Origin of the sequence: Salipiger sp. D13 (assembly GCF_003703915.1) — a bacterium.
GTDB lineage: Bacteria > Pseudomonadota > Alphaproteobacteria > Rhodobacterales > Rhodobacteraceae > Salipiger > Salipiger profundus.
This window is the reverse complement of sequence record NZ_ML112593.1, coordinates 1-55,586: the sequence shown is the minus strand read 5'-3', so window position 1 is coordinate 55,586 and position 55,586 is coordinate 1. Positions and strand designations below refer to the sequence as shown.

Below are 55,586 nucleotides of genomic sequence, written 5' to 3'. Positions count from 1 at the left end.
GAGGGACAGGTGGGTCATGTGCAGAAGCATCGGAACGGCCTGCACGGTGGCGACCGCCGTGGCACCGTCATAGAGCGCCGCGCGCTCGTTCCATCCGCTCCGCTCGCTTTCGCGAAAGGCGTCGTATTCCATCTGGAAACAGATCCGAAGGGGCAGGCCGAAAGGCCCGCCCCGATCCGGTCACTCGCCCTTGTAGGCGTCGACGATGGCCTTGCCGTCCTCGCCAGCCTCTTCGAGCCATTCGTTGGTCATGACCTCGCCCATCTCCTTGAGCTGGCCCATGAGCGTGTCGTTGGCCCGCTCGACGGTCATGCCGTTCTTCTCGAGCTCCTCGAGCGTGAAGTCGGTGTAGTCCTTCGAGCGCTGCAGGCCGTCCGCCGCCGCCGTGCTGGCGCAGTCGTTCATTACCGACTTGGACTCGTCCGAAAGGTCGCTCCACGCGTCGGCGTTCACGAAAACCGCGTTCCGCGGCAGCCATGCGTCGACCTCGTAGAAGTTCGACAGCTGCTCCCACACCTTGCGGTCATACCCGGTCGCGCCCGACGAGATGAAGCTTTCGGCGACGCCCGTGGCGAGCGCCTGGCTCAGTTCCGCGGCCTCGACCTGCACCGGAAGCATTCCGGTCAGCTCCGCCATCTTGGCGGTCGCGGTCGAATAGGAGCGGAACTTCAGGCCCTTGAGGTCCGAGATGTCCTCGATCGGCTTGTTGGTATAAAGCCCCTGCGGCGGCCACGGCACCGAGTAGAGGTAGTGCAGGTTGTCCTCGGCCAGCGCGTCCGAGACGTAGGGCTCGGCAATGCTCCAGAGCTCTTCATGCTCGTCGAAGGAGGATACGAGGAACGGGATCGAGTCGACCCCGTAGAGCGGGTTCTCGTTCTGGTGCGCCGACATCAGCCGTTCGCCGATCATGGCCTGGCCGGTCATCACCGCGCGCTTGATCTCGGCGCCGCCGAAGAGCGAGCCCGACGGGTGGGTGACGATTTCAAGCTCGCCGCCGGTGCCCTCGGTCACGCAGGAGGCGAACGCGGCGCCGACCTCGGAGTGGAAGTTGGTGGCCGCGTAGGCCATCGGCATGTCCCATTTCTCGGCGTGGGCAGCGGCGGCCATCCCGGTCAGCGCCGTCGCGGCGAGAAGCGTCCTTGCAAGCGTCATGGTCGGTATCCCTGTTGTTTGTATTCTAACGTTTTGCGGTATCAGTGAAACCGATCCGGGGCATAGGGCGCAAGGTTGATGTTCGGAGTCTTGCCGCCGATGAGCTGGGAAAGCAGTCGACCGGTCTTCGGCCCGCCCGTCAAACCGACATGATCGTGCCCGAAGCCCATGAACGCGCCCTTCACCGAAGGCGCCTCGCCGATGATCGGCAGGGAATCGGCCATCGAGGGGCGGTGCCCCATCCACTCCACCGTCTTCTTCCAGCTCAGCCCCGGGATCGCCTTGCGGATCTGTCGCTCGAGCAGTGCGAAGGGGGCGCGCGACGGCGGTGCGTCGAGCCCGCCCAGTTCGACGATGCCGGCAAGCCGCAGCCGCCCGTCCATCGGCGTCGCCACGAACTTGCCGCTCGTCACCATCACCGGCGAGCGGGGCATGACCGAGGGCTCGTAGAGTTCGAGGTGGTAGCCGCGTTCGGACTCCAGCGGCGCCTTCACCCCGAGCTTCGCGGCGAGTTTCGCAGACCACGCGCCCGCGGTGAGCACCGCGGCGTCGCAGGGGATGGTTTCGCCGCCGATCCGTACGCCGGTGACCCGGCCTGCCTCGCGGGCGATGTCGCTCACCTCGCCGATGACCAGCCGGGCGCCCTGCGCCTGTGCATGGGCGGCAAGGTCCTTCACGTAGCGGCCCGGGTCGGCGATGCGACCATGACCGGGAAAGCGCGCCGCGCAGGTGATCTCGGGCCCGAAGGCCGGGTCGTAGGCGCGAAAGGCCGGCTCGTCGAGAAACTCCCAGTCGAAGCCGTTCTCGCGCCGGACCTCCTGCCCGAGGGTGTCGGCGTCGTAGTCGGCGCGGCTGTTGTAGAGCCAGACGTAATCCGCGGGCACGATCCACTTGTCGGCGCCGGTGCCGGTCGCCAATGCCTGGTGGTCGGCAAGGCTGTCGCCGATGATCGCGGTGGCCGCCGCCGCCCGCTTGCGCACTGCCGGGGCATTGGCATGCGACATGAATTGCATCAGCCACGGCGCGATCTTCGGCAGGTAGGACCAGCGCATGAACAGCGGCTGGTTCGGGTCGAGCAGCATCTTCGGCGCCTTGGTCCAGAGCCCGGGCGCCGGCACCGGCATCACCGAGCAGGAGGCCAATACGCCCCCGTTGCCGTGGCTGGTGCCCTCGCCGGGGCCCGCCTTGTCGATCAGGATCACCTCGTGTCCGTCGCGCTGCAGCCAGATCGCCGTGGAAACACCCACGATTCCCGCCCCGATTACCGCCACCGTCTTTGCCATGCCTTGTCCTTCCCGCGGCGCGTTCCGCCGTCGCCTGTCCTCCCGGCGCGATCAATGCTGCATTCGGACGGGCTGTCAATCGGCGGCGCCGCGAATTAAGCCTTGGGCCAAGGACCTCGATCAACCCGGCCTCCGGTGCCGGAGAAAGGAGCCGTCATGGCCTTTGTCTTTCCCCCGATCCCGCAGCCCTCGGTCGCCGTCGCGGGCAGCGACGACCGGCTGCCGGTGCGCCGCATCTTCTGCGTCGGGCGCAATTACGCCGCCCACGCCCGCGAAATGGGCCGGGATCCGGACCGCGAGCCGCCGTTCTTCTTCACGAAGCCCGCCGACGCGGTGGTCGATGACGGCATCACCGTCGCCTATCCGCCCGAGACCGGGAACCTGCACTACGAGGCCGAACTCGTCGTCGCGCTGGGCCGGGGCGGCGCGGACATCGCCGAGGCCGAGGCGCTCGATCACGTCTGGGGCTACGCCATCGGCAACGACCTCACGCGCCGCGATCTGCAGAACGCGGCCAAGGAGCTGCGTCGGCCGTGGGACCTGTCGAAGGGCTTCGATCAGTCCGCCGTGGTGGGGCCGGTGCATCCGGTCGGCGCCGTCGGCCACCCGGATACGGGCGCGATCCGGCTCGCGGTCAACGGCACGGTGCAACAGGACGGTGACCTCTCCGAGATGATCTGGTCGGTGCCCGAGGTGATCGCCTTCCTGTCGCGGAGCGTGACGCTGTGCCCGGGAGATCTGGTGATGACCGGCACCCCGGCGGGTGTCGGAGCGATGGTGCCGGGAGACCTCTGCACGGTCTCGATCGAAGGTCTGGGCGAGATCCGCACCCCGATTGGCCCGCGCGCCTGACGCAAGGGGCTGCGCGCGGTAGGCGGGCATGCCTGCCGCGCACCGGACCCGAGCGGTGGGGCGGATCCGGTGTGCGAACAAAGGCGAGGGACAATCGCTTGAGGCAGAAGTCCCCGCTGTCCGCCACGCAGGTCCCTGCCTTGAACTGAGGCATGCCATCAGGCAGCGATGCCTGAACGCTTCATGGGGATGCTTCGAGTATTCGGGGAGAAGTGGAGGCGAGTACCGGAATCGAACCGGTGTACACGGATTTGCAATCCGCTGCGTCACCACTCCGCCAACTCGCCGTTGTCCAGTGGTAGCGGGCGTTTAGACCATCCCGCCGACCCGCGCAAGCCCCTCTGCCACACAGGTTGCCACACATTCCTGTTCTGTTCACGTTCTTTTCCCTTGCGCCTCGCGTCCCCTGACGCGCTGGCGCAGGTGCCGCGTCTAGTGGCGAACCTTCGCGGGGCTCTGACCCGCGACGGCAGCGGTCAGTTCGTCGCGGCATCCGGCAAGAAGCACGTCTACCGCAGCGGTGTCGCCCAGGTTCTGGAGGTCATGTTCCAGCGCTCCATAGCTTCGCGTGCCGCGCGCATGGCGTCGGCGGCGCTGCGGTATCCTTTCTGCGCAGGGTGCCCGCTTTTCGACAGGTTCTCGCTCAGGATAAACAGGCTCTCGTCCTCGGTCGCATTCAACGCTGCGGCGAGGTGGGGATCATCGGGTTCTCGAGCGTGGTCCCGTGCTGCCCTGAGTTACCAGAAGCGACTCGCCCATGACTTGGCCCCACTGCATCCACAGGACATCGCCGATGCGGTGGCCAAGTAAAGCTGGAAGAGCGTCCGTCCACGGGTCCCATAAGGGTTGAGCCTGTCGAAAGGCTGTCGCCTTCGCATCGCGCCATGGCTCGCGTTCCCGGTCATATCCCGAGGTTTGCCTTTGAAGCGCGCCTCGGGATAGCCGATTTACTTGTAGCGTCGCATGAGCAGCGAGACGATGACCGCCGTCGAAACCCTGTAGATCGCCGTCGAGGCAATGGCGCCGTAGATGCCGAAGAACGGCACGAGAGCGGCGGAGGCCAGGATCCGGATCGCGTTGCTGCCAAGGGTTACATTCCGCATCGCCTTTGCGTCCAGTCGCGAGACGATGAAGACATTCCGGGCCTGCGCGACCTGACCGATGATCAGCGTTCCCATGAGAAGCTGGCAGTAAAGCACGGATTCGCCGTAGGCATCGGTGAACATGAGCGGCATGAACCAGGGGATCACCGCGAAGATAACGAAGAGGATCGCCACCGTCACAACAGCGCTCGCGATGTTGATCTTGCGGTTCAGCTCCGGCGTGTACTTCGCCTTTTTCGAGAAGCTGGGCACCAGCACGTTGCGCATCTGCTGGAAGTACTTCTTGCTGATCTCGGGGATCCGTTCCGAGACCACGAAGACCGCCAGTGCCTCGGGCGAGAGCAGATAGAACAGCAGGAACTTGTCGATGTAGTTCCCGACCGAGTTGGCGACGTTGTAGAGCGAGGTTTCCAGCCCGTAGCTCAGGCCCCCGGCCTCGGGCTCGGCATCCTTCGGGATCTGCCTGAGGACCATCCGCAGCGCCAGAAGGTTGATCGCCGCGCGCACCGTGTTGGGCACGGCGATCAGCCAGCCGAGCGAGATGTCCGTCACCAGCAGCAGCACGATCATCGTGCCATAAGAGGCGATCGCCACCGTGGACTGCCATTAGGCGTTCTGGCGGAAGCGTCCCTGGCCTGCCTGGAAATCGGTCCAGCCGGACAGGCCGTAGGCAAGGGGGAAGGTGATGCCGGCGATCATCATGCCGACGCGCAGTTCTTCGGCCTGGGCCTCCATCAGCAGCGCGTAGATGCAGATCGCGATGCCGCCGAGCACGCCGCCCGCCAGCTGGAACTGGAACGCCTTGCGGAACGTGCCGAGGTGGCCGCGCGCGACGGACTGCATGATCATGCTCGAGACGCCCGGAAGGATGAAGAACCCGCACAGGCCGATGGCCGAGGTGATGAGCTGGTATTCCCCCACCGTGGTCTTGCTCAGCTCGCGGACGAGCACCGCGAAGAAGGCCAGCTGGATAAGCTGCCGCACGAGGTTCAGGCCGACCACCCAGCCTGCGTTGGCCATGTGTTTCCTGTACTTGAGAAGGGCCTTCATCAGAGCGGATACCCGCCTGCATCGCAGTCCATCCCGGTCCGCCCGGGGATGCGGTCCCACAGTGATGGGATGTGGCCATCGTCTCCTGGATCAAGCTGTCGCGACAGGTTGCGCGGACGCTCCACGGTGTCCGAGGTGCTGCTTTGGTAGATGGCAGTGAGACCGCTCTGAGCCTGGCCGAAAAGGAACCGCTGAAGAAAGGTGCTGCCGGCCTTGGAATACCCGGGGTGAAAGAGGGTGGGTGTCATGAGGCAATCTCAAAAGTCGTGGAAATGATTAACCTCGACCTCTTCGCACTTTGCTGCAGCGTGCGGAGAACCGGACAGGCGCTTTTTCCCTGCGCCGTCCGAGCTCGGCCGGAGTTGCATGTTTTTGCAGCACAGGATGCTTGCGGAAAGGGCGTGCGGATCGGAAGGTTTTCCGACGTCGGGACGAATTTTTATGCAAAACCGACTGCGTGCGGGCCGCTTCACCGTAACAACTGAAGCGGGAAGTTTACAAAGTCATGATTTTAAGTGACCCAAGGGAAGCCAGACCTTGTTGCTTGCACCATCCGTGTGAGAGGAGGTGCGTAGCTCTTTTCAAATCAATGCTCTATAGGTCTCGATGTGAGTGCAAAACGTTTCTTTTCCTGTTGGAAATGCGATCACGCTCTTCGCTTTGGCAGTTCCCGTTGCGGCGTCTGTTATGCAAGGACGCCGGTCTACAATCGATTTTGGTTCTGGGCTGTCATCCTTGTTCTGGTGATCGCGGCCGGTCTTGTCGGCGGGCTTACCATGGCCCTTTGACCGCCCTGAGCTCGCCTCCGCTGGCTGGAGAGGGTGGGCGACCATGCCTCTCAAATGCGTTTGCGGGCCCTGTCCCTTGCTGCACGTCCTGAGCATGTCGGTAGAAGCCCTCGACGATCCCGGTGCGCGGTGTGTCCGTGGGTTCCATGAAAAGGGCTCATGACGGGCAGTCGCCAGACGGTCTTTTTCACGTCTTCGCTCTGGCTAGCTGAACGAGCCATGCCGGCAGCCGAACAGAGGCTGCCCTTCAAGACAGAAGAAAGCCCGAAAATGCAGTATACCATCCTCGGTAAATCCGGCCTGAGCGTCTCCAAGCTGGCGCTCGGCACCATGACCTTCGGTGCGGAATCTACCGAAGAGCAATCCTTCGCCGTGCTCGATGCCTTCATCGCGGCGGGCGGAAATCTGATCGATACGTCCAACGTCTACGCAGGCGGGGAAACCGAGGCGATCATCGGTCGCTGGTTCGCGTCACGCCCTCGCGACGTGACGCAGCACGCCGTGCGTTGCATAACGCGCTGAACGAGTCGCTCGAGCGTCTGCAGGTCGAGACAATCGACCTCTACCAGCTGCACGCAGCGGACATGCTGACCTCGATCGAGGAGACAGTGCACTTTCTCGCCGATGCGATCCGCGCCGGCAAGATCCACAATTACGGCCTTTCGAATGTGACCGGTTGGCAATTGCAGCTCTTCGTGTCGACCGCGGAGCGGCTTGGTCTGCCGAAGCCGGTGTCGCTCCAGCCGCAATACAACCTGCTCTCGCGAGAGATCGAATACGAGATCCTTCCGGCCGCGCGCCATAACGGCCTCGACCTGGTTCCGTGGTCGCCACTGGCAGGCGGTGTGCTGACCGGCAAGTACAAGCGCGGCGGCACCGCGCCAGAGGGCACACGTGCAGGCGATGGCAGCCCGCTCTACGAATGGTCGACGGCGGAATTCCTCCATGGTCCACGCGCGTGGGACATCGTGGAAACCGTCTGCGAGATTGCCAGCGACCACGATGCAACCCCGGCACAGGTCGCCCTGAAATGGCTGGCGGACCGGCCCGGTGTTGCGGCCCCCATCGTCGGCGCACGGGACGTCGAGCAACTCGAGGCCAACCTCGGGGCTGTGGATCTGACCCTCGACGAGGCGGCGACGGATCGCCTGGAGCGGCTCGGCCGCCCGATCCCCCGGAGCACCTATCCCTACGGCGATTTCGGGGTCGCGCAGCGAGAGCGGTTCCTCGACAAGGGCGCGCAGGTCGTCTTCGAGGTCGTAAAGGATGGCTCCGATGCGCCGCTTGATGGGGCGCTGACCTAGGCCAATTGCGCGTCTTGCCCGGCTTCCGGCAGGGGGCCGGGCCCCTCCGGCGTGTCCATCGTTGGTTCCGCGTCCGACTTGCGCAGACGGTAGCCGCAGTTGCGCGCCCCAAAGACCAAGGGCCAAAGGCGAGCTCCGAGCCGCTCGAAGGGGCGCTGGCGCGGTCAGGCCGGGCTGCGAGCAGGCCTGAGGCATGGATGTGAAACAGCCTTAACGTCCGAGAGGCGGAGGCATGGCTTATCACGTTTTTCAGCTTGCACGAAAGAAACCTTGCATTCTGCCTCGGCAGGCCCCATTTGAGTTGAGCTAACGTTTCTTCTCTTCGAAATGCTGCCGCCGCTGACACGGTATCGGTTGATCGACTTGGATCGACTTTGCCGGGCTGTCGCGATCCTGCGGGCAGCATTTCTAAAGGAGACCACGGATATGGCCAATGGCACCGTGAAATGGTTCAACACCACCAAAGGCTTCGGCTTCATCGAGCCGGAACAGGGCAGCAAGGACGTCTTCCTGCACATCTCCGCCGTCGAGCGGGCTGGCATCAGCCGCATCGAAGACGGCCAGAAGGTGACGTTCGACGTCGAGACCGGCCGTGATGGCCGCGAGTCCGCCAGCAACCTGGCCCTCGCATGAAGCCGACGCTGGAAGACCTGCTCGCGGGTGTTCCGGCTCAGGATGGGAACGGTGGGAAGCTTCAGGCTCCCAGCGTTTCCGCTTCAAAATCCAAGACCACTGAGCCGGTCACCCAGCTCGACAAGACGACCGAGAACGCCAAGCGCGTTCTGGAAGAAGAGTCCCAGGCCCGCGCAGACAAGACTGCGCAACTCCGGGCCGCGCGCGAAAAGCGCGACGCCGGCGGTAACGACTGAGGTCCGCCGCCGCAGACCCGCTGGTCCAGCGGACATCACGGTTCGAATAGACGGTGCCCGAGAGAGGCGGCGCTCGCCTGTTGGCGTTGCGCAGCATTGTCGCGTCCTGCCGATCACGACGAAGCCCATCGGCGAGGCGAACACCGACCGACAGGGCCTCGGCACCCACACCAACGACACGAGGAGAGTACGATGGGATATTCAACCCCGAAGAAGCAGCTTGATCTCAAGGAATTCCTGAGCACTCCGGCGAAGAAACGACCCGCCAGCAGGAAGTGGGGCATGAGCAAGCCGCTCGCATCCAAGGACCAGCCAGCCGCACCGGAAGAAAAGAGCGACTGACATATTCCGACACCAGCTGATTTTCGAAGCCATTCGCATTGGCCGAGACGACCAGTTTCGGTTCCGGACTCCGGGGCCGACCGCCCGACCGCGTGCCTCTCCTTCGGGAAGAGCCGGTCGTGGCTTGAAAGACAATCCCGGCGCTGGCCCCTACGCGGGGCTCGGCCAGGTGCCAGAACATGGCGACCCGACCGGGATCTCACACAACTGAAAGATACCAGACATGATGGAAATCCAATGGGGCCAGCCCGTGGCCTTTGTTCTGCCGCATGACGGCGAAATCGAACGTTTCAGCACGATCGAGAAAGTGCGCTACTGGCTTCGCCGCAGATGGCCCGTGTCCGACGCTGCGCAGGACACCGCCCTGGCCAAGGTCGAGTCCGCGATGGACTGCATGAGCCCCGTAGAAGAGGCGAGACGCGCCTTTCTCGTTGCAGCCCTTACGGCGGGCTTTGAGCCGACCGACGCGCACTGACGTGCCGCATGCGCCGGTGAACGGCGCCGCCCCCCGAGACCCGAGACCTGCGGGTCTCTGCCTGAAGGCTTTCTGCCCCGGCCCTTGAATTCACGCTCAATGGACTATGTCACTCGACGTTGAGTTATGGGCCAAATGATGCTTTCCGAGAACGATCCTTTTCGCCACGACGTTCGCAAAGTCGGACTGGTCACAGACATTTCCCTTCTCCTCGACGCCTGCAGTGCTGCGACCGGAATGGGGTTTACCGCCATCGCCCGGGTGACCGAGGATCGCTGGATCACCTGCGCTTCGCTGGACCGCGTGAGCTTCGGTCTGCTGCCCGGGGATGAGCTGGAGGTGGGGTCGACCCTTTGCCAGGAAGTCCGAGGTTCCCGCAAACCGGTCCTGATCCCGGACGTCGATGCCAGCGAGACCTATCGCGACCATCACACGCCGCGACAATATGGCTTCAAGAGCTACATCTCTGTGCCGATTATCCGGAGCGACGACAGCTTCTGGGGGACGCTCTGTGCCATTGATCCATATCCGCAAAATCTGACGCCCGAGGTCGAGAAGCTGTTCCAGCTCTTCGCGCGACTGATCGCGCGCGAACTGGATCGGCAGGAAGAGCTGGAGAAGGGGCGCGCCAGCCTGCAGTCAGAGCGCGACACGGCGCGATTGCGCGAGGAATTCATCGCGATCGTCGGACATGACCTGCGCAACCCCATCGCGGCGGTGTCCTCAGGGCTTCGGATGATGTCCGAGCGGGACCTTTCGCCCGAACATACGGCTCAGCTGATCCCCGAGATGCAGCGAGCCCTGACACGTGCCAGCCAGATCATCACGAACCTCATGGACTTCGCCCGGGGGCGCCTCGGGGCCGGGATCGAGGTGGATGCCACGTCTCCGGTAGACCTCGAGCCGGTCTTCAGGGACGTCATCAACGAGATCAGCCAGGTGGCCGTCCAACCTCTGGATTATGAAATCGATCTGCCCGACAAGATCATCGCGGACCCGCAAAGGCTGGGGCAGCTTCTTTCGAACCTCCTGGGAAATGCCCTTACACACGGGGATTCCGCGCATCCCATTGTTGTCGAGATCTCGGAGCAGGCCGGAGAACTGCGGGTCTCCGTCAACAATCAGGGCGATCCGATCCCGGACGAGGTGATCGCTTCTCTGTTCCAGCCCTTTTCTCGACAAGGAGGCCAGAAAAGCCTGCAGGGCCTCGGGCTTGGGCTGTATATCGCTTCGGAAATCGCACGCGCACACGCGGGGCAGATCGAGGTCGCGTCCACCAAGAGTGGTGGCACGACCTTTACGCTGCGAATGCCTGCAAAACGGGCCTGAGCGAAACGCGCATCTATTCGAGAGCGCTGGCCAGGTCCGTCGCGCGGAACGGTTTCTCCAGGAAGACGCTGCCCTCCGGCATTTCCGCGGCGTCAGGAATGGAACGACCGGACATGATGACGATCCGGCAGGTTTCCAGTCGACCGCGCACTTCACGCGCAAGGGCGAGGCCGTTCATCTCTCCGGGCATGTCGATGTCCGTCACGAGCCCGTGCAGGTCCGGTGCGCCATCGAGCATTTGCAGAGCTGTCGCAGCCTCGGGGGCCTCGAGCACGTCGACCCCCATGTCGGCGAGTGAGCAGGCGAGATCCATGCGAATGAAGGGTTCGTCCTCGACGATCAGGATCTTCGGAACAGTGTTCGGCATGAGCCTTACTCCGTGTCGGTTGATGGGCTGCAACGCTGCCCGGACGCGGAGGCATCACGATGTGGATGCAAACGGATCACGTGCACGATGGTTCCGTTTTCCGCTTGCGTGACACCGCAGAACGACCCTGGTCAAATGCCGGAACGGATGGCCTGCGTTGCGTCATCGGGTTCTCACCAAGGTATCTCGGCGCCCGAATAGTCGAGGAACCGCCCGGTGTCCTCCGGGCCGAGGCCCTCGATGACGTCAAGCAAACGTCCCGCGGCGACATCAGCGGGCACGGTCGCGTGTCGGTCCTGGTAGCCTTCGGTGAAGCGCGTCTCGACGGTGCCCGGATGCAGGCAGACGCAGCAGAGCTGCCGGTATTTCCGGCCCAGCTCTATCGAGGCCCCGTGGATCAGCTGGTTCACGCCGGCCTTGGACGCACGGTAGCTGTACCATCCGCCCATCCGGTTGTCGCCGATGGAGCCGACGCGTGCGGACAGCGCCGCGAATACTGCGGGCTGGTTTCGCGGGAGCAGGCGGCGGGAATGCTTCAGGACGAGAAGCGGGCCGATGGCGTTGACCAGGTACTGGTCGGCCAGCCCCTTGACCGAGACTGCATCGAGGGACTTCTCCGGTTCCGAGCCGTCTATGCGCAGCGCCCCTGTGGCAACGAAGATCAGGTCGAAGGTGCCCTCGAGCTCGCCAAGGGCCTCGGAAACGCTGTCCTCGTCGGTCACGTCGAGACCATCTGCGGAACGGGACAGGCCGGTTGCGTCAACACCGCGCGAACGCAGGGCTTCCAGCGTGGCCGAGCCGATCCCGCCGGATGCGCCGATGATGAGGGCTCTCTTCATGCAACGCCATCTAGCGGGAGGTGTGAAAGGTTCAAGTTTACGGATGTGAGGGGCGGGGGCGCCGAGCCCAGCCACCCCGTCGCCAGCGTGCCAAGGGTATCATGCCTTTTCGCTGGCCAGCTTCAGCCCGAGCGCCGCGAAAGATGCGGCGAAGACGCGACGAAGCCAGTTCATCGCGCGCTCGCTTTGCATCAGCCGCTGACGGCCTGTGGCCGCGATGGCGACATAGCCCATGAACACGAAAAACGTCATCGCGCTGAAGCCGAGGCCCAGTTCGATCAGCAGGCCAGCCGAACTGCCGGCAGGCACGAACTGCGGAATGAATGCGACGAAGAACAGCGGGATCTTCGGGTTCAGGATGTTCAGCAGGATACCGCGCGAGACCAGCTTCCCGGGTGGTACGGCCTCGGACGGGGATACCGACAATCCGCCCCGGTCGCGCAGGACGGCCCAAGCCATCCACATGAGGTATGCGACACCGGCAAACTTGATTGCCTGGAAGAGCACGGCGCTGGTGTGCAGAACCGCCGCCAGCCCGGCCATCGCGATGACGAGGTGAAGCACCGTTGCGATCGTGCAGCCGGTCGCGGCCCAGAAGCCTGCCCGAATGCCGCCGCCGAGGGTCGATGAGAGCGTGTAGACGACGCCAATGCCAGGCGACAGGCAAATGATGAAAGCGGTCAGCAGGTATTCGAGGCTCACGGGGCGGGTCTCCAGGCCGGAAAGGACAAATGAACGCTATCGCCGGGAGCGTGTCGGGTAAACTGGTCGATAGCCCCTCAGGCCGCGGGCGGGCGGCTCATGCAAGGAAATGGGGCGGTGGCCTCCGGACTTGCCATGTTCGCCGAGCATCAGGCGCACCGCGATCAGCGTCCGCTCCGGGGCCGTTCGGCACCAGGCGGGGCAAGCGATCAGTCGCCGATGAAACGAACGGCCAAAGCAACACAGCCAAGGGTTTCGGCACTGCGAATTGCCCGGAGATGTCCGGCGGTCGCAGCCTGGTCACGAGCCGGGAGAGAGCGACTTGCGCGGCGGTCACCTAACTGTCCGGTCCGAACGTGGTTTTCTTGCTGGCTCCCGCAGGATTTTCGCGGAACCGTTCTACCGCGTTGCGCGTATAATTCATGACGCATTTGCAGGACGGAGGGATTCCCCATGAACCAGACCACCCCCACCAGCGCCGCTACCGCCAGCGCAACCACCCCGAAATCCGGTTCCGAGCGTGACCTTGACGCGCTGAGCAAGGAAATCGCGACGCTGCGCCGTGATCTCGGCTCGCTGACCGAGCTCGTGGGCGACATCGGCTCGCGCCGCGGCAAGGAAGCCAAGCTCAAGGCCGAGGCCAAGGCGACCGAATTCCGCGGTCGCGGCGAGGATGCGCTGCGCGATGCAGGCGAGCGTCTGGGCGAGCTCGAGACCAACGCCATGGACCAGATCCGCGCGAATCCCTTCCAGGCCGTCGGCATCGCCGCCGCCGCGGGCTTTCTGATCGGTTACCTCGGCTCGCGGAGGTAAGCCCGCGCATGTTCTACGGACTGGAGTTGCGCCTGCGGCTGGCCATCAGTCGCGCGATGCGCAGCGTCGCCGGCGGCATCTGCCTTGCCGTCGGTGCCGTCTTCCTGACCATCGCAGGCTGGATCGCCCTCGTCGACGCCTATGATGCGCTGACAGCCGCGCTTGCCATCGGCGGTGGCTATTTCCTGCTGGGCATCATTCTTCTGCTCAGCACGAGGTTCCGCCGCGCCTATGCGCCGCCGCCGGTCACGGCTGGATCGCTGATCGAGGCGTTCCTCGCGGGTCGCGCCGCAGGTGGCGCCGTGCGTCCGCGCCGCTACTGAGGCACCACGCGCAGAGACCAAGGGGCCCGGCTGACCGCATTCGGTCGGCCGGGTCTTTTCGTATGCACCTCGCCGGATGCGCCGTATTGTGAGCGGTTCCGGCGTTGCGGCTGTCGGGCAACTGTGTCACTACTTTCAGACAGTCGATATTGAACGGAAGAGTTTAGCGGATGACCGACTTCGTCACGCGCCGCCGCATGATGGTGGATACGCAGGTCCGGCCCTCGGATGTCACCAAGTTCCCGATCATCGATGCGATGCTGAGGATCCCGCGCGAGATCTTCGTTCCCGATGGCAAGCAGGAGGCGGCCTATGCAGGCCGCAACGTTCGTCTCGGCGACGGGCGGGTCGTGCTCGAGCCGCGGACGCTGTCGAAGATGCTCGACGCGATCAACATCGACGACGATGATCTGGTGCTCGATATCGGTACCGGCATGGGGTATTCCTCGGCCGTGATCGCACGGATCGCCGAGGCCGTCGTCGCAGTCGAGGACGACGAGTCGCTGGCCGCCGAGGCGCAGGGATTGCTCTCGGAATACGGCGACAACGTCATGCTGCATACCGGCCCGCTTGCCGAGGGCGCGCCCGAGCACGGGCCCTACGATGCCATCGTGATCGAGGGCGGCGTCGAGGAACTTCCCGAGACGATCACCGACCAGATCAAGGAAGGCGGCCGCATCGTCTGCCTCTTCATGGAAGGCGCATTGGGCACGGTGCGCGTCGGCTGGAAGATCGACGGCGCGATCACCTGGCGCTTCGCCTTCAACGCGACGGCGCCCGTGATGCCGGGTTTCGAAAAGAAGACAGCGTTCGCACTCTGAAACGACAGGGGCGCAACGCAAAGGGAGGGCCGACCATGGCGCGACGGACGATGTTCGGAATGTTTGCCGGGGCGGTCCTTGCCGTCGCAGGCGCGATGCCCGCCGCGGCTGACACGCTGGCGGGGGCGCTTTCGAACGCCTACATCAACAGCGGTCTCCTCGATCAGAACCGGGCCGTGTTGCGGGCCGCCGACGAGGATGTCGCGCAGGCCATCGCCTCGCTCCGACCCGTGCTCAGCTGGTCCGGCGAGGTGACGCGCCAATACGGCTCCTCCCGCAACCAGGGGCTTGCCGGCGACTGGAACTGGACCGCCAGCACCTCGAACGATGTCACCGCCAGCCTGATCGCCTCCTGGACGATCTACCAGGGCGGCTCGCGGGTGAAGCAGTTCTATGCAGCGCGCGAGGCCGTTCTCGCCACGCGGGCCTCGCTGGTCTCGGTCGAGCAGCAGGTGCTCTACGATGCGGTGTCGGCCTTCATGGAGGTCAGCCGGGCGATGGAGATCGTCCAGCTGCGCCAGAACAACGTCCGCGTCATCGGCGAGGAGGTCCGCGCCGCCCGCGATCGTTTCGAGGTGGGCGAGGTTACCCGCACGGATGTCGCCGCGGCCGAGGCCGCACTGGCCGAAGCGCGAAGCAACCTTGCCGCCGCGCAGGGCCAGCTCGAGATCAACCGCGAGATCTACAAGGCTGCCATCGGCAATTTCCCCGACGGAATCGTCACGCCTGCCGGGCTTCCGGGGCTTCCCGATTCCGTGTCTGCCGCGAAGACCCGGGCGCTGCAGGTCCATCCCGACATCATCCAGCTGCGCCACGCCGTTGCCGCCAATGACATCGGTGTCGAGATCGCCGAGGCGCAGATGAAGCCGACCGTGCAGCTGCGCGGCACCTATGGTGTCAGCGAGACCTTCGACAGCCGGGCCGCCTCGCGCGGGGGGAGCGTCGGGATCAACCTGTCCGGTCCGATCTACCAGGGCGGGGCGCTTGCGTCGCAGGTGCGTCAGGCCATGGCCGACCGCGATGCCGCCCGCGCCCAGCTTTACACCGCGAGCAAGCGCGTCGAGCAATCCGTCGGCAGCTCCTATGCGCAGCTTCGCATCGCCCAGGCATCCCTGCGTTCCTACCGCGAGCAGGTGCGGGCGGCCCGCGTGGCCTTCGACGGCATCCGCGAAGAGGCGACGCTCGGGGCACGGACAACGCTGGATGTGCTCGACGCCGAGCAGGACCTGCTTGACGCCCGCGCGGCGCTGATCTCGGCGCAGGTGGACCAGACCATAGCGGCCTACGCGGTTCTCGCTTCCGTGGGGCAACTCACGGCCGAGGCGCTGAACCTCGCGGTGCCGCGTTACGATCCGGCCGAGTACTACAACCTCGTCAAGACCGCGCCGTCGACGTCCGAGCAGGGGGCCGATCTGGATCGTGTCCTGCGTGCCCTCGGAAAGAACTAGGATTTTCCACGTCTGTTGTCTGGACCTGCGCCTCGGGGTAGAGTTTTCCCGAGGCAAGAGTGGAACTTGAATGTCAGATCCCGTCACGAATGTGGAAATCGAGGACGTGCTGTCCTCCATCCGGCGACTGGTGTCGGAAGACACCCGACCGAAGACCCCGGCGCAGCCCGCCGGTGCCGGCAAGCCTGATCGTCTCGTGCTGACTCCTGCGCAGAGGGTCCCCGAGGATGCGCACGTCGCACAGCCGGCCCCCGAGGGGCGCGAGGCCATGGATGGACCCGTTCTCCTGACGGACCCCGAGCACGTCCCGGCGTCCTCGGCTGCATCTGACGGCGCTGTTTCGGATGACGAGCACGCGACGGCAGATGCTTTGGAAAGCCGCGCCGAGCCCGACGCCGCGCCCTTCATCGATATCGACGACACGGACGATCAGGACGCGCTCGACCGGTTCGTCGAGGAAGAGGTGGTGCGGACTCTGGCGGCCGAATTCCGCGACGACGAGGCGCAAGCCTCCGGCCCCGAAGAGAATGACCGCTCCGGACCCGAGGACGCGCCGAATGTCGCTTCCGCTGATGGCGAGGCAGATCGTGCCGCCGTTGCAGAGGCACCGTTCCTGCTCGTGCCCGCCGCGCGCAACCCGGACGCCGACGACATGTCGGTGCGCTCCGAAGAGCCGCCGCAGGAGGTGAGCGCGGGGCAGTCCCCAGCGACACGTCAGGCGGAAGCTCCGGGCAACCTCTCCGGCAAGATCGCTGCGCTTGAGGCATTGCTTGCGCGGCGCGCGGGCGCCAGCGCGATGGACACGGAAGACGAGGGCCCGAACGCGGCTTTCGTCCATCGCCCGCAGCCGCCGCTCGAGTGGGAAGACCACGATCCCGAGCATGGGCCCGCCGTCGATGAGGCGGACGCTTCCCCGGTCGGGGCGGCCTCGCAGGAACAGGAAAGACTGCCGGCAACCGAGTCGCAGACGGCGCTCGTCGACGAGGTTCAGCTGCAGCAGATGGTGTCCGACATGATCCGGCAGGAACTGCAGGGCGCGCTGGGGGAGCGGATCACCCGGAACGTGCGCAAGCTTGTCCGGCGTGAAATCCATCGGATGCTGCTGACGCGGGATCTCGACTAGATCGCAGGGGCAGGGTGTCTGATCGCCCGTCACCCGGAAAACCGAAAGGCGCGCCCGTTTTGGGCGCGCCTTTCGTTGGTTCCCGAATTTTCAGGATTGGGTCAGGCAGCCTCGGCCTGATCCGCCGCAGCGGCGTTGCGACGCTCGCTCTCTTCACGCGACAGGGCCACCGACGTGCGGACACCCTTGCCGACGAACTCCATAAGGCCCGACACGACCCGTTCGTTGGGGTCGATACCGGCACAGCTCAGAACCTCGCGGCCGTCACGCGACCGCGCCCAGCGAGCAATCTGCTCCGGGCCGTTTCCGTACTTCTTGTCGTCGGCGATCGCGTCGTCGAGCGCAGCCAGAACCACGGCGGCAAAGAGCTTGCGCGCGCGGTTGCCCTGTTCGGCGTTGAAGGCTGTGCTATCCACGAAATCTTTCATATTTCGACCTTTGATTATTGCTCTTGTCTTTTCCGGCGTGTGTGGCGTTATGGACCATTCCGTTTGATTCGAATACACCACAACTGCATGGCTGCTATACGCTGACTGCATTGCTCGTGCCGTGCGCACACGATATTCGCTGTCTTGCACCGGGCAGACTGGCCAGATATAGGGCAGGGCAGAAATTCATCAAGATTACGCCCAGGTTTCGCCATGCCCAAGATCAACGGAAACGAAATCCGCCCCGGTAACGTGCTCGAGCACAACGGTGGCCTCTGGGCCGCGGTGAAGGTCGACCATGTCAAACCCGGCAAGGGCGGCGCCTTTGCACAGGTCGAGATGCGCAACCTGCGCAACGGCTCGAAGCTGAACGAGCGTTTCCGCTCGGCGGACAAGGTCGAGCGCGTGCGCCTCGAGCAGAAGGACATGCAGTTCCTCTTCGAGAGCGACGGCATGCTGACCTTCATGGACACCGAGACCTTCGACCAGGTCGAACTTCCGGCAGAGATCCTCGGCGAACGCCGTCCTTTCCTGCAGGACGGAATGACCATCGTGGTTGAATTCTACGAGTCCGAAGCGCTGAACGCCACGCTGCCGCAGAAAGTGGTCTGCAAGGTCGTCGAGACCGAGCCGGTCGTGAAGGGCCAGACCGCCGCGAACAGCTTCAAGCCCGCCGTGCTCGACAACGGCGTTCGCGTGTCCGTGCCGCCCTTCGTGGGGCAGGACGAGGACATCGTCGTGAACACCGAAACCATGGAGTATGCCGAGCGCGCATAAGCCGCGCGCCGACTGCTCCGTCCCCGTGCGATCCGGGGGCGCAATGCGAGAAACGAGACAGGCCTCCGGCGCAAAGCCAAGGAGGCCTTTTTCATGATCGACCACCTGTCGGAAACCGACCTGCCGCATGTGGCGGCACTGCTGCGGCCGGGCGGCCATGCACCGGACGCCGGCGCGTATGGGCTTGTCTACCGGGCCGAGGGGGTGCCGCGCGGCTGCCTTCTCTGGGTCATCGAGCGCCGGTCTCAGAGCAGCGCTCGGCGACTTGCAGTCCTGCGAGATGTCTCCGTCGCCGCTTCGTGGCGCCGGCGCGGCATCGGTCGCAGGCTGCTGGCGGCCTTCGAGCGGGACATCGCGGCGGCGGGCTGTGGCGGCTGGTGCACCCCTGCGGGCGCGCCGACCCCGGCCATGCGGGCGCTGATGCGCCGGGCCGGGGCGGAAGAGGCCGAAGGGGCCTTGGTGAAGCGGTTCGAGTGGGCCGCTTGCGGGGTCAGATGCCGACCGCGCTGATCAGCCGGGCGACCATGCCCTGGTAGGCGGTGCCGAAGAGCTTGAGATGCACCAGCGCCGGGAACAGCTGGTAGATCGCGCGGCGCTCTGCGCGGCCCGGGCTTTCAGGCCCGTAGCCGGCCCAGAACTCGGCGGGCGGCGAGCCGAAGAGCTCGAGCATGGCCAGGTCGACCTCGGGGTCGCCATGATAGCAGGCCGGGTCGATCATCCACGCGCGCCCCTCTCCGAAGAGCGCGTTGCCGGTCCAGAGGTCGCCGTGCAGCAGCGCGGAGGGCGGACGGGCCGGCAGCCGCTCGGGCAGCGCGCGGGCGAGCGCCTCGAGCCTGCGGGCCATCGGCATCGGCAGGGCGGGCAGGAACGGCAGCAGACGCTGCCGGGCCCAGAACTCCGGCCAGTTCTCGGACACCGCGTTGCGGATCGGCAGTGCGCCGAAGCCGTAGTCCTCGGGCCAGCCGTAGGTGCGGCCGGTGCTGTTGTGCAGCTGCCGCAGCCCCGCGCCGAGCGCCTGCCAGCCGGCGGGCGAGGGGCGGGTTTCCTCGAGCCATTCGAGGCAGAGCAGGTCGCCCGACTGGTGCAGCACCTGCGGCACGGGCGCGCCGGTCGCGGCCATCGCCGCGAGCATCCGTGCCTCGGTGTCGACCTGCGCGCCGCGTTTGACAGCCATCTTGCGGCCATCGGCAAGCGCGACCTTCATCACCTCGGAGATGTCGCCGCCCTGCAGCGGCTGGGTCGAGGCGATCTCGGCCTCGAAGACCTGGGACAGGGGTGCGACGTTCATGGCGTGTACCGCACGGTCGCATCGGCCGCGCGCATCTCGTCGCCGGCGCGGTCGAAGCGCAGGTAGGCGATGCCGTGGCCGTCCGCCTGGGTGTAGAGCGTCCCGGCCTGTTTCTCGCCCGACAGGATGCCGGTGCCCACGGGGGCGTTTCCCTCGACCTCGACGGTCGCAAGGCCCTTCCGGAGTTCGGTCTTGTGCTTCATGCGCGCCGTCACCTCCTGGCCGACGTAGCATCCCTTGCGGAAGTCCACGCCGTTCAGCCGGCCGAACCCGGCTTCGAGGATGAAGGTGTCGGGCGTCAGCTCGATGCCGCTTTCGGGCACGCAGGCCGCCACCCGCAGCGCATCCCAGTCGGCCTCTTCGCCCGGCTGCCCGGCGTAGCCGCGCCAGCCCATGCGCGGGTCGCGCGGATCGGCAAAGGCACCTTCGGGCGGGCTGCCGGTGCCGCGGCTCACGGCGATGCCGGTCTCGTCGATGCTGACCTTCGAGCGCAGCTTGTAGAGTGTCAGCGCGCGCACGAGATCGTCGGCAAGATCGGCCGCGACATCGATCAGGATATCCTCGCCCGAGGGCACCAGAAAGAAATCGGCGCGATACTTGCCCTGCGGCGTCAGCAGCGCCGTGTAAACCAGCCCGTCCTTGAGTTTCGTCACGTCGTTGGTGACGAGCCCCTGGAGGAAATGCTCTGCGTCGGGGCCGCTGACCCGCAGAATCCTGCGTTCCTTGCTCATCGCTGTCTCCCGTCTGTTAAGCGGCTATGTAACGGCGATGCCGGCATCTTGCGAGGGGGCGGCGATCAGCTTTCCGCGAACTGCATGGCGTGAAGCCGCGCATAGACGCCTTCCTTGGCAAGAAGGTCATCATGTGTGCCTTCCTCGACCACGCGGCCGTTCTCCATGACGACGATCTTGTCGGCGTGGCGCACGGTCGAGAGGCGGTGCGCGATGACGAGCGTCGTGCGGCCTTCGGCGAGTCGGTCGAGCGCCGCCTGCACCACGGCCTCGGACTGCACGTCGAGCGCCGAGGTGGCCTCGTCGAGTAGCAGGATGGGCGTGTCGCGCAGCAGGGCGCGGGCAATGGCGACGCGCTGGCGTTGACCGCCCGACAGGGCAGAGCCGCGCGGACCGACGGGCGCGTCGAGCCCACCCGCGAGCCGGGGCACGAAATCGGCGACATGGGCCGCTTCCAGAACCTCCTGAAGGCGGTCTTCCGACACGTCCTCGCGGCCGAGCAGGATGTTCTCGCGCAGCGATTCGTCGAACAGCAGCGCCTCCTGGCTGACGACCGAGAACATCGCGCGCAGATCCTCGAGCCGCATCTCGGACACCGGAACGCCGCCGATCTCGACGCGTCCCTCAGCAGGGTCCACGAGGCGGGTGAGCACGTTGAAGACGGTCGACTTGCCGGCCCCGGAGGCGCCCACCAGCGCCGTCGTCTTGCCGGCCTCGGCCGTGAAGCTTGCGCCGCGCAGCACAGGGGCGTCGCCGTAGGCAAGCCGCACGTCATCGAGCACCACGCCCGGCACGCCCCTGGGAGCGGGCTGCGGGTTCGCGGGGTCGCGCAGGTCGGGCACCATTTCGAGCAGTTCCTTCAGTCGCTCGATCGAGGCGGCGGCGATCTGCCAGTTGCCGCTCACCGCGCCCAGCCGGCGCAGCGGCTCGAAGGCGAGCGCGATGGCGGTGAAGAAGGCCATGAAATCGCCCACGGTCTTCTCGCCGGCGAGGATCTCGTTGCCGCCGTAGAACAGCACGCCCAGAAAGCCGATGCCGGACATGATGTCGATGAGGCCGGGGATCGAGGCCTGCCCCAGAGCCGAGCGGACCTCGGCGTCGATCCGCTTGTCGGTGAGCTTGCGGTAGCGCGCCGCCTGGTAGCTTTCGAGCCGGTTGAGCTTCACCGGCACGATGCCGTGGAAGACCTCGTTCAGCCGGGTCGACAGCCGCGCGGCGATGTCGCGAGCGTTGCGGGCGTTGCCGCGGACGAAGCGCTGCAGCAGGATCGACGGCAGCACCAGCAGCGGGGCCCCGATGAGCGCCACCAGCGTCCAGCGCCAGTCGATGTTGAGCGCCACCGCGAACAGCGAGACAAGCGCGATCACGTCGCGCCCGGCGCCGGTGATGATGATGCGCCAGACCTTGCTGATCCCGTCGACGTCGCCCTCGACCCGTTGCATCAGGTAGCCCGGGCCGTAGTTCTGGTGAAAACTGCCGTCGAGCGTCATCAGGTGGCCGAGCAGGTCGTTGCGGATGTTGCCCGTGGTGAGCTGCGACACCTTGGTCAGCAGCACCTTCTGGGCGATGCTCGCGGTTGCCCGGATCAGGAAGCTGCCGAAGATCACCAGCCCGACCCACCACAGCGCGTCCGAGTTGCCGCCGACGAAGACGCTGTCGAACATCGGCTTCATCATGTAGCTGAGCAGGCCGAACATCGAGCCTTCGATGGCCATGAAGACAAGCGCCACGGCCAGCAGCCAGCGGTAGCGCCAGAGGTAGTTCCACCAGAGCCAGGCAAACAGCCCGCGCGGGTTTTCCGAAGGCTGGGTCACGCCAGATCTTCCGGCGGGCGTTTCGCCTCGAAGCCCGCCTGCAGTTTCTTGGCATCGTATTCGGTGGCGATCCAGTCCTCGAAGGGAATGGCCGCACGCCGGTTGCGCGCCGCGTAGGTGTCGAGGATGTAGCCCTGGATGCCCGTCTTGGTGAACTCGAGGTGCACGTATTTCAGCCCGAGCTGCTTGCGGGCTTGCTCAACCGGGACGCCCTCGAACACCATCAGGTAGACGGCCGAGGCAAAGCCCGCGCGGTCGGCGCCGGACTTGCAGTGGAACATCATCGGCCTCTCGGCGTGGCGCATGGTGTCGATCAGGTGCAGGATGCGGGCCCGCTTCGGCGCCATCCGTGCCCAGAGCTTCGCGTGCTCGAGCGTGAGGCCGAGCTTCTCGCAACTCTCCTTTTCGAAGAGATAGTGCGAATACTTCTCTTCGCCGCGCAGGGTGATCACCGTGCGGATGCCCATGCGCTTGTATTTCTCGAAACGCCGGTGCGTCGGGTGGTTCGAGCGCCACACGCCCGGTGCGATCTGCCAGAAGTTGGTCCAGACCGTGCGCAGCCAGGCGTGATCGAACAGGTTGTAATGCAGCTGCGCGAGCGCCCGCGCGCTCGGAGTCGAGATGTCCTTTCCGAAGGACCGGCGCAGCCGCCGCTCGGCATGTTCGATCTTTTCCCAGAGCTGCGTCAGCATGATGTCGTCCCGATGGTCTCGCGGGCGGGCATAGTGGCCTTGGCCCGATGTGGCAAGCGGCGGGGCGCATTGACGCCGCCGCGGCCTCGGATAGGTTGGGCGCGATCCCGCCATTTCAAGGGATACTTTCACGGAGACCCCCGATGTCGCTTGCCCACGGCCGCCCCTACCTGGCCATTCCCGGCCCGTCCGTCATGCCCGATGCGGTGCTGCGCGCGATGCACCGCGCCTCGCCGAACATCTACGAAGGCGCGCTCGTCGACATGGTGGCCGGGATCATCCCGGACCTCAAGCATGTCGCGCAGACCGAGGGGAACGCCGCGATCTACATCGCCAACGGTCACGGCGCCTGGGAGGCATCGCTGTCGAACGTGGTCGCCGAGGGCGAGCAGGTGCTCGTCGCCGCCACCGGGCGTTTCGGCCACGGCTGGGCCGACATGGCGCAAGGCCTCGGGATCGAGACCGAGGTGATCGACTTCGGGCGCCAGACGCCGGTCGATCCGGCGCGCGTGGCCGAGGCACTGGCGGCGGACAAGGAGCACCGGCTCAAGGCGGTGCTGATGTCGCATGTCGATACCGCGAGCTCGGTGCGCAACGACGTGGCAGCGGTGCGCCGCGTGCTCGACGAGACCGGCCATCCGGCACTGCTCATGGTCGATTGCATCGCGTCGCTGGCCTGCGACGTGTTCCGCATGGACGAATGGGGCGCCGACGTGATGGTCGCGGGCTCGCAGAAGGGGCTGATGGTGCCGCCGGGGCTGAGCTTCGTCTTCTTCAACGACCGCGCTGCCGCGCAGCGTGCCGCGATGAGGCGGGTCAGCCGCTACTGGGATTGGGTGCCGCGCGCCGATCCGGAGTTCTTCTACCAGTATTTCGGCGGCACCGCCCCGGCCCAGCATCTCTACGGGCTGCGCGCTGCGCTGGACCTGATCCGCGAAGAGGGGCTCGAGCAGATCTGGGCCCGCCACGAGACGCTCGCGCGGGCGATCTGGGCGGCGGCGGATGTCTGGGGCTCGGACGGGCCACTGTCGATGAACATCGCGGACCCGGCGAACCGCAGCCACGCGGTGACCGCCCTGCGGGTGGGGGCACCTTACGGGGCCGAGCTGCGCAAGTGGACGGACACCAAGGCAGGGCTGACGCTGGGGCTGGGCCTCGGCATGTCCGAGCCCGACGACCCGAACGGCACCGGCTTCTTCCGCATCGGCCACATGGGCCACGTCAACGCCCACATGGTTCTGGGCGCACTCGGCGTGATCGAGGCAGGACTGCAGGGGGTCGGCGTGCCCTACGGGCGCGGGGGCGTCTCGGCGGCGGCGGAGGTCATCGGCGCCGCCTGAGCTGGGGACGCGGGATCAGCCCTCGGGGTTGAGCCGTGCGTCGAGCATCGAGATCAGGTGATTCAGGATGACCCCGATGATCGCCACCGCGCCGAGGCCCCAGGAAATCCAGATCACGCCGAAGATCCACAGCATGTTGATGAAGATGAAAAACAGCGCGGAGGTCGTGTAGTCCGGCGCGGGCTGGTGTGTGCGATCGTCCATGCGGGGCGTCCTCGTAGATGTCGGAACGTCGGGAGGGCCGGGTGTGACCGGCGCTCCGTGACATTGGAGGACGAACCCTTTCGGAAAGGTAATGGTTCCGTGCGCGATGCGGCTCAGGCCACGGGCGCGGAGGCCTCGGCGAGGGCCTTGGGCAGTTCCTCGGCGAGGATGTCGAGATCGGGCCCGGTGCCGGCGCTCACCCGGATGCAGCGATCGAGCGGCGCGACCCCCGGCATCCGCACGAAGACTCCGCGCCGCGCCAGCCCCTCGAGCACGCGCTTCGCGAAGGCGCCGTCGTGCCCACAGTCGACCGCCACGAAGTTGGTTGACGTCGGCACCGTGGCCAGCCCGTTCGCCGCCGCGATCGTGGCGATGCGCTCGTTGGCGACGGTGATCTTCTCGCGCAGCTCGCCCAGCCAGACCTCGTCCTGCAGCGCGGCGAGCGCGCCGTGCTGGGCCGAGCGGTTCATCGAGAAATGGTTGCGGACCTTGTCGAAAGCCGAGATCAGCGGCGCCGCCGCCACCGCGTAGCCCACGCGCGCGCCGGCCATGCCGTAGGCCTTCGAGAAGGTGCGGAAGCGGATCACCCGCGGATCCTCCGGGTCGATCCGGGGCGCGGTGCCCTCCGGAGCGAACTCGATATAGGCCTCGTCGAGCGCCAGCACGGTGCCGTCGGGCAGGTCCTCGAGCGCCGCCTCGATGGTCGCGCCATCGTGCCAAGTGCCCATCGGGTTGTCGGGGTTCGACAGGTAGACGATCTTGGCGTCGACCTCTGCCGCCTTGGCGAAGAGCGCGGCGATGTCCTCGTGGTCGTCGCGGTAGGGCACCTTGTGCAGCGTGCCGCCGTAGCCGTTCACGTGGTAGGCGAAGGTCGGATAGGCGCCCTCCGAGGTCACCACCGGGTCGCCCGGTGCCACCAGCAGGCGCACGAGGTTGCCGAGGCAGCCGTCGATGCCCTCGCCGAAGACGATGTTCGCGGGCCGGCAGCCCATGCGCGTCGAGATCTCGGTCTTGAGATCGAGATGGCTCGGGTCCGCGTATTTCCAGATCTCCGCGTCCGCCGCCTGCATGGCCGTCAGCGCCTTGGGCGAGGGGCCGTAGACGTTCTCGTTCGCGCCGAGCCGGGCGCGGAACGGATGGCCCTGCACGCGCTCGATTTCCTCGGGCCCGGTGAAGGGCACGGTGGCGGGCAGGCGGGCGATCAGGTCGGGGTAACGTGGTCCGGTCATGGCGGGCGCTAATACGGCCTCGGATGGTCCCGGGTCAAGCCGCAGCGCAGCGGGCGCAGGGGCCTGGCGAAGAAATTTCCGCCGCGCGTCGCGGGCGATCTCGTAGCGCATCTGCAGGTCGGCGATGCGGGCCATGTGGCGGCGCTTGTCGGCCTCGATCGTCGCGGCCTGCCAGTCGGCCCGGGCCGCGTCTAGCCGGGCCTTCAGCGTGATCTCTTCGGGCAGGGCGCCGGCTTCGGCCATGATCCGGTAGCCCACGGCGTCGCTGGGATCGATCAGCGCGTCGCCCGGGCGCTCGGGCAGCAGGCGACCTTCGCCCGCGAGACCCGACAGGGTGCCCTCGGCCTCGGCCTTGCGAATCCGTGCCTCGGTGAGTCGGTGCCAGTTTGCCATGGCACGAGCGTACGCCCTGTGCGGCCCGCTGTCAGCGCACGAGAACCGGCGCTGTGCCGATGGTCGTGTCGTCCTCGAGCGCGCGCAGGACGTAGTCCGCGACGGCCCGTCGGCTGATGAGTCCCATGCGCCACTCTCCGGGCTCGACCAGAACGCGGTACTTCCCCAGCGCGTTGTCGTTGAGCAGCTCCGGCCGCACCAGCGTCCAGTCCAGCCCCGAGGCGCGGATCATCTCTTCCTGACGGTCCTTGTCGGCGTAGGGGCGACCCAGAAGCGCCTTCTGTGTCAGCCGCTCGACGGTCGACAGCGCCGAGGCCGAGTCGCCCGCGCCGATGCCGGTCACCGCGACCAGCCGGTGCACGCCCGCCTGCTTCATCGCCGGCAGCAGCGCCTCGGTCGCGCGCGAAAAAAGCGTAACCTGCTTCCACAGGATCGAGGCATCCTTGGGCACGCCGAGCGCCAGCACCACCGCGTCGACGCCGGCAAGCGCCTCGGCCAGGACGGCGGGGTCGGTGGCATCGCCGGGCACCGGCTCCAGTCCGTCGCGCAGTTCCATCTGCGCGGCGCTGCGGGCCAGTGCACGAACCTGATGGCCACGCTCCAGCGCGGCTTCCACGACGCGGGCGCCGATGCCCCGGCTTGCCCCGATCACGAGGAGTTTCATGCGCAGTCCTCCGTATGTGCTGGCAGGGCAACGCCCATCAGCTTGACCCCGTTCCGGCAAAAGGCCAGTTTCGCGGCGAGTTGGCCGGTGGCCTCCGATGACCGGAGGATACGTGCCGCATACACAAAGGCAATGACTGGATCATGGCAGGCACACCGCCCCCCTTCGCCCGTTTCGAATGGATGATCGCATGGCGCTACCTGCGCGCGCGCCGGGCCGAGGGCGGGGTCAGCGTGATGACGTGGATCAGCCTCGTCGGCATCACGCTCGCGGTCTTCGCGCTGATCGCGACGCTGGCGGTGCGCTCGGGCTTCCGGGCCGAATTCGTCGACACCATCCTTGGCGCCAACGCGCATGTGACGGTCTACGCGAGCCAGCATGAGAACGCGGCCGGCCAGACGGTGCGCACCTTCCCCGATTACGAGGCGCGCGCCGAACGGGTGGCCGAGGTCGAGGGAGTCTCGCGGGTGGCGCCGCTGGTGAAGGGGCAGGTGATGGGCACCGCCAACGGTCGCAACGCGGGGGTCGAGGTGTTCGGTATCGCCGCCGACGACCTTGCCGCGATCCCGCGCATCGCCGACCCGGAGACCGGACGCGGGTCGCTAGACGCCTTCGGGGCCGAGCCGGCACCCGACGCCGAAGCGCAGACGGCGCCCGGTGCCGCTCCGGAAAGTGGCGGCGACGCCACCCCGGGGGCTGATACAACGGCCGATCCGGGCGTCGAGCCAGCGGGCGACGAGATGGCCGACGAAGGAACGACCGGTGACGAGATGACCGGCGAAGACGAGTTCGCCCCGATCCCGAGCCCTGCGCCGGTGGGCATCGCCATCGGCTCCGGCGTGGCGCGCGAGCTGGGGGTCGGCGTCGGTGACGAGGTCAAGCTGATCTCGCCTGACGGGGTCAAGACCGCCTTCGGCGTCAGCCCCCGGGTCAAGAGCTACGAGATCGCCTACATCTTCACCGCCGGGCGCTACGACATTGACCGCACGCGGGTCTACATGCCCTTCGCCGAGGCGCAGCTCTACTTCAACCGCGACGGCGTGGCCGACGAGCTCGAGGTCATGGTCGACGAACCCGAGGCGGTCGAACGCATCGCTCTGTCAATCCAGCAGGCGGCAGGGCAGGGGTCGCTGATCTGGACATGGCAGGACGCCAGCGGCGCCTTCCTCCGCGCGCTCGAGGTCGAGGACAACGTGATGTTCGTGATCCTCAGCGTGCTGGTGCTGATCGCCACGATGAACATCGTCTCGGGGCTCATCATGCTGGTGAAGAACAAGGGCCGCGACATCGGCATCCTGCGGACCATGGGCCTGACCGAGGGCTCGGTGCTGCGGGTCTTCTTCATCTGCGGCGCCTTCACCGGCGTGATCGGCACGGTGATGGGGGTGATCCTCGGCTGTCTCTTCGCGATCTACATCGACCCGATCTTTTCCTTCGTGAACTACGTCGCCGGCGGCGGGGTCTGGGACCCCTCGGTGCGCGGCATCTACTCGCTGCCCGCGAAGCTGCAATGGGGCGACGTTTTCAGCGCCATGGCACTTTCGCTGGGCCTGAGTTTCATCGTCACGATCTTTCCCGCCCGCCGTGCGGCGCGGATGAACCCGGTGGAGGCCCTGCGCTATGAGTGATCCGGTCCTGCGCCTGTCGGGCATCGAGAAGGGCTACAACCGTGGCCAGCCGAACGAGGTCGTGGTGCTGCGCGGCGCCGAGCTGACGGTCGCGCGCGGCGAGACCGTGGCGATGGTCGCGCCCTCGGGGGCGGGCAAGTCGACGCTGCTGCACATTGCCGGGCTGCTCGACACCGCCGACACCGGAGAGGTCGCCATCGCGGGCGAAAATCTTGGTGGTATCTCGGACCGCCGCCGCACCATCCTGCGGCGGCAGGAGGTCGGCTTCGTCTACCAGTTCCACCACCTGCTGCCCGAATTCACCGCGCTCGAGAACGTGGTGCTGCCGCAACTCGCGAACGGCGTGCCCCGGAAGGACGCCGAGGCGCGCGCCGAGATGCTGCTCGACAGTGTCGGCGTGGGCCCGCGCGGTGCGCACCGGCCGGCAGCGCTGTCGGGGGGCGAACAGCAGCGCGTGGCCTTCTGCCGCGCGATGGCCAACAGCCCGAAGCTGCTGCTTGCCGACGAGCCGACGGGCAACCTGGATCCCGCGACCTCGGACACGGTGTTCGATGCGCTCATGCGGCTGGTGCAGGAGACGGGGCTGTCGGCGCTGATCGCGACGCACAACCTCGAGCTCGCGGCGCGGATGGACCGGCAGGTTCGGCTCGAGGACGGGCGGCTGGTGCCGCTCTGATCAGCCGCGCTGTGCCAGCCACAGCCCCACGCACATCAGCCCGATCCCGCCGGCGCGGCTCAGGCTGAGCGGCTCCACCCGTGCCCCGAGCAACCCGAAGTGATCGACGACGGCGGCGCTGAGAAGCTGGCCCAGCAGCGCGAAGAAGATCGCCCGCCCGACGCCGAAGGTCGGCGCGACGAAGGTGATGCTGAGGATATAGAAGGCCACGAACAGCCCGGCGAAGAACAGGTGCCTGGGCGCGTCCACGGCACGGGCGATGGGGCGGGGATCGATCACGAACAGCACCACCGACGCGGCCGTCAGCGCCACGCAGAACAGAATGACCGCCGCGGCCGCCGGCGATCCGATATGTCCGCCAAGCCGGGCGTTGAGGGCCGCGAGCACAGGGATGCCGAAACCGGCCAGAAGCATGGTAAGCGCATGAAGGGGCATGGCAAGTTCCTAAGGGGTTGGCGGGACCATGCCGCCGCGGCCCCGGGGTGTCCACTCCGGAAATGGCTTGATCTGGGCCGGCGCGCGGGCGACAGAGGAGGAAACAGGCAAATCAGGGGAGAGGGAGCATGACGCGACTGCTGATCGGGATCTGGGCCATGGCCGGACTGGCGCTGGTGGCCTGCGTGCCCAACGAGATGCCCGAGGCGAGCGACGGCCGTGCGCTCTACATGGAGTATTGTTCGGCCTGCCACGGCGAGAACGCCAAGGGTGACGGCCCGATGGCGCGCGCGATGACGACGGCCCCGAAGGACCTCACGCTGATCTCGCTGCGCCACGGCGACAGCTTCCCGCGCGCCAAGGTGCTCTCGACCATCGACGGCTACGCGCGATCGGACCTGGACGGGCCGGGGATGCCGGAGTTTGGCGAACTGCTGCAGGGTGATCTCGTGCCGCTGGACACCGGCGACGGCAAGATGACGCCGACTCCGCGCAAGCTCGTGGCGCTGCTCGAGTATCTCGAGTCGATCCAGCAGACCAGGTAGAGCTCGGGCGGCCGCCGAAGTGGTGGGTTTGCAACCCACCACGCCGGGCACGCGCTCGACGCACGCTACGTGGCCACGCGCTATCCCGCCGCCACGGCCTTGCGCACCATGTCCCAGTAGATGTCCGCCACCTCGGCGATCGAGAGCCGGCCGCCCTCGCGATACCAGGTGTTCACGCCGGTCAGCATCGCGATCAGCGCATAGGAGGCGAGCCGCGTGTCTGGCACCGAGAACGCGCCCGTTGCCTGGCCGTCGCGCAGGATTTCCTCGAGCGCGGCCTCATAGCGCTTGCGGAGGGTTTCGATCACCGCGAAATGCGCGGGCTCGAGGTTGCGCAGCTCCATGTAGGAGATGAAGATGGCCTGCGGCCGCGCGAGGTTGAAGCGGATGTGGAAGCGCACGAAGACCTCGAGCCGGTCCTGCGGCGCTTCGGGGCGCGGTTCCGCCTCCCAGGCCGCGAGCAGCTCTTCCATGTGGCCCTCGAGCAGGGAGAACAGCAGCGCCTGCTTGTCGGGCGTGTAGTTGTAGATCGCGCCGACCTGAACGCCCACCTCGCGGGCGATCTGGCGCATCGACACGGCGGCGTAGCCGTGTTGCGCGAAAAGCTTCAGCGCCACCTCGCGCACGCGCGGGCCGGTGATGCCGGAATGCGATCCTTGGGTGCGGGCCATATCCGTTCCTCGATTGCACCCGAGTTTAACTGAACGAACGTTCATATCAAGGCAGGTGCTTGCCCGGCGGCCCCGACTGCGGCATGAGGGTGACAGACAAGACGGACCCGCCCATGCGCCTCTCGCCTTTCCTGTTCTCGCTCGCGCTCGTCGGATGCGCCGAGTTCCCGGTGCTCGACGCCGCACGCACGCCGGGCGTGGAAAACGCTCCGTTTCCGGCGCTGCTGCCGCTCGACAGCCTGACCGGGGGCGAGATGCCGCGCGCGACCCCCGAGATGCGCGCCGGCATCGAGGGCCGTGTCGCCGGCCTGCGGGCCCGCGCGGCGCGGCTGCAGGGTCCGGTCGTGCCTGCCGCGACGCGCCGGCGCATGGATCAGGGCGTGGCCTGGCCCTACTGAAGCGGCCACCTGCCTGGCTGCCTCTGTTGCCGTCCGCACGGGCAGAGACCGGCACGTTTGCCGAAAATCCCGGCATCATCCGGGCCTCTTCCGTTGCACCCGCCGGTCCTTGGGGCTAATGCGAGCCGAAACCAGACCGCTACGCGAAAACAGCAAGAAGGAGCGCGCGCCATGTCCGACCCAATCCGCCTCGGGATTGCAGGCCTGGGCACCGTCGGTGCCGGTGTCGTCAAGATCGTGCGCCAGAAGGCGCCGCTGCTCGAAGCGCGCAGCGGCCGGCCGATCACCATCTCGGCTGTCTCGGCGCGTAACCGCGAGAAGGATCGCGGCGTGTCGCTCGCGGCCTACGACTGGGAAGACGATCCAGTGACGCTCGCCACGCGCGACGACGTCGATGTCTTCGTCGAACTCGTGGGCGGCTCGGACGGGCCGGCAAAGGCCGCCGTCGAGGCCGCGCTGAAGGCCGGCAAGGACGTCGTCACCGCGAACAAGGCGCTGCTCGCGCACCACGGGCAGGCGCTGGCCCAGCTCGCCGAGGAAAACGGCTGCGTGCTGCGCTTCGAGGCGGCGGTCGCCGGCGGCATTCCCGTCATCAAGGCGCTGACCGAGGGGCTCGCGGGGAACGACATCCTGCGCGTGATGGGCGTGATGAACGGCACCTGCAACTACATCCTCACCCGGATGGAGAGCGGCGGGCTGACCTACGACGAGGCCTTTGCCGAGGCCGACGCGCTGGGCTTCCTCGAGGCCGATCCCGAGCTCGACGTCGGCGGAATCGACGCCGGTCACAAGCTGGCGCTACTGGCGTCCATCGCCTACGGCACGCAGGTGGCGTTCAACGCGGTCGAGCTCGAGGGCATCGGACGGGTCACCATCGACGACATCCGCCAGGCGGCGGACATGGGCTACAAGATCAAGCTGCTGGGCGTCTGCCGCATGTCGGGGCGGGGGCTCGAGCAGTCCATGTCGCCCTGTCTCGTGCCGGCGAGCTCGCCGCTCGGTCAGCTCGACGGCGGCACCAACATGGTGGTGATCGAGGGCGACCAGGTCGGCCAGATCGTCATGCGCGGCGCCGGTGCGGGCGAGGGCCCGACCGCCAGCGCGGTGATGGGCGACGTCATGGACATCGCGCGCGGCACCCGGCTGACCACCTTCGGCGCCCCGGCAAGCAAGCTCGTCGCGGCGACGCCCGCGCAGGCCGCAACGCCGGCGCCCTATTACCTGCGGATGGCGCTCGCGGACAAGCCGGGCGCGCTGGCCAAGGTCGCCTCGGCGCTGGGCGAGGCGGGCGTGTCGATCCACCGGATGCGCCAGTACAACCACGTCGACAACACCGCCCCGGTGCTCATCGTGACCCACAAGACCACGCGCGCCGCGCTCGACGCGGCGCTCGCCGCGATCCCGGCCACCGGCGTGGTGCAGGGCGACCCGGTCGCGCTGCGTATCGAGGAAGTCTGAACCTTCGCACCGATCGGCGCCGTCCCGGCGGCGCCGAAAGCCCCGAGCCGCTTTCGCGGGGCGCGGAATAAGCAAGCATGCGCCGTGACCCCGTGCCCGCGTGCGAGACGTTAGCGCCACCGGCCTTGCCCTTCGTTCGACCGCCGCGCTACACCCCAAGCGACAGTCATTTCAAAGGAACTCTCCATGTCGATCCCCAAGGATTTCAACGACCGCATGTTGTCGCTGGGCCTCGCTCGGGTGGCCGAACAGGCCGCCATCGCCTCGGCGAAGCTGATCGGCCACGGCGACGAGAAAGCCGCCGACCAGGCCGCGGTCAACGCCATGCGCGAGCAGCTCAACAAGCTCGACATCAAGGGCGTCGTGGTGATCGGCGAGGGCGAGCGTGACGAGGCGCCGATGCTCTACATCGGCGAAGAGGTCGGCACCGGCGAGGGCCCGGGCGTGGACATCGCGCTCGACCCGCTCGAGGGCACCACGCTGACCGCCAAGGACATGCCGAACGCGCTGACCGTGATCGCCATGGGCCCGCGCGGCTCGATGCTGCATGCCCCCGACGTCTACATGGACAAGCTCGCAGTCGGCCCCGGCCTGCCGGAGGGCGTGGTTACGCTGGACATGAGCCCGAAGGAGCGGGTCGAGGCGCTGGCAAAGGCCAAGGGCGTCGACATCGACGAGATCACCGTCTGCATCCTCGAGCGCCCGCGCCACGAGGAGATGATCGCCGAGGTCCGCGCGACCGGCGCGGCCATCCGCCTCATCACCGACGGCGACGTGGCGGGCGTCATGCACTGCGCCGAGCCGCACCTGACCGGCATCGACATGTACATGGGCTCGGGCGGGGCGCCCGAGGGCGTTCTCGCCGCGGCGGCGCTCAAGTGCATGGGCGGCCAGATGTTCGGCCGTCTGCTGTTCCGCAACGACGACGAGAAGGGCCGCGCCGCCAAGGCCGGCATCACCGATCTCGACAAGATCTACAGCCGCGACGAGATGGTCACCGACCACGTGATCTTTGCCGCGACGGGCGTGACCAACGGCTCGATCCTGCCGGGCATCAAGCGCGAGCCCGGCTGGATCACCACCGAGACCATCCTGATGCGGTCGAAGACCGGCTCGGTCCGTCGCGTCAGCTACCGCAACCCCTTCGAATAAGGGCGCGCGCGGCCCGGCCCGTGCCGGGTTGCGAGGATTTGACATCGTGAAAGCGGGGAGCGGCGTTCCGTTCCCCGCTTTTTCGCATTATGGCAGGGGCGAAACGGAGCAGGGAACAACGGGCATGAGCTATCTCGGGGTCGAAGCCTCTCTGACCGGGCGGCGCTGGATCGGACCGGGCGTGGAAGAGGACCGGCAGGCGGAAGCGATGGCGCAGCAGACGGATCTGCCGCGCGGTCTCTGCCAGGTGCTTGCGCGCCTGCAGGTGCCGGCGCCGGAAGTGGCGGGCTACCTCGACCCGAAGCTGCGCGACCTGCTGCCCGACCCGCGCAGCCTGCGCGACATGGAAACCGCCGCGGCGCGGATGCTCGAGGCGGTGAAGCGGCGCGAGCGCATTGCGATCTTTGCGGACTACGATGTCGACGGTGGCGCCTCGGCGGCGCTGCTGATCGACTGGCTGAACCAGCTGGGCCGCGAGGCGACGCTCTACATCCCCGACCGCATCGACGAGGGCTACGGGCCCAACGTGCCGGCGATGGAGAAGCTCGCCGCGCGCCACGACCTGATCGTCTGTGTCGACTGCGGCACGCTCTCGCACGAGCCCATTGCGGCGGCGAAGGGCGCCGAGGTCATGGTGCTCGACCACCACCTCGCCGGCGAGACGCTGCCCGAGTGCGTCGCCGTGGTGAACCCCAACCGGCAGGACGAGGACGGCGCGCTGGCGCATCTCTGCGCCGCCGGCGTGGTCTTCCTGATGCTCGTCGAATGCGGGCGGCAGATGCGCGAGGCAGGGACGCGCGGTCCCGACCTGATGTCGCTGCTCGACCTCGTGGCGCTGGCCACGGTGGCCGACGTCGCGCCGCTCAGGGGGGTGAACCGCGCGCTTGTGCGCAGCGGACTGCAGGTCATGGCCCGCCGCGAGCGTCCGGGGCTGGTGGCGCTGGCGGACGTGTCGCGGCTCGACAGCGCGCCCTCGTCGCATCACCTGGGGTTCGTGCTGGGGCCGCGGGTGAACGCGGGCGGACGTATCGGGCAGGCCGATCTAGGCGCACGGCTGCTGGCCTCGCGCGACCGGCACGAGGCCGAGGCGCTTGCCGAGAGGCTCGACGGGCTCAACACCGAGCGCCGCGAGGTCGAAGAGGCGGTGCGCGCTGCCGCGCTGGCGCAGGCCGAGGCGCGCGGGCTCGATGCGCCTCTCGTCTGGGCGGCGGGCGAAGGCTGGCACCCGGGCGTGGTCGGCATCGTCGCCTCGCGGCTGAAGGAGATGACCAACCGGCCGGCCATCGTCATCGGACTCGATGGCGGCGAGGGCAAGGGCTCCGGCCGCTCGGTTTCGGGCGTCGACCTCGGCGCAAGCATCCAGCGACTTGCCGCCGAGGGGCTGCTGCTCAAGGGCGGCGGCCACAAGATGGCTGCTGGCCTGACCGTGGCCACAGACAAGCTCGAGGCGGCGATGGAACGCCTGTCCGAACTGCTCGCCAAGCAGGGCGCAGGGCAGGGCGGGGCCGCCGACCTGAAGCTCGACGGAATGCTGATGCCGGGCGCCGCCTCGCTCGAGCTTTGCGAGCGGCTGGAACAGGCAGGCCCCTTCGGCGCGGGAGCCCCGGCGCCGCGATTCGCCATTCCCGACGCACAGATTCTCTTCGCCAAACAGGTGGGGTCGGGGCACCTAAAGGTCAGTTTCGGCGACGGACTCGGCGCGCGCATGGACGCGATCTGCTTCGGGGCCTTCGACGGCCCGCTCGGCCCCGCGCTGTCCGAGGGAAAGGGCGCGCGATTCCATCTGGCCGGGCGGCTCGAGATCAACGAGTGGAACGGCCGCCGCTCCGTGCAGCTGCGCCTCGAGGATGCCGCGCCCGGCGGTGGATGAGGAGGTAAGTGCCTGTCGCGTATGACGTTTCAGGGCCCTCTTCCGTTGGCCGAAAGAAAATCGGAAAGACCTCGAAAAGCCTGCATTTTAAGTCTTGCAAGCGAGGGCGGCTTTGCGTAGAAGGCCGCTCACCGNGCCCGTGGCGAGTAGTATCTGTGCTTATCGGGGCGTTTCGGCGTGTGGCCAGGCGGTGTCCAAAAACTCATGCAAATTCTCGAAAACTCGTGAGAATTCGTCTTGCGCGCCGCGCGAGGTTTGCGTAGAAGGCCCCTCACCAACAGAGTGGCCCGTTCGTCTATCGGTTAGGACGCCAGGTTTTCAACCTGGAAAGAGGGGTTCGATTCCCCTACGGGCTGCCACTTTTCCCTGAAAATTCGCGCAACTTGCATGTCGCTCCGGCTGGTCTTCGAGACCGGTAACGCTAGTCTTTTGCGTCTCCACGCCATGCGTGGGCGCCCTGCAGCAAAGAGCCGGCCAGACCATGTCAGACTTCGTTCCGCCCACCGTCACGCCGCCCGGCAAGCCCTTGGGAATCATGGCGAGCTTGCGCGCGGTGCGCCGCAACGTCCTCAACATCATTCCGGCCATTTCCTACACCCAGCCCATCGTCACCGGCACCACCGGCTCGGCGCGCTGGCACATGGTGCAGGGCCCCGAGGCACTGCGGCGAATCTACCTCGACAACGTCGACAACTACCCGAAATCCGAGGTCATGCTGCGGATGCTGCGCCCGGCCGTGGGCAACAGCCTGTTCACCTCGGAAGGCGCCCACTGGCGCTGGCAGCGGCGCGCCATCGCGCCGGTCTTCGCCGCGCGCCACGTCGAGGCGCTGGCGCCGATGATGACGCAGACCGCCGAGCGCGCCGCAGGCCGGCTCGCCGCCTCGGGCGGGCAGGCGGAACTGGTGCGCGAGATGCTGTCGGCCACCTTCGACGTGATCTGCGACGTCGCTCTATCGGGCCGCGAGCACTTCGATGCCGAGGTCTATGGCGAGGCAATCACCCGTTACTTCCTGACCGTGGGGCGCGCGTCGCTCCTCGATTTCCTCGAGGTGCCGCCGTGGGTGCCACGCCCGGCCGAGCTTTTCGGGCGGTCGGCGGTGAAGACGATGCACAGCATGGTGTCGCGGGCCATCGACGCGCGCCGGGTGCGCGGGGCCGGGCCGATGGACGATCTGCTCGATCACATGCTCAAGGCAAAAGACCCCGAGACCGGGCGCACGATGTCGCCGCAGGAGCTTCTGCACAACATGCAGTTCTTCATCGTCGCGGGCCACGAGACCACGGCGCTGGCGATCACGTGGGCGCTCTACCTGCTGGCCAACGATCCCAAGGCGCAGGAGCGCGCCCATGCCGAGGCGCGCGCCGTGCTCGGTGACCGGCCTGCCGAGCACGCCGACCTTGCCCGGATGCCCTACATCGAGCAGGTGCTCGATGAGTCCATGCGCCTCTATCCGCCGGTGGGATTCCTCGCGCGAAACGTGCTGGCGACCGATCAGCTCTACGACCGCGAGATCCGGCGCGGCGAGACGGTCTTTCTCAACGTCTACGCGCTGCATCGGCACCGGATGCTCTGGAATGCCCCCGACGCCTTCGACCCGGATCATTTCTCGCCCGAGGCCAAGGCCGGGCGCGACCGCTACAGCTACAGCTACCTGCCGTTCGGGGCGGGGCCGCGCGTCTGCGTGGGCGCGAACTTCGCGATGATGCAGGCGCAGATCATCCTGTCGACACTGCTCGCGCGCTTCCGCTTCCACTCCACCGGCGAACGACCGGAGCCGGTCATGCACATGACGGTACGGCCCGACCCCGGCGTGACGCTCCGCGTCGAGCCGGTCTGAGCGTCGGGTTCCCCGGGGCGACTTCGCCGCGGAGGGCGCGTGGCCGAACCGCGTAGGCTGTGCGAGCAGACGCGCCAGACCGTGGGGCAGCGGCTCGTGATCCCGCTGGACTTTTCACGCGCCGCGATCTGTGCCATAGGCTCCACCCTTGTTCATGGTCCCGGCGGCGTCAGTTGTCGATCCGAAGCTCGGGAGACGTCCCGAACCGGGCCGCAGGATGTGCAGGAATATGGTGGAAATGTCGGATATCAGTCGGTCAGTGCCGGACGCGCAGAGCGCCGGGGGGCGGGAAGACTCGCCGCTGTCGAGGTCTGCGCGGCTGTCCGTCGCGCCGATGATGGACTGGACGGTTTGATCCATAATATATTCATATAATCAATACACTAAGCGGTGATCTTGTGTACCAAGTACCAAATTTTTCGCGGATGCCTTTTGTGAAGATCGCGGCGACGACATGTTAGGGCTAGTCCAAGTTTGGCCTGCTGCACCTTCAAGGCCACCGCGGCGTTGTCGCGGAACAATGGCTTGAGGAGTGACGGCCCCTTTACCGGTCTTTGTCAGGCGATGCAGACGATCCCGGCGGTGCCGAGGGCCGAGAAGCGGTTCATCAGTGCAACGCGCATCTTGATCTCGGCGGATTAGCGGTCGGGGTTTCTAGCGGCAAAGCGTTTTTCGAAGGAGTTCAGGCAACACATCTTTGCCTCGATAAGCCTCCGTCCAGTCCAGGTCCGCCATCTTCAACGGGCTGGCCACTATCTCAGTCGCTTGCAGAAGCGGCAGCTTGAGCAGGACCTTGGTGGTCAAACGAACTGGATCGCCGCATCCGAGGGCAATGCAGGGCGACCGGGGCTACCATCATGCGGCGGGAGGGCAGTCTGGGGTTGATGTGCAGCTTCGGTGGTGCTGGTGCCAGTCAACGCGCGAGATGAATGCGTTATCCCCAATACCACCCACTCCCTCAGTGATCATCTCCGTGGTGGCGAGCTCAGATCAGGGGGGCGCTGAAGTGCCCCAAGTGCTTGGGGCATGACCGCTGTCACCTCATTGGGCAGTGGACGCTCGCCGGAAAACTGTTCAGGCTCTGCTTTAATGATTGAAATGGTGTTCGTGTAAAATAGTGTGACTGAAAGGGAGGGGCGATAGTGTCTTCATTACTCAAGTTTTTCCGAATTACATTCTTTCTTTTTGTCTACTTCATCTTTTGCATGATCGTGGTGGTCACAGTCCTCCAGGGGTGGCCGGTGGGTGGCCAAATGTTGTTCGCATTCGGTGCTCCTATCATTTTGGTCTGGTGGCAAGAAAAGCGGAGATCGCGGAAAGTCGCTGCAAAAGCGCTAGCCGGGGGAAGTTCCGAAACTCGAACATCGCGACCTGAGCGGGTGCCGCGCCCAAGTGCCTCTGACAAGCGTATCGAGCGTGAGCGCGAACGAACTCGCGAAGCAATTGCGGCCAAAGCGCCGGCTGCCGTTAAAGCCTATTCCCCACCAAAGCAGGACTACGCTGAAATCGTTCGGGCTGGAAAGTCTGCGGCGTCGGCACTTGCAGCGGCCGCTGAACGAAACCAGCCCTCGCGAGTGGCATCGAGCGCATCGGCCCGATCATCGAAAAGCGGGTGGGTCCCGTCTAATGAAACAGCTAGCGTGGCCGGCCGCAACATCGGCGGGATGGTCTATGTTGGCACGCCTCCCTTGCTGAACACCTACGGGTATCGTGACAAGTGCCGAGCCTATATCGATCCGTCCCTGTCGGTCGCGCGCTCTGGAGCCGACAAATCTGGAGAAGGTATGCCCTACTGGCCGGGGTACTCGGATATATCACCTCAGTGCCGGGCGACCTACCTCGATTGGTTGGCCAGCGGGCGAAACGATGCCTCATATAACCCCGGGTACATGTTCCTGTACTTTTATGGACTGGAGCGTCGCTTCTTCGTCGATCAGTCCAATGAAGATGCCAAGGATATCGTCCAAGAAGTCCGGCGGCTGCAGTCACTTTACCCTGACAACCACTCCGTCAGGCGCTATCTGGGTGAGTTCCTCGACATTGCGATGCTTGCCGAAACCGATCTCGACGCTATCGAGCCGATTTTCGAGAAGCAGGGCTGGGAACTTCCGTTCTCACTCAAATACGCAATCGGAGCCCGGATCGACAAAGGCGAGAACCTGACGGCTGACTGGTTGCTGAGTTGGTTCATCTGCCATCCGGAAACAAATCTGAGAACTCCCGCGACGCGGTGCCGTGACGAGTTCGTCGCTCTTTTCCGTATGCGGTTTGATCGGCGTTTTCCTGATGGAGTCAAAGTGACCAAACCCCGGAAATCACTCACGGCATCCTATCGGGCCGCCTCGAGCGAGTTTCAGGGGTCCGCCAACCCAACCGTCGACGGCAAGCCGGTCCCCGATATTTCCGGCCTGCGCAAACCGGTCGAGATTGCCCAAGAGTTGGCTGACGAGGCGATGAACGACCTCGACAAGCTCAGTCGCTTCCTGGGCCGAAACCCTGACGGTCGCGGAAGTGTGGAAGCGCATGCCTTGCTGCCCTCCGAACTTTGGGATGCTTTCCCATCAGAGGAAATGGACCGCTTGAAATCATGGGCAATCGATATCGTCGATCGGGGGGGATTGGTGCCGCTTGAGGAGGTGATCGGACGGCTGGAGGGAGAAACGAACGAGAAGATCGGGAAACGGCAAATGACAGGAGCGGCCGACGCGCTCGCGCGCCTCGGTTTCGGTCTGGCGCCCGACCCTCGGTTTGCGCTCCGGTCGCCCAAGGCGGAGGAGCCTGTTGTGCTGTTTAGCCTGGGCGAACCCATCGAAAGACTGGAGGAAGTTTCCGACAGCTATCGAAGCGCCTTGATCGAATTGGCACTTGGGTCGTTCGTCGCCCATGCGGATGGTCGTATCGCGGAGCCTGAACGTAGGGCGCTGGTAGATCAAGTTTCTGCTGCGACCCTCAGCGATCAGGAACGCCGCAGGCTGCGTGCAAACCTTGAATGGTTCCTGGCCGTGCCGCCGGACATGACGCTTCTGCGGCGCAAATTGAAGGATGTGGGCCAAGACAGCCAGGCCGCTATGCGGGCGGCACTGGTTGGTGCAGCACATGCCGATGGAATTATTCACTCCGACGAAGTCGCAAGCATCGAGAAAATCTACAAGGCTTTGGGTCTAGATCCTGCGCTTGCCTACTCAGACCTGCATGCTGGCGAAGTTGCGGATGGTCCTCGCACTGTTCGTGCCTCGAAACCGGGTCGTCCGGGCGAAGCGATACCCGATCTTGTGAAAGCCAGCGGACCCAAGCTCGACGCTTCGCGGATCGCAGCAATCCGTTCGGACACCGAGCGCGTGTCGTCCGTCCTCGGTCAGATTTTCGATGTCGAAGAGGAAGAAAGCGGTGCCTCCACGCCTGACTACGAATGCCAGGTGGCAGGGCTTGACCCGAAACACGGCGCCCTTGTCCTCGAAGTACTTACTCGCGAGCATTGGTCTGAGACCGAGTTCGAGAAGATCTGCGCCTCCCATGGTTTGATGGTATCCGGGGCTTTGGAAGTCGTGAATGAATGGGCTTTTGAGACCTACGATGAAGCGCTGCTCGACGAGTATGATGGATATGACGTGTCTCCTGAGATTGCGGAGGCGGTAAAAGAAAAGATGAGTGCGGAGGGCAGGGATGTCGAAGTTGAAACCACGTGAACGCGATGCAATCGTGCAGGCGCTTCGGGCAGGGGTCGTGCCCAAGCTCGGTTTGCGCCATATTCAGGTTGGCCGCGTCCGAGAGATTGAAGAGCTCGTCAAGGACATGGACCGGATATCCGATGGCGGATCGGCGATCCGGTTCATCATCGGGGAATACGGATCGGGCAAGACGTTCTTCATGAACCTGATCCGCCTCGTGGCTCTGGAGAAAGGTCTGGTCGTGATGTTCGCCGATTTGGCGCCAGATCGGCGCATTCACGCGACCGGCGGACAAGCTCGGGGGCTGTATGCCGAGATGGCCCGAAACCTCTCGACCCGGACAAAGCCCGATGGTGGGGCATTGGCCAGCGTGGTGGAGCGTTTCGTCAGCCAGGCTCACAGAGACGCTGAAGAACGGGATTTGCCAACAGGGTCTGTCATCCGTGAACGCCTTGGCCACTTCGAAGAACTTACCGGGGGGTTTGAGTTCGCTGAAGTCATCCGTCGATATTGGGAAGGTCATGAGACAGGCGACGACGAGCTGAAATCTGCGGCCCTGAGGTGGCTGCGCGGTGAATTCGCGACACGCACCGACGCGCGCAAGGCGCTTGGCGTACGAACGATCATCGACGACGCCAGTGTCTATGACCATCTGAAGCTGATGTCGGCATTCGTGTGCGAGGCCGGATATAAAGGATTGCTGGTCGGCCTCGATGAGATGGTGAACCTCTACAAACTCACCTCTTCCCAAGCACGCAATGCAAACTACGAACAGATCCTCCGGATTCTGAACGATGTGCTGCAAGGCAGTGCCGAGAACCTCGGTTTCCTTATGGGCGGGACCCCGGAGTTTCTGATGAACACCCGTCGAGGGTTATACAGTTACGAAGCCCTACAGTCGCGTCTGGCTGAGAACACCTTCGCGCGAGACGGATTGGTCGACCTTTCAGGACCGGTTGTCCGGCTGGCCAGCCTGACTCCTGAAGATCTCTTCGTACTTCTGGCCAATGTCCGGCGGATCATGCAGGACGATGCCGGTGCTCTGCCGGACGCCGCACTCGAGGCCTTCATGGCGCATTGCTCGGACCGGATCGGTGAAGCTTACTTCCGCACCCCGCGCAATACGGTGACGGCCTTCGTGAACCTGCTTTCCGTGCTCGAGCAAAACCCCGGTGTCGAGTGGAGCGATCTGATCGAAAAGATCGAAGTCTCCGAAGACCTCGGCGAAGACATGACCGAGGTCGACGAGTCGACTGGCGCCCAAGACCCCGGTGACGATGACCTGATCAGCTTCAAGCTCTGACGCCGATGAGCAGTGCTTTCGACAAGCTGGCGAGGCCTGTGCAGAAATGGATACGCCAGCAAGGATGGCGCGAGCTTCGTGACATCCAGGCGCGATCCATCCGGACGATCTGCGAGACCGATGCCGATTTGATCGTTGCGGCGTCCACGGCGGGCGGAAAGACCGAGGCGGCGTTCCTGCCGTTGATTTCACAGGTGCTTGACGAGCCGTCGGGTGGCACCGGTTTCGACCTGCTCTACATCGGTCCGCTGAAAGCCTTGATCACAGACCAGGCCATGCGGTTGGAGGGCATTTGCCAGGAAGCAGAGCTTCCGGTTGTTCCCTGGCACGGGGATGTCTCGCAATCGATCAAGACGCGCGCGCTGAAATCTCCAAAAGGGATCCTTCTGATAACCCCAGAGTCCCTTGAGGCGCTTTTCATTCGTCGCGGTTTGGAAATTGCCCGCCTGTTTGGGGCGATACGGGCGGTCGTGATCGACGAGCTGCACACAGTTCTGGACAGCGAACGCGGTGTCCAGCTTCGTTCACTGCTCACAAGGCTCGAGCTCACGATAAAGCGCCCAATCCGTCGGATAGGTCTGTCAGCTACGCTGGGCGACATGGACCTCGCCAAGGCCTATCTTCGCCCTGACGCTGCAAACGCTGTCCAGCTCATAGAAGCAGATGGCGGCGAGGCTGAATTGAGGCTCCAGCTTCGCGGCTACGTATCAGGCGATGAGGATGAAAACAGCCCATCCGCAACGGATGCCATCGCAGCCCATCTGTTCAAGCACCTTCGAGGCAGCGACAACCTCGTCTTCGCTGGGGCGAGGCAACGAGTCGAGATCTATGCAGATCGGCTGCGGGAACTCTGCGAGCGGGAACACCTGCCGCAGGAATTCTATCCCCACCACGCGAGCCTCTCCCGAGAACACCGTGACTTCGTGGAACGCCGCTTAAAGGACGCCGCAAAGCCGACAACTGCCGTCTGCACGTCGACGCTCGAGCTTGGAATCGACATCGGTGATGTGACGTGCGTGGCCCAAATCGGCGCGCCATTCAGCGTCGCCGCGTTGCGACAACGTCTCGGCCGCTCCGGCCGACGCGAGGGACAGCCAGCCGTCTTGCGGCAGTATGCCGTCGAGACTCAGTTGACGCCAGAAAGCAGCTTCGTTGATCGTCTTCGCCTTGGTTTGATCCGGTCTATCGCGATGATAGACCTGCTGCTGGAAGGCTGGTGCGAACCTCCAAAACCGCAGGCGCTACATCTCTCGACGCTCGTTCATCAGATACTGTCAGTCATAGCGCAGCGCGGCGGTGCGTCTGCAAGCGTGGTCTACAACGTGCTCTGCCGCGAAGGCCCCTTTCGGAAGGTCACAACCGAAGTCTTCGCAGATGTGTTGCGTGCAATCGGCCACCCAGAAACCGGCTTGATCGAACAGTCCGGAAGCGGACTGCTACTCTTGGGACCTGCAGGCGAAAAGCTGGTCGAACACTACAGCTTCTATGCAGTGTTTCAGACGCCTGAGGAATTCCGCTTGGTAGCAGAAGGGAGGGATCTTGGGACCCTGCCGATCGACAATGTTCTTGCCCCAGGGATGCTTCTGATTTTCTCTGGGCGGCGGTGGGTGGTTCAGGAAATCCATGACCGCGAGAAGGTGATCATGGTCAAGCCCGCGAAAGCGGGCGTGCCTCCCGTCTTTGGCGGTGATCCAGGTGACATTCATGACAAGGTGATTGATCGAATGTTCGCAATGCTCGAAGGAGGCACCCAACCGGCATACATGGACGCGGCTTCTCTAAAGATGCTGGCCGATGCGCGTGCACATTATGACCAACTTGGGTTTCGAACCACGAATATCCAGGCTATCGGCGAGCGCACATCGATCATCGCAACGCGGGCTGGGACGGTTAAGACGTCAACCCTGGCGCTCGCATTCAGAAGTGAGGGATTTTCAGTCGAGCAGCATGACGGGTTTCTGATGGTAGAGGCCGGGGATGAAACACCCGATCTTCGGGCGCTACTGGCCGATCTTCGATCCGGCGAACCTGTCGACCTGTTCGCCGGGGCAGGAAACCTGATGTCGGAGAAGTTTCATCCATATCGTAAACGCTGTCGCCGCCCCACATTGCCGACGGGATCAGCCATTGCGAGTTGATACGCATCCAAAGAGAAGGAGTGCGTTTCGCAATGTTCGCAAAGAGTTCGTTTCTCACGGCGCTTGGTGTTGAAGTCTTCGCTTCTGGCCAGAGGCGTTGGCCGGATCACGTTAAGGCGCAGGCGGTGGCCGAGACGCTGGAGCCCGGGGCGACGGTGTCGGGTGTCGCGGCGCGTTACGAGATCATGCCGAGTCAGCTGACGGCGTGGCGGCGGCTGGCCAAGGAGGGCAAGCTCGTCTTGCCCGCGGTGGAGGTCAACGAAGCTGTCTTCGCACCTCTGGTGGTCTGCGACGAGATCACGGCGGCCTCTGAGGCTGAACCGCCAAGCGCCGGGACGCCGATCAGGATTGTGCGGGGTACGGTCATCATCGAACTCGCGAAGGATGCGCCCGCCGCCCGGATCGCCGAGATCGTCCACGCCTTGGAGGCGCATCCATGTTGATGCCCTCGCAGGGTGTGCGGATCCTGGTGGCGACGAAGCCGGTCGACTTCCGCAAAGGCCATGATGGCCTCGCGGCGCTGGTGCAGTCGATGCTGGCCGAGGACCCGTTCACTGGCACGGTCTTCGTGTTCCGCTCGAAGCGCGCCGACCGGTTGAAGATCCTGTTCTGGGACGGCAGTGGTTTGGTCATGGCCTACAAGCGGCTTGAGGAAAGCACATTCACCTGGCCTTCGATCCGTGACGGGGCCATGACCCTGAACCGCGCACAGTTCGAGGCCATGTTCGCCGGCCTGGACTGGCGCCGGGTGCGGTCACTGGAGGTCCGCCGTCCGGCTGTGGCAGAGTGACTCACCGCGCTGAATAGCCGGACATCGGCACCCCGGGCGCAGTATCATCCGCCCATGTCCAGCGCACCGCCCATCGACCTGTCCGCGATCCCCGAGAGCCAGCGCACCGCCGTGCTGGCGCTGTTGCAGGAGAACGGCGCGCTGAAGGACGCCAACCGGCGGCTGGAGCATCTCGTCGCTGAACTGAACCATGTCGTGCATGGCAAACGCTCTGAGAAGCTGAGCGAGGACGACCGGCAACTGGCCTTCGAAGACCTGGAAACAGCCGTCGCCGAGGTCGAGACCCGCAAGGAGCAGGCCGCGCCGTCTACCACGACGCCGCGCCGGACGCGTCAGCGCAACCTTGGCCATTTGCCCGCGGGCTTGCCGCGTATCGAACGGGTCCTCGAGCCGGCCAGCTTCGATTGCCCCTGCGGTTGCGGCCGGATGCACCGGATCGGCGAGGACCGCACCGAGCGCCTGGACATCGTGCCTGCGCAGCTCCGCGTGCTGGTCGACATCCGGCCGAAGTATGCCTGCCGCATCTGTTCGGATGGCGTCACTCAGGCACCTGCCGCGCCCTGGCTGATTGAAGGCGGTCTTCCAACTGAGGGTGCCATTGCACATGTGTTGGTCTCGAAGTTCGCGGACCACCTGCCATTTTACAGGCAGAGCCAGATCCTGGCGCGCTCCGGCATCCAGGTCGACCGCAGCACACTGGCGGACTGGGCCGGCACTGCAGCCTTCCATCTTGGCCCCGTGGTCGATCGGCTAACCGAGCATCTCAAGTCCTCGGGCAAACTGTTCATGGACGAGACCACGGCCCCGGTGCTGGATCCAGGCCGAGGGCGAACCAAGACGGGATACTTCTGGGCGCTTGCCCGAGATGACCGCGGATGGGGCGGAGAAGACCCGCCCGGTGTCGTGTTCACCTACCATCCCAGCCGCGCCGGGGCGCATGCAGAGCAGATCCTCCAGGGCTTCGACGGCACCCTCCAGCTCGACGGCTACACCGGTTACGACCGCCTCACACGCACGTCCCGCAAGGGCGGCGCGCCGATCACGGTTGCCCACTGCTGGGCACACGCTCGCCGCAAGCTGAAGGAAGTCTTCGACCGGGATGGATCCGAGATCGCTGCCGAGGGGCTGCGCCGCATTGCCGAGCTCTACCGCATCGAGGCCGAGATCCGCGGCATGGGCTCAGGCCAACGCCTGTCGGCCCGCCAGACCCGCAGCGTGCCCCTCGTGGCCGAGTTCGGTGATTGGCTGCAGGCACAGCGCCTGCGTATCTCGGCCAAGTCGCGCCTGGGCGAAAAGCTGACCTACATCCATCGCCAGTGGCGCGGCCTGCAGACCTTCCTTCACGACGGCCGCGTCGAGATCGACTCCAATGCCGTCGAGAACCTGATCCGCCCGATTGCGCTCACGCGGAAGAATGCTCTCTTCGCCGGCCACGACGAGGGTGGCCGCACCTGGGCCCGCATCGCCTCCCTGACCGCCACCGCGAAGATCAACGGCGTCGAGCCCTTCGCCTACATCAAGGCGACCCTCGAAGCCATCGCCGCCGGTCACCCCGCCAGCAGGATCGACGAGCTCCTGCCATGGAACTTGAACCCGTCAAGCTGAACAGGCGTGCCGCGGTGACAGCGCTTACGGCGCGATCACCGAACTGGTCAAAAACTCGTACGATGCCGACGCTTCGTTCTGCATCGTAAGAATTACTCCGACCTACAGCGGAGTGCCGGAAGAGATATCCAAGGACGAGTTTGGTCGGCTGAAGAGTTGGGGCTTAAGTCCAGAAAATCATTTCGACCTTGTAGGGGAGACCGCCAAACTACGTCCTTGCCTTGCTGATGAACACAGTCCTGAGGCAAAACTGGTCCAGCATCTGGTTACCATCTCAGTAATAGACGACGGCGCCGGGATGGGGGATGACGCCATCCGCGATGCGTGGATGGTTATTGGAACGGCCAACAAGGAGCTTGAGTCTTCCTCGAAACTTGGACGCACCAGGACCGGGGCGAAGGGGATCGGAAGGTTTGCGCTCGATCGGCTCGGAGCACAGTGTCAGCTACACTCAAGCATCGTCAACGAGGCCGGTGAGAGCCAGACACTCACCTGGATGGTTGATTGGAACAAATTCGAGAAAGACGGTGCAGTCCTAGATGAGGTGACCGCTACAATTGAATTGGGAACTAGTGGGTTCAAGGACGACCTCACTTCCGCCGCGTCGGTTCAGGGCCTTGAGCCACATGCGAGAAAGGCCGCGAAAGAGGGCACTGGTACGTCCATTACAATCTCGGAAGTACGTGATGATTGGTCGAGTGACACGATCAAGAAGCTCCGACGTACTTTAGGTGTACTTGCGCCTCCGGATGAACAACGGTCGTTCAACATTTACTTGCACGACGACCGCGATCCTAACCAGTCGAGTGGCGTAGCGTCCGACGTACTTGAAGACTTTGATTATAAGCTAACCGCGCAAGTTAGGGGCAATGATACGGTAGAGTTTACGCTTGTCCGTAACGAGCTAAACCACGATGAGCTTCCGAAAGCTCTCTTCATGAGGAAAGACATGAAGAAAGAGCCGTTCACTAGGGAGTCTTTCAGCGATCGCACGGTAAGCTATGTGAAGTCTCTAGAAGAGCTCTTTCCTGGAGAATCTGAACTCTTTTTCAGTCGTGCCCGGTCCATCGGACCGTTCGACGTTGTTTTGCGGTTCTTTAAGCTTCAGATGCCATCAAAGGCCGAAGACAGGCAGTATCCATATCGGAGCTTTCAACCACAGCGGCGAAGGGAATGGCTCGATATCTTTGGCGGCATCCGTATTTATCGAGACAACTTTGGTGTCAGGCCCTACGGGGAGCCAAACAGCGGCGCCTATGACTGGCTGTCGCTTGGTCAGCGTAGGGCGGCGAACCCAGCTGCGCCCACACGTCTGAACTGGCCAGTCCCACCGCAAAACATTGCGGGTACTGTGAACATTTCGCGCATCGAAAACAGTGTGCTTGTCGATCAGTCCAACCGCGAAGGCATAATCGAAACGGAAGAATTCCGCGTATTCCAGTCTCTCATTCTTCGGTTCATTAATGAACTTGAAAGGGATCGGAGTCGTGTTCTCTACAACCTCCTAGAGACTTTCAAGGTCGAGAACGCAGACAAACAGGTGCTTTCAGAAGGGCTGAAACTGGCTCGGGAGATCGAGGCAAAGCCTGAAAGCTCCTCAGACGATGTTCGCAAACTCGCTCAAACTGTGACGGTCCAAGAGAACCTGCTCAAAGAGCAAGCAGAAGACCAAGTCATCCTGAGGTCACTGGCCACGCTCGGAACCGTGATGGTCTCCTTTGCGCACGAAATGGGTCAGCTAAACACACTGGCGGGGCGAAATCAGCAGCTCGCGGCATTGCTGGCAAGACATCTTGACGAGAAGGATTTTGCCAAAATAAACGAAGCACTGAACCCATTCGCCATTCTTCGTGACATGGAGGCTTCCGACCGAAAAGCAGCACAGTGGTTTAACTTCGCGCTGTCGGCAGTGCGCTCCGGACGACGTCGTAGATCCAACGTCGACATGCGCAGTCACCTGGAGGAACTGAAGGTCGTCTGGGATGGTTTCCTGCGGCCAAGAGAGATCGAATTAGACCTCAACTTTGAAGATGGGTTTGCCGCCGAAATCTTAGCGTTTGAAATAGACATCGACAGCATCTTTAATAATCTGATTCTGAATTCATTCGAAGCCTTTGTCGACGGCATGGGTGGAGGGGAACGGCAGATACGGATCTTCATTTATACCAAGAGCAAAAAAGAGGTCGGGATCGTCTATGAAGATAATGGCCCGGGAATTCACAACTCCATCAAGGATCCGAGTGAGATCTTCGAATTCAATGTCACAACGAAAAAAGATCGTGACGGCAAAGGTACGGGCACTGGCCTGGGAATGTGGATACTAGAGTCGGTAGTGCGTTCCTACGATGGGACAGTGCGGGCATATCGAAAGACCGAGGATTTTGGCTTTAGGTTGGAATTTTCCTTGCCAATCGCTAAGAAAAGTGAGGTCTGACGATGTTGCTTTACGTGGACGAGGAAGCTGACCAGGGACGGAGAGTCCTGCTTGCGGCTTTCCTATCTGGTCACTTTGAAGAAAACGAAGTTCAAACCACGATACCCGAGCCAAGCCTTGAAGCGATGATCGAGAAGGTGATCGACTCGCGTTGCGAGGTATTGGTTACCGATTTTCGGTTAAGTGAGTACAAGGCTGACGTTCAGTACTCCGGTCTCGACCTGATTCAGGAAGTCCAGAGGCACTTTGAAGGTTTCCCATGTTTTCTCACTACCAACTATGTTCCGCATGCCTTGGGCCAGCTTCACGACGTCAATCTGATTTTTCCGAAAGATGATTACCTTGCAGAAGAGACAGCCTCGGGCGACAAAGATAAGAGCAAGCTCCCTTTTTTCCTGCGTGTTCGGACGAAAATCGACGAGTATCGTGAGACGCGGCGTCGTTTGGAGGGAGAATTTCAAACGTTGTACGAACGGTCGCTGAACGAAACCTTGTCCGCCGAAGACCTGCAGACCTTGCTCGACCTTGATGATCGACTGGAGCGTGCCATCGGCGGACGCGCCGCCGCGATGCCGCGTCTGCTGAAGGAGGAGGCCCTCGGTCCGTTCAATGATCTTCTTAGACGAGCTTCTGATCTGGCCGCTGAAATCGAAGCCGAACTCACGCAACCTCGGGAGGGTGAGTAATGCTCCGAGAATGTCGCCCTGTTCGTTCGAAGCCACCGGCCAAAAGTAACTACAGAGATTACAAGGCTGACCTTAGAGTCGATTTCGGTGAATGCTGTGGTTACTGCAACGCGCCAGACTATGTCTTAGGGGGGATTCGCGTCTTCCAGATCGAACATTTTGCTCCGAAGAAAAAGTTTCCAGATCGAAGCACGCGCTATTCCAATCTAATCTACTGTTGCGCGTTCTGTAACCGCGCTAAATGGGATACTTGGATCGGTGAAGATCCTGACGTTCCAAATGATGGAACTAATGGATTTGAGGACCCTTGCTCGCCCGAGTATGAAACGCATCTTGATCGCGCAGGAGACGGCTGCTTCGTGGCGCTGAGCCCTGTCGGTGCGTATATGATCCGTGAACTGAAACTTGGCCTCATGCGCCATCAGCAGATCTGGCAATCTCAGGCAATCAAGAAATTGCGGGCACGGCTTCGTACATTGAAGGATGATCCAAGACTTACCAGTGAGCGAAAGATTGCACTACTTGAGCAGATCGATGAGCTGACAGAGGAATATGAAAGATTCAAACTCAGTGCCATTGCATAGTAGATCTTCCTACGACCAAAGAGGAAATGGAGTTGTCTACACGCCAGTTGCAGTCACCGAGGTGGTTGTATCCCAGGCGTTGGCAAAGCTTGACTATGCCAACGCGAGTAATGTCCTAGAGCCAAGCTGTGGCGATGGCTCATTCGTAGGAACATTGGCCTCGAAAACATCGTTGAATATCTATGCTTTAGACAAAAATGAGGCGGCAATACACCAGTGCCGCTCCGCGTTTGATGGCGTTCAGTTTCACTGTGGCGATTTCTTCGAAGACCTGCCAGGAGATTGGCCGAACCATTTCGATTTGATTGTTGGGAATCCCCCATACGTGAGCTGGCATCGATGCAGCTCGAATACGAGGTCACTCCTTGATCGAATCGGAAGCCAATTTGATTTTGACAACAAAGAGCTTCGAAACACTTGGGCGGGTTTTGTAGTCAAAGCTACGATGATGCTTTCACCAAAAGGCGTTCTCGCCTTTGTCATCCCGTATGAATTCTTGAATGTGTCATACGGAAAATACCTCCGTGAGTGGATGGAACGCTATTTTTCATCGATTGATATCTTCATACCAAATGAAAAAGCCTTTAAATCTATTGACCAAGACGCGGTTACAATCGTTGCTTCTAAAGGCGAAGGTTCATGCGAAACCGTACTCCATCGCGTGGCGTCATTAGATACAAATAGTATCCAATCAAGTTGTAAGTTGTCACCGGGTATCGCTAAGTCGCGACCGCTGGAGATGAAGGGTTTCTTGCTGGACGGTGACGTTCTCAACCTCATCCATAAGATCGACCAGAGGTGCAAACGCATATCGGACTACTGCGAAAATGCTGCTGGTACCGTCACCGCGGCCAACGATTATTTCATACTGTCCAAAGCCGAGTTGAAGTCCCGCAAACTCACTCGATGGGGGCGGCCAATCATCAAGAAGTCAGCCTTCCTGGGAGACACAGTCAACTTCACAGCGCGAGATTTTGATGCGATCGAGGCGTCCGGAAAAGCTTGTCGGGTATTGGATTTTTCAAAATTGCGCTCTGACCGGCTACCGAAGGCAGTTCAGAAGTACGTCGAATTGGGCGAAGAGCTTGGCGTCAACCAGCGTTACAAGTGCAGACATCGACAAGATTGGTTTAAAGTCCCAATTGTTCAGGACAACGAGGGCCTCTTTTTCAAGCGTTCACACATAGTTCCTAGGCTTTGTGTAAACAGTTGCGGTGTGCTTGCCACGGACTCGGCCTATCACCTCAGAATGAACTCAAGCACCAAAATCCAGGACCTTTGCGGATCGTTCTACAACTCGTTGACACTGCTCTTTGCGGAGATCGAGGGGCGGTTTTATGGAGGCGGTGTGTTGGAGCTTACGCCAAACGAGTTCAGGAGGCTTCCCCTTTCAATGAGTGATTTTTCGGAACCAGAATTCGCTGAGTTCGAGAGCCGCTTCACTCTTTCAGATGGCGGCTCGAAAGCAATCGAGTTTTCTAACATTGGGCTGATGAGAAACCTTCGACTGTCAACAGCTGAGTTGCAGGTAATCGAAGATGCGAGGCAGACTCTGCAACGGCATCGTCTTCGACACGGTGGCATCACCCAAAAGTAGCTTTTCCCTTGTCTGCCAGCGTGATTTTTTCTCGCAGAGTCAAGGATACTATGACGAGATATACGAGAATGGGTTGATACGATGTTTCAGAACCAGGAAGAGAAGACACCAAGCGTGCTAGATCCGCGCCAACTGGTTCGTATCGAAGCGGTTCATCGTGGCTTCCTATATCAGCACCTCTATCTCGCGAACTGCCTCCTGCGTGCGGGGGCAGCGGATGTCACCAAAATTGTCGTTGAAGGTGATGAGGACGTAGAACTGCACCGGGCAGCCGGCTGCATCTATGTGCAGGTGAAAACGCGACAGGCATCCCTGCGAGTGGCCGATGTTGCGGACGCACTCGAGCGCTTCGCCGCTATTCGAACAGAGCATGCCGCCGGGGGACGAACAGGAGCGGCGCGTTTCGTCATCGCGTCGAATGCAGCTCCGGCGTCGAAGCTCGCTGGGATGCTCGCGTCGGCGGATTGGCCGAAGGATGTTGAGGTTCATTGGCCAGGTGGCCTTGCGGTCACTGAACCGGCGGTCCCCCATCCGCCCAATGATGTGAACGCCGCCGCAGCGGCATGCAACACATTAGCGGCGAAGCTGCCTTTTGCGATGTTGCGGCCTGATACGCTGACCTGGAAGCTCGCGGGTGCCGCGATGCTCGCGGCGTCGGGCACGCCTCCGCGACGCGATCATGCGTTCCACCGCGATGAGCTGCCGACGCTCTTTGAGCAGTTAGTCATCCAGATGCAGGACTTTCCTGCACCGCCGACTATCTACAGGGCGCAAATCAGCGAACCACCGCTGTCTAGCGGAGAGCGGGTCAGAGTACTTTCAGGGCTGTCGGGCGCGGGAAAGACTGCTTGGGTGGCGGAGGCTGCGACACATATAGCAACACCTGCCGTCTACCTCGATGTCGGCGAGATGCCCGGGCCGGCACTTGCGTCGGCCGTCGCGCGGGAAGTGGTCGCAAAACTCTTCGGCCGTAGTCACGGTGGCCTGGGAGAAATTCTCCTGCCAGGTGCGGCAGGCATGGAGACGCTCGGCGCGCTGAATGTAAAGCTTGGTAAGGACGAGCTGAGTATTGATGTCGTCATCGACAATGCCCATCGCCTGACGCCAGCGGACCTGAAACCGATTGTCGAACAAGCGCAAAACATTCGTTTTCTTTTGCTGTGCCAGCCGGGCGCAGTGGCGCAAGAGATCGCTGCACTCCTAGGCGTCGACCATGAAACGCTGGGCGGATGGGACGAGGACACTATTGCGGCAGCGGTCGCCGCAGCGGAATGTGCGGCCGACTATGCGGATTGCGAGCGCCTGTCGCGCCTGACTGGCGGGCTGCCTTATTATGTTTTGAATGCAACGACTGTTGCCAAGCGCGAATACGACGGACAGATCGCGGCGGTCTGCACGGACGTCGAGGAGCAGACAAATCTGGTCGCGACAGCCCAGGAGGTGATCCTCAAGCAGGCGTTCGATACGATGCCTGATCAAATGAAAGAGGCTGTGGCGGCTCTCAGCCTGGCCGATGTTCCTCTCTCTCGAGACGAAGCCAGCGCATATCTTCAAAAGGCCTGCAAACTCACACGCCAAAGCGCGATCAGCTTGTTGCGCCAGCTTCCGGATAGCGGAGCGGTCGAGCTATTCAGCAATACCGGTATCAAGGTCCACGATGCCATGCGGTTGCTCGGCCGTGCATACCTTGCTGGCCGGGGCGCGGACCACGAACGCGATGGTCGGCAGCGGCTCTCAGCTACCATCATTGAGTCGATAGAAAAGGACTGGAGCATCGCAAAAGTCGCTCTCTTGGTGAAGTTGTTTGGGCAACTGGGCCAAGCGAAAATCCTAGTCGAGTTCGCGACTGACGAGCTGTTCCATGAAATGGGAGTCTGGCGCGAGATTGAGCCCTTTCTAGTCGCGATCGCCGAGGATGCAGATGAGGACGCAGCGACGCGCCTTTGGGCCCTTGACGGCCTTGTGTTTAACGATCTGCGCGAAGGTAGTGTAGAAAGTGGACTTGAGCGTATCGACGCGATGCGTGCGCTGCTGGACGACAATGATCTTGGTTCAGACGAATGGTTGGCTTGGGCCATGAAGCGCATGCTTGCCGTTTCCGGCAATGGCGATGAAAAAGCTGTTTTGGACATGCTTGCTGAGGTCGAAAAGCGTCTACCGGAGAGCGACCAACACCATCGCATTTTTCGCTACAACCGTGCGGTGGCGATGTTCAAGTTGGGTGCTTACGACGCCACGCTCCAAGAGACCGTAGAGCTCGGCCAAGAGTACTATGATCTTCTTGACCTGTCACCAGACGAGGTCTTTGCGAGAAACGTGCAAGCTATCCTGCCATTGCTGCCCAAGGACCGGGATAACACAGATGACTTGAAGCATTTGGCCGACACGCTGGACCTCCACGCGCAGGCGCTTCAAAAATCAGGCCGGTCATCACCTCTGGCGCGCATACACGCGATGAAGTTCTACGAACTTGCCCGCGCTCCGCAGTCGGTGATCCGTGTGGGCCAGGACCTCGTGGATGACTATTGCGTCCACAATGACTTTGTAGGCGCGCGGGACGTCATCGAGAAGACACTGCTGCCGACGATTCAAGCTTTGAACCTTGTTTCCTGGGTGGTACCCGTCCGCAGCCAATACGCTGTTGTCCTCGCCTATTCAGGTCAGTTTGACGCCGCTGACAATGAGATGCGCCGACTCGCACCCTATGAGGCTGGCCTTAGTCTAGCCGGCAAGGGCGAGCTTCAAGATCAGCGTCGCCTGATTGCGAGCATTCGCCGGTCTGGCCCCCCTCAGCAGAGAAAGGTCATCGTTCCGCCTTCACTGCAGCATGTTCTTGACGCCCGCGTCGGGCAAGTGGCGCAACCTCAGCGTCGAACTAAAATTGGCCGAAATGAACTGTGCCCGTGCCAGTCAGGCCGGAAATATAAGCATTGCCACGGTCGCTAGTTGGCACTGTTAGTTCCCGGTTGTGGCCTTCATGACCCGTAGTGCTGAGAGTCTGGGGTATCAGTACATCGTTATCTTGAACTCTGAGGGACTTCGTTGTGGGGTAATCATCCCCATTTTAACGGGGAACAGAAGTAGACTTCAGGCAGCCATCTTCAGTTTCTGGGCGGGTGTAATGCCGCCGATGCCCATGTTGGGGCGCTCGTTGTTGTAAGTCCATAGCCAGTCGGTTGCGATTTGCTGTGCCTCTTCGATGGTTTCAAAGATGTTGAGCTAATGGGATGAACTGCCTTCCCACCAAACGCTGCTATCGTGGCAGGTATAGGTGGAGAGAGGAGCATCTGATGGACATCAAGGTTCTGGGCATTGATCTGGGCAAGACCGTTTGCAGTCTTGCTGGGCTGGATGAAGCGGGAGCGGTCGTGTTTCGCAAACGGCTCCAGCGGCATCGGCTGCTGGACTTTCTTGCCACGCTGCCGCCCTGCGTGGTTGCAATGGAAGCCTGCGGCGGGGCGCATCACATCGGACGCTTCTGCCTTCAGAAGGGGCATGAACCTCGGTTGATGTCGCCGCTCTATGTCCGCCCCTATGTGAAGTAATGATCACCTCTCCATTACTT

At 63.7% G+C, this 55,586-nt stretch carries 52 protein-coding genes, 2 tRNA genes and 5 pseudogenes (1 of these 59 running past the window's edge); 36 read left to right on the top strand and 23 right to left on the bottom strand.

Annotation, left to right across the window (positions count from 1 at the left end):
* The 3 genes in view from D6860_RS08785 to D6860_RS08775 are tightly spaced (at most 48 nt apart) and all read right to left on the bottom strand, a layout consistent with a single transcriptional unit that may run on beyond the window.
* A protein-coding gene (locus D6860_RS08785; protein ID WP_076623747.1) for a class I SAM-dependent methyltransferase crosses the window boundary here: on the bottom strand, positions 1-132 show its start. Its footprint begins 675 nt before the window's first position; the window shows 132 of its 807 coding nt (coding positions 1-132); the start codon lies at positions 130-132; its stop codon lies beyond the left edge, outside the window.
* Between the two features lie 48 nt (positions 133-180).
* On the bottom strand, positions 181-1,152 hold the full coding sequence (locus tag D6860_RS08780) for a TRAP transporter substrate-binding protein (protein WP_076623748.1): 972 nt from the start codon (positions 1,150-1,152) through the stop codon (positions 181-183).
* Between the two features lie 41 nt (positions 1,153-1,193).
* Complete coding sequence (locus tag D6860_RS08775) at positions 1,194-2,435, bottom strand: NAD(P)/FAD-dependent oxidoreductase (RefSeq protein ID WP_076623749.1); 1,242 nt, start codon at positions 2,433-2,435, stop codon at positions 1,194-1,196.
* Positions 2,436-2,591: 156 nt separating this feature from the next.
* Here D6860_RS08775 and D6860_RS08770 point away from each other — a divergent pair, with 156 nt between their 5' ends.
* Positions 2,592-3,287: a fumarylacetoacetate hydrolase family protein gene (locus D6860_RS08770; protein WP_076623750.1), complete on the top strand. Its 696-nt coding sequence runs from the start codon at positions 2,592-2,594 to the stop codon at positions 3,285-3,287.
* 213 nt (positions 3,288-3,500) lie between these two features.
* On the opposite strand, the gene D6860_RS08765 is transcribed toward D6860_RS08770, so the two are convergent.
* The 4 genes from D6860_RS08765 to D6860_RS08750 form a co-directional block, all read right to left on the bottom strand.
* A tRNA-Cys gene (locus D6860_RS08765) sits at positions 3,501-3,574 on the bottom strand.
* 660 nt (positions 3,575-4,234) lie between these two features.
* Positions 4,235-4,984, bottom strand: coding sequence for a lipopolysaccharide biosynthesis protein (locus D6860_RS08760; protein ID WP_076623752.1), 750 nt, complete (start codon positions 4,982-4,984; stop codon positions 4,235-4,237).
* 12 nt (positions 4,985-4,996) lie between these two features.
* Positions 4,997-5,410: an oligosaccharide flippase family protein gene (locus D6860_RS08755; RefSeq protein ID WP_076623753.1), complete on the bottom strand. Its 414-nt coding sequence runs from the start codon at positions 5,408-5,410 to the stop codon at positions 4,997-4,999.
* A 29-nt stretch (positions 5,411-5,439) separates the two neighbouring features.
* Entirely contained in the window at positions 5,440-5,688 is a 249-nt protein-coding gene (locus D6860_RS08750) for a hypothetical protein (protein ID WP_083697814.1), read from the bottom strand.
* Between the two features lie 699 nt (positions 5,689-6,387).
* Here D6860_RS08750 and D6860_RS08745 point away from each other — a divergent pair.
* The 6 genes and pseudogenes from D6860_RS08745 (at position 6,388) to D6860_RS08725 (ending at position 10,547) form a co-directional block, all read left to right on the top strand.
* Positions 6,388-7,532 (top strand): annotated as a pseudogene (locus D6860_RS08745) (aldo/keto reductase).
* 426 nt (positions 7,533-7,958) lie between these two features.
* Complete coding sequence (locus tag D6860_RS08740; protein WP_017467310.1) at positions 7,959-8,165, top strand: cold-shock protein; 207 nt, start codon at positions 7,959-7,961, stop codon at positions 8,163-8,165.
* Positions 8,162-8,401, top strand: a complete 240-nt coding sequence (locus D6860_RS08735) for a hypothetical protein (protein WP_076623754.1) — start codon at positions 8,162-8,164, stop codon at positions 8,399-8,401. Before D6860_RS08740 ends, D6860_RS08735 begins: the two co-directional genes overlap by 4 nt.
* A gap of 192 nt (positions 8,402-8,593) precedes the next feature.
* On the top strand, positions 8,594-8,743 hold the full coding sequence (locus D6860_RS25240; protein WP_164845635.1) for a hypothetical protein: 150 nt from the start codon (positions 8,594-8,596) through the stop codon (positions 8,741-8,743).
* Between the two features lie 223 nt (positions 8,744-8,966).
* On the top strand, positions 8,967-9,218 hold the full coding sequence (locus D6860_RS08730) for a DUF982 domain-containing protein (RefSeq protein ID WP_017469766.1): 252 nt from the start codon (positions 8,967-8,969) through the stop codon (positions 9,216-9,218).
* Between the two features lie 135 nt (positions 9,219-9,353).
* Complete coding sequence (locus D6860_RS08725; protein WP_076625378.1) at positions 9,354-10,547, top strand: GAF domain-containing sensor histidine kinase; 1,194 nt, start codon at positions 9,354-9,356, stop codon at positions 10,545-10,547.
* Positions 10,548-10,560: 13 nt separating this feature from the next.
* Here D6860_RS08725 and D6860_RS08720 read toward each other — a convergent pair whose 3' ends face one another.
* From D6860_RS08720 to D6860_RS08710, 3 genes are all read right to left on the bottom strand, one after another.
* On the bottom strand, positions 10,561-10,914 hold the full coding sequence (locus D6860_RS08720) for a response regulator (RefSeq protein WP_017468089.1): 354 nt from the start codon (positions 10,912-10,914) through the stop codon (positions 10,561-10,563).
* A gap of 173 nt (positions 10,915-11,087) precedes the next feature.
* Positions 11,088-11,753 (bottom strand): SDR family NAD(P)-dependent oxidoreductase, encoded by a 666-nt coding sequence (locus D6860_RS08715; protein WP_017468088.1) that lies wholly within the window; start codon positions 11,751-11,753, stop codon positions 11,088-11,090.
* A gap of 99 nt (positions 11,754-11,852) precedes the next feature.
* Positions 11,853-12,455, bottom strand: a complete 603-nt coding sequence (locus tag D6860_RS08710; protein ID WP_076623755.1) for a LysE family translocator — start codon at positions 12,453-12,455, stop codon at positions 11,853-11,855.
* 453 nt (positions 12,456-12,908) lie between these two features.
* Between D6860_RS08710 and D6860_RS08705 the strand changes: the two genes are divergently transcribed.
* From D6860_RS08705 to D6860_RS08685, 5 genes are all read left to right on the top strand, one after another.
* Positions 12,909-13,268: an ElaB/YgaM/YqjD family protein gene (locus tag D6860_RS08705; protein WP_017468810.1), complete on the top strand. Its 360-nt coding sequence runs from the start codon at positions 12,909-12,911 to the stop codon at positions 13,266-13,268.
* Between the two features lie 8 nt (positions 13,269-13,276).
* Positions 13,277-13,591 (top strand): hypothetical protein, encoded by a 315-nt coding sequence (locus tag D6860_RS08700; protein ID WP_017468811.1) that lies wholly within the window; start codon positions 13,277-13,279, stop codon positions 13,589-13,591.
* A 170-nt stretch (positions 13,592-13,761) separates the two neighbouring features.
* Positions 13,762-14,412 (top strand): protein-L-isoaspartate O-methyltransferase family protein, encoded by a 651-nt coding sequence (locus D6860_RS08695; protein ID WP_076623756.1) that lies wholly within the window; start codon positions 13,762-13,764, stop codon positions 14,410-14,412.
* Between the two features lie 35 nt (positions 14,413-14,447).
* Positions 14,448-15,860 (top strand): TolC family outer membrane protein, encoded by a 1,413-nt coding sequence (locus D6860_RS08690; protein WP_076623757.1) that lies wholly within the window; start codon positions 14,448-14,450, stop codon positions 15,858-15,860.
* Positions 15,861-15,930: 70 nt separating this feature from the next.
* Entirely contained in the window at positions 15,931-16,983 is a 1,053-nt protein-coding gene (locus D6860_RS08685) for a hypothetical protein (RefSeq protein WP_128549235.1), read from the top strand.
* Between the two features lie 101 nt (positions 16,984-17,084).
* On the opposite strand, the gene D6860_RS08680 is transcribed toward D6860_RS08685, so the two are convergent.
* Positions 17,085-17,411: a DUF6280 family protein gene (locus D6860_RS08680; protein ID WP_076623760.1), complete on the bottom strand. Its 327-nt coding sequence runs from the start codon at positions 17,409-17,411 to the stop codon at positions 17,085-17,087.
* Between the two features lie 213 nt (positions 17,412-17,624).
* Between D6860_RS08680 and efp the strand changes: the two genes are divergently transcribed.
* Both efp and D6860_RS08670 read left to right on the top strand, forming a co-directional pair.
* Positions 17,625-18,188 carry an elongation factor P gene (efp, locus tag D6860_RS08675; protein ID WP_076623761.1) on the top strand — a complete coding sequence of 188 codons (564 nt, stop codon included), beginning with the start codon at positions 17,625-17,627 and terminating at the stop codon, positions 18,186-18,188.
* 93 nt (positions 18,189-18,281) lie between these two features.
* Positions 18,282-18,698: a GNAT family N-acetyltransferase gene (locus D6860_RS08670; protein ID WP_076623762.1), complete on the top strand. Its 417-nt coding sequence runs from the start codon at positions 18,282-18,284 to the stop codon at positions 18,696-18,698.
* On the opposite strand, the gene D6860_RS08665 is transcribed toward D6860_RS08670, so the two are convergent.
* The 4 genes from D6860_RS08665 to D6860_RS08650 all read right to left on the bottom strand — a co-directional run bounded on the left by D6860_RS08665 (position 18,679) and on the right by D6860_RS08650 (position 22,713).
* Positions 18,679-19,476 (bottom strand): fructosamine kinase family protein, encoded by a 798-nt coding sequence (locus D6860_RS08665; RefSeq protein ID WP_076623763.1) that lies wholly within the window; start codon positions 19,474-19,476, stop codon positions 18,679-18,681. The two genes, D6860_RS08670 and D6860_RS08665, sit on opposite strands and share 20 nt — an antisense overlap.
* Positions 19,473-20,207 carry a CAF17-like 4Fe-4S cluster assembly/insertion protein YgfZ gene (locus D6860_RS08660; protein WP_076623764.1) on the bottom strand — a complete coding sequence of 245 codons (735 nt, stop codon included), beginning with the start codon at positions 20,205-20,207 and terminating at the stop codon, positions 19,473-19,475. The genes D6860_RS08665 and D6860_RS08660 overlap by 4 nt, the downstream gene beginning before the upstream one ends.
* Positions 20,208-20,272: 65 nt before the next feature.
* Positions 20,273-22,021 (bottom strand): ABC transporter ATP-binding protein, encoded by a 1,749-nt coding sequence (locus D6860_RS08655; RefSeq protein WP_076623765.1) that lies wholly within the window; start codon positions 22,019-22,021, stop codon positions 20,273-20,275.
* Complete coding sequence (locus tag D6860_RS08650; RefSeq protein ID WP_076623766.1) at positions 22,018-22,713, bottom strand: phosphatase domain-containing protein; 696 nt, start codon at positions 22,711-22,713, stop codon at positions 22,018-22,020. Before D6860_RS08650 ends, D6860_RS08655 begins: the two co-directional genes overlap by 4 nt.
* A 143-nt stretch (positions 22,714-22,856) precedes the next feature.
* Between D6860_RS08650 and D6860_RS08645 the strand changes: the two genes are divergently transcribed.
* On the top strand, positions 22,857-24,053 hold the full coding sequence (locus D6860_RS08645; RefSeq protein WP_017467073.1) for a pyridoxal-phosphate-dependent aminotransferase family protein: 1,197 nt from the start codon (positions 22,857-22,859) through the stop codon (positions 24,051-24,053).
* A gap of 15 nt (positions 24,054-24,068) precedes the next feature.
* Here D6860_RS08645 and D6860_RS08640 read toward each other — a convergent pair whose 3' ends face one another.
* The 4 genes and pseudogenes from D6860_RS08640 to D6860_RS08630 form a co-directional block, all read right to left on the bottom strand.
* Complete coding sequence (locus D6860_RS08640; protein WP_017467072.1) at positions 24,069-24,257, bottom strand: hypothetical protein; 189 nt, start codon at positions 24,255-24,257, stop codon at positions 24,069-24,071.
* Positions 24,258-24,370: 113 nt separating this feature from the next.
* The gene (locus D6860_RS08635; RefSeq protein WP_076625379.1) at positions 24,371-25,486 is read right to left on the bottom strand and encodes a pyridoxal phosphate-dependent aminotransferase; all 1,116 of its coding nucleotides are present in this window, start codon (positions 25,484-25,486) and stop codon (positions 24,371-24,373) included.
* A gap of 189 nt (positions 25,487-25,675) precedes the next feature.
* Positions 25,676-25,879: pseudogene (locus D6860_RS25655) on the bottom strand (DnaJ family domain-containing protein); the annotation flags it as partial.
* Between the two features lie 31 nt (positions 25,880-25,910).
* Positions 25,911-26,543: an NAD(P)-dependent oxidoreductase gene (locus D6860_RS08630; RefSeq protein ID WP_076623767.1), complete on the bottom strand. Its 633-nt coding sequence runs from the start codon at positions 26,541-26,543 to the stop codon at positions 25,911-25,913.
* A gap of 143 nt (positions 26,544-26,686) precedes the next feature.
* On the opposite strand from D6860_RS08630, the gene D6860_RS08625 reads away from it, so the two are divergent.
* Positions 26,687-28,171 (top strand): FtsX-like permease family protein, encoded by a 1,485-nt coding sequence (locus D6860_RS08625; RefSeq protein ID WP_076623768.1) that lies wholly within the window; start codon positions 26,687-26,689, stop codon positions 28,169-28,171.
* The gene (locus tag D6860_RS08620; protein ID WP_017468243.1) at positions 28,164-28,847 is read left to right on the top strand and encodes an ABC transporter ATP-binding protein; all 684 of its coding nucleotides are present in this window, start codon (positions 28,164-28,166) and stop codon (positions 28,845-28,847) included. Before D6860_RS08625 ends, D6860_RS08620 begins: the two co-directional genes overlap by 8 nt.
* Here D6860_RS08620 and D6860_RS08615 read toward each other — a convergent pair whose 3' ends face one another.
* Positions 28,848-29,282, bottom strand: coding sequence for a DMT family transporter (locus D6860_RS08615; protein ID WP_017468244.1), 435 nt, complete (start codon positions 29,280-29,282; stop codon positions 28,848-28,850).
* A gap of 128 nt (positions 29,283-29,410) precedes the next feature.
* Here D6860_RS08615 and D6860_RS08610 point away from each other — a divergent pair, with 128 nt between their 5' ends.
* Positions 29,411-29,827, top strand: coding sequence for a c-type cytochrome (locus D6860_RS08610; RefSeq protein ID WP_076623769.1), 417 nt, complete (start codon positions 29,411-29,413; stop codon positions 29,825-29,827).
* 80 nt (positions 29,828-29,907) lie between these two features.
* Here the strand turns inward: D6860_RS08610 and D6860_RS08605 are convergent, their stop codons facing one another.
* Positions 29,908-30,498 carry a TetR/AcrR family transcriptional regulator gene (locus D6860_RS08605; protein ID WP_076623770.1) on the bottom strand — a complete coding sequence of 197 codons (591 nt, stop codon included), beginning with the start codon at positions 30,496-30,498 and terminating at the stop codon, positions 29,908-29,910.
* Between the two features lie 113 nt (positions 30,499-30,611).
* Between D6860_RS08605 and D6860_RS08600 the strand changes: the two genes are divergently transcribed.
* The 6 genes from D6860_RS08600 (at position 30,612) to D6860_RS08575 (ending at position 37,216) form a co-directional block, all read left to right on the top strand.
* Positions 30,612-30,896 (top strand): hypothetical protein, encoded by a 285-nt coding sequence (locus D6860_RS08600; RefSeq protein WP_076623771.1) that lies wholly within the window; start codon positions 30,612-30,614, stop codon positions 30,894-30,896.
* Positions 30,897-31,067: 171 nt separating this feature from the next.
* The gene (locus D6860_RS08595) at positions 31,068-32,354 is read left to right on the top strand and encodes a homoserine dehydrogenase (RefSeq protein ID WP_076623772.1); all 1,287 of its coding nucleotides are present in this window, start codon (positions 31,068-31,070) and stop codon (positions 32,352-32,354) included.
* A 186-nt stretch (positions 32,355-32,540) separates the two neighbouring features.
* Positions 32,541-33,506, top strand: a complete 966-nt coding sequence (glpX, locus tag D6860_RS08590) for a class II fructose-bisphosphatase (RefSeq protein WP_076623773.1) — start codon at positions 32,541-32,543, stop codon at positions 33,504-33,506.
* A 124-nt stretch (positions 33,507-33,630) separates the two neighbouring features.
* Positions 33,631-35,376, top strand: a complete 1,746-nt coding sequence (gene recJ / locus D6860_RS08585; RefSeq protein ID WP_076623774.1) for a single-stranded-DNA-specific exonuclease RecJ — start codon at positions 33,631-33,633, stop codon at positions 35,374-35,376.
* Positions 35,377-35,660: 284 nt separating this feature from the next.
* Positions 35,661-35,735, top strand: a tRNA-Glu gene (locus D6860_RS08580).
* Positions 35,736-35,857: 122 nt separating this feature from the next.
* Complete coding sequence (locus D6860_RS08575) at positions 35,858-37,216, top strand: cytochrome P450 (RefSeq protein WP_076623775.1); 1,359 nt, start codon at positions 35,858-35,860, stop codon at positions 37,214-37,216.
* A gap of 557 nt (positions 37,217-37,773) precedes the next feature.
* Here the strand turns inward: D6860_RS08575 and D6860_RS25650 are convergent.
* Positions 37,774-37,950 (bottom strand): annotated as a pseudogene (locus tag D6860_RS25650) (IS5/IS1182 family transposase); the annotation flags it as partial.
* A 408-nt stretch (positions 37,951-38,358) separates the two neighbouring features.
* Between D6860_RS25650 and D6860_RS08570 the strand changes: the two are divergent.
* From D6860_RS08570 to D6860_RS08520, 11 genes are all read left to right on the top strand, one after another.
* Positions 38,359-40,902, top strand: coding sequence for a tellurite resistance TerB family protein (locus D6860_RS08570; protein ID WP_076623777.1), 2,544 nt, complete (start codon positions 38,359-38,361; stop codon positions 40,900-40,902).
* The gene (locus D6860_RS08565) at positions 40,880-42,187 is read left to right on the top strand and encodes an ATP-binding protein (protein WP_076623778.1); all 1,308 of its coding nucleotides are present in this window, start codon (positions 40,880-40,882) and stop codon (positions 42,185-42,187) included. The genes D6860_RS08570 and D6860_RS08565 overlap by 23 nt, the downstream gene beginning before the upstream one ends.
* A 5-nt stretch (positions 42,188-42,192) precedes the next feature.
* The gene (locus tag D6860_RS08560) at positions 42,193-44,325 is read left to right on the top strand and encodes a DEAD/DEAH box helicase (protein WP_076623779.1); all 2,133 of its coding nucleotides are present in this window, start codon (positions 42,193-42,195) and stop codon (positions 44,323-44,325) included.
* Between the two features lie 32 nt (positions 44,326-44,357).
* Positions 44,358-44,768, top strand: a complete 411-nt coding sequence (locus D6860_RS08555; protein WP_076623780.1) for an IS66-like element accessory protein TnpA — start codon at positions 44,358-44,360, stop codon at positions 44,766-44,768.
* Positions 44,762-45,115 (top strand): IS66 family insertion sequence element accessory protein TnpB, encoded by a 354-nt coding sequence (gene tnpB, locus D6860_RS08550; RefSeq protein WP_076623781.1) that lies wholly within the window; start codon positions 44,762-44,764, stop codon positions 45,113-45,115. The genes D6860_RS08555 and tnpB overlap by 7 nt, the downstream gene beginning before the upstream one ends.
* 54 nt (positions 45,116-45,169) lie before the next feature.
* A complete protein-coding gene (locus D6860_RS08545) occupies positions 45,170-46,720 on the top strand; it encodes an IS66 family transposase (RefSeq protein WP_076623782.1) in 1,551 nt (516 codons plus the stop codon).
* 112 nt (positions 46,721-46,832) lie between these two features.
* Positions 46,833-49,154 carry a sensor histidine kinase gene (locus D6860_RS08540; RefSeq protein WP_128549234.1) on the top strand — a complete coding sequence of 774 codons (2,322 nt, stop codon included), beginning with the start codon at positions 46,833-46,835 and terminating at the stop codon, positions 49,152-49,154.
* 2 nt (positions 49,155-49,156) lie between these two features.
* On the top strand, positions 49,157-49,840 hold the full coding sequence (locus D6860_RS08535) for a hypothetical protein (RefSeq protein ID WP_076626031.1): 684 nt from the start codon (positions 49,157-49,159) through the stop codon (positions 49,838-49,840).
* Positions 49,840-50,424 carry an HNH endonuclease gene (locus tag D6860_RS08530; RefSeq protein ID WP_128549233.1) on the top strand — a complete coding sequence of 195 codons (585 nt, stop codon included), beginning with the start codon at positions 49,840-49,842 and terminating at the stop codon, positions 50,422-50,424. Before D6860_RS08535 ends, D6860_RS08530 begins: the two co-directional genes overlap by 1 nt.
* Positions 50,393-52,021 carry an Eco57I restriction-modification methylase domain-containing protein gene (locus D6860_RS08525; RefSeq protein ID WP_083698015.1) on the top strand — a complete coding sequence of 543 codons (1,629 nt, stop codon included), beginning with the start codon at positions 50,393-50,395 and terminating at the stop codon, positions 52,019-52,021. Before D6860_RS08530 ends, D6860_RS08525 begins: the two co-directional genes overlap by 32 nt.
* Positions 52,022-52,102: 81 nt before the next feature.
* Positions 52,103-54,967 (top strand): YecA family protein, encoded by a 2,865-nt coding sequence (locus tag D6860_RS08520; protein ID WP_076626029.1) that lies wholly within the window; start codon positions 52,103-52,105, stop codon positions 54,965-54,967.
* A gap of 141 nt (positions 54,968-55,108) precedes the next feature.
* Here the strand turns inward: D6860_RS08520 and D6860_RS08515 are convergent.
* Positions 55,109-55,234, bottom strand: a pseudogene (locus D6860_RS08515) (integrase core domain-containing protein); the annotation flags it as partial.
* A gap of 77 nt (positions 55,235-55,311) precedes the next feature.
* On the opposite strand from D6860_RS08515, the pseudogene D6860_RS08510 reads away from it, so the two are divergent.
* Positions 55,312-55,563, top strand: a pseudogene (locus D6860_RS08510) (IS110 family transposase); the annotation flags it as partial.
* Positions 55,564-55,586 lie beyond the last annotated feature (23 nt).

Excerpts from the sequence above, each read along its gene's own strand:
- D6860_RS08670 (WP_076623762.1), top strand. The coding sequence starts at position 18,282 with ATGATCGACCACCTGTCGGAAACCGACCTGCCGCATGTGGCGGCACTG.
- D6860_RS08770 (WP_076623750.1), top strand. The coding sequence starts at position 2,592 with ATGGCCTTTGTCTTTCCCCCGATCCCGCAGCCCTCGGTCGCCGTCGCG.
- D6860_RS08750 (WP_083697814.1), bottom strand. The coding sequence starts at position 5,688 with ATGACACCCACCCTCTTTCACCCCGGGTATTCCAAGGCCGGCAGCACC.
- D6860_RS08665 (WP_076623763.1), bottom strand. The coding sequence starts at position 19,476 with ATGAACGTCGCACCCCTGTCCCAGGTCTTCGAGGCCGAGATCGCCTCG.
- D6860_RS08645 (WP_017467073.1), top strand. The coding sequence starts at position 22,857 with ATGTCGCTTGCCCACGGCCGCCCCTACCTGGCCATTCCCGGCCCGTCC.
- D6860_RS08715 (WP_017468088.1), bottom strand. The coding sequence starts at position 11,753 with ATGAAGAGAGCCCTCATCATCGGCGCATCCGGCGGGATCGGCTCGGCC.
- D6860_RS08605 (WP_076623770.1), bottom strand. The coding sequence starts at position 30,498 with ATGGCCCGCACCCAAGGATCGCATTCCGGCATCACCGGCCCGCGCGTG.
- D6860_RS08630 (WP_076623767.1), bottom strand. The coding sequence starts at position 26,543 with ATGAAACTCCTCGTGATCGGGGCAAGCCGGGGCATCGGCGCCCGCGTC.
- D6860_RS08730 (WP_017469766.1), top strand. The coding sequence starts at position 8,967 with ATGATGGAAATCCAATGGGGCCAGCCCGTGGCCTTTGTTCTGCCGCAT.
- D6860_RS08530 (WP_128549233.1), top strand. The coding sequence starts at position 49,840 with ATGCTCCGAGAATGTCGCCCTGTTCGTTCGAAGCCACCGGCCAAAAGT.
- D6860_RS08640 (WP_017467072.1), bottom strand. The coding sequence starts at position 24,257 with ATGGACGATCGCACACACCAGCCCGCGCCGGACTACACGACCTCCGCG.
- D6860_RS08600 (WP_076623771.1), top strand. The coding sequence starts at position 30,612 with ATGCGCCTCTCGCCTTTCCTGTTCTCGCTCGCGCTCGTCGGATGCGCC.
- glpX (WP_076623773.1), top strand. The coding sequence starts at position 32,541 with ATGTCGATCCCCAAGGATTTCAACGACCGCATGTTGTCGCTGGGCCTC.
- D6860_RS08685 (WP_128549235.1), top strand. The coding sequence starts at position 15,931 with ATGTCAGATCCCGTCACGAATGTGGAAATCGAGGACGTGCTGTCCTCC.
- D6860_RS08660 (WP_076623764.1), bottom strand. The coding sequence starts at position 20,207 with ATGAGCAAGGAACGCAGGATTCTGCGGGTCAGCGGCCCCGACGCAGAG.
- D6860_RS08555 (WP_076623780.1), top strand. The coding sequence starts at position 44,358 with ATGTTCGCAAAGAGTTCGTTTCTCACGGCGCTTGGTGTTGAAGTCTTC.
- D6860_RS08595 (WP_076623772.1), top strand. The coding sequence starts at position 31,068 with ATGTCCGACCCAATCCGCCTCGGGATTGCAGGCCTGGGCACCGTCGGT.
- tnpB (WP_076623781.1), top strand. The coding sequence starts at position 44,762 with ATGTTGATGCCCTCGCAGGGTGTGCGGATCCTGGTGGCGACGAAGCCG.
- D6860_RS08720 (WP_017468089.1), bottom strand. The coding sequence starts at position 10,914 with ATGCCGAACACTGTTCCGAAGATCCTGATCGTCGAGGACGAACCCTTC.
- D6860_RS08615 (WP_017468244.1), bottom strand. The coding sequence starts at position 29,282 with ATGCCCCTTCATGCGCTTACCATGCTTCTGGCCGGTTTCGGCATCCCT.
- D6860_RS08780 (WP_076623748.1), bottom strand. The coding sequence starts at position 1,152 with ATGACGCTTGCAAGGACGCTTCTCGCCGCGACGGCGCTGACCGGGATG.
- D6860_RS08625 (WP_076623768.1), top strand. The coding sequence starts at position 26,687 with ATGGCAGGCACACCGCCCCCCTTCGCCCGTTTCGAATGGATGATCGCA.
- recJ (WP_076623774.1), top strand. The coding sequence starts at position 33,631 with ATGAGCTATCTCGGGGTCGAAGCCTCTCTGACCGGGCGGCGCTGGATC.
- D6860_RS08690 (WP_076623757.1), top strand. The coding sequence starts at position 14,448 with ATGGCGCGACGGACGATGTTCGGAATGTTTGCCGGGGCGGTCCTTGCC.
- D6860_RS08525 (WP_083698015.1), top strand. The coding sequence starts at position 50,393 with ATGAAAGATTCAAACTCAGTGCCATTGCATAGTAGATCTTCCTACGAC.
- D6860_RS08680 (WP_076623760.1), bottom strand. The coding sequence starts at position 17,411 with ATGAAAGATTTCGTGGATAGCACAGCCTTCAACGCCGAACAGGGCAAC.
- D6860_RS08740 (WP_017467310.1), top strand. The coding sequence starts at position 7,959 with ATGGCCAATGGCACCGTGAAATGGTTCAACACCACCAAAGGCTTCGGC.
- D6860_RS08575 (WP_076623775.1), top strand. The coding sequence starts at position 35,858 with ATGTCAGACTTCGTTCCGCCCACCGTCACGCCGCCCGGCAAGCCCTTG.
- D6860_RS08560 (WP_076623779.1), top strand. The coding sequence starts at position 42,193 with ATGAGCAGTGCTTTCGACAAGCTGGCGAGGCCTGTGCAGAAATGGATA.
- D6860_RS08735 (WP_076623754.1), top strand. The coding sequence starts at position 8,162 with ATGAAGCCGACGCTGGAAGACCTGCTCGCGGGTGTTCCGGCTCAGGAT.
- D6860_RS08620 (WP_017468243.1), top strand. The coding sequence starts at position 28,164 with ATGAGTGATCCGGTCCTGCGCCTGTCGGGCATCGAGAAGGGCTACAAC.
- D6860_RS08725 (WP_076625378.1), top strand. The coding sequence starts at position 9,354 with ATGATGCTTTCCGAGAACGATCCTTTTCGCCACGACGTTCGCAAAGTC.
- D6860_RS08700 (WP_017468811.1), top strand. The coding sequence starts at position 13,277 with ATGTTCTACGGACTGGAGTTGCGCCTGCGGCTGGCCATCAGTCGCGCG.
- D6860_RS08610 (WP_076623769.1), top strand. The coding sequence starts at position 29,411 with ATGACGCGACTGCTGATCGGGATCTGGGCCATGGCCGGACTGGCGCTG.
- D6860_RS25240 (WP_164845635.1), top strand. The coding sequence starts at position 8,594 with ATGGGATATTCAACCCCGAAGAAGCAGCTTGATCTCAAGGAATTCCTG.
- D6860_RS08565 (WP_076623778.1), top strand. The coding sequence starts at position 40,880 with ATGTCGAAGTTGAAACCACGTGAACGCGATGCAATCGTGCAGGCGCTT.
- D6860_RS08650 (WP_076623766.1), bottom strand. The coding sequence starts at position 22,713 with ATGCTGACGCAGCTCTGGGAAAAGATCGAACATGCCGAGCGGCGGCTG.
- D6860_RS08520 (WP_076626029.1), top strand. The coding sequence starts at position 52,103 with ATGTTTCAGAACCAGGAAGAGAAGACACCAAGCGTGCTAGATCCGCGC.
- D6860_RS08535 (WP_076626031.1), top strand. The coding sequence starts at position 49,157 with ATGTTGCTTTACGTGGACGAGGAAGCTGACCAGGGACGGAGAGTCCTG.
- D6860_RS08545 (WP_076623782.1), top strand. The coding sequence starts at position 45,170 with ATGTCCAGCGCACCGCCCATCGACCTGTCCGCGATCCCCGAGAGCCAG.
- D6860_RS08775 (WP_076623749.1), bottom strand. The coding sequence starts at position 2,435 with ATGGCAAAGACGGTGGCGGTAATCGGGGCGGGAATCGTGGGTGTTTCC.
- D6860_RS08705 (WP_017468810.1), top strand. The coding sequence starts at position 12,909 with ATGAACCAGACCACCCCCACCAGCGCCGCTACCGCCAGCGCAACCACC.
- efp (WP_076623761.1), top strand. The coding sequence starts at position 17,625 with ATGCCCAAGATCAACGGAAACGAAATCCGCCCCGGTAACGTGCTCGAG.
- D6860_RS08695 (WP_076623756.1), top strand. The coding sequence starts at position 13,762 with ATGACCGACTTCGTCACGCGCCGCCGCATGATGGTGGATACGCAGGTC.
- D6860_RS08755 (WP_076623753.1), bottom strand. The coding sequence starts at position 5,410 with ATGGCCAACGCAGGCTGGGTGGTCGGCCTGAACCTCGTGCGGCAGCTT.
- D6860_RS08635 (WP_076625379.1), bottom strand. The coding sequence starts at position 25,486 with ATGACCGGACCACGTTACCCCGACCTGATCGCCCGCCTGCCCGCCACC.